The sequence below is a fragment of the Pseudomonas sp. HMSC057H01 genome, assembly GCF_001836405.1.
Lineage (GTDB): Bacteria > Pseudomonadota > Gammaproteobacteria > Pseudomonadales > Pseudomonadaceae > Pseudomonas > Pseudomonas aeruginosa.
This window is the reverse complement of sequence record NZ_KV828517.1, coordinates 698-51,513: the sequence shown is the minus strand read 5'-3', so window position 1 is coordinate 51,513 and position 50,816 is coordinate 698. Positions and strand designations below refer to the sequence as shown.

Sequence of the window (50,816 nt, the reverse complement as noted above, 5' to 3'; positions counted from 1 at the left end):
CGGAGCGCGGGCGAGCGGCGCCCGCCGGCGGCGGGGGCCGGGACCGACGCAAGGTGCGTCGCGGGTTGCTGCGGTGGCGGACGGGAGGGCGGTGCTAGGGGGCGCGTGTCGCCGGTAGACGGAGGCGCGCGGAGGGAGGGTTGCGGGACGACGCGGAGGCGTCTGGGAAAGTCAGGTCCTTTGCCATGGATGCACCGATCGTTGTTCTTGCTGTTTTGGGGCGTCGGTGGGTGCACGGCCGGACTTCGCACCCGTGCGGCATTCTTGGAGGCGCCGGCGCGGGGCGTCCAACGAATTTATGTGGCCGCCGGGGATAGGAAAAGTTGATGGCGAACCGGTGCCGAAGCCCCCTGCCCCGGTACTTTCGCTGGCGCTGCGGCAATCCACCGCACTGGCGCGTTCGCTCGGGCTGGTCTTTGCTCTCCGGGGTCCGGCGGCTCGCCGGCGAGTCTTGCGGTGCGCCGCGAGCGGACGGGCGTTCGGTCCTTCTGCAGGCAAATGCCCTTGTTTTCGGAGAAGGACACGGATCGTTGATCGCTGTTTCGACCAAGGAGGTCAGATGAAAAGGAAGATGCTGGCGGCTTCGCTGCTGCTGTGGATGTTCTCGCTCACGGCGCAGGCGGACTGCGCGGTGCTCGGGCCGGGGGAAGATCCCTGCGCGGGCCCGGTGCTGGGACCGACCGTCTGCGAGTGCCCGTGATGACCGACTGTACCCTCGACCAGGGACAGGGAGCGTTCGATTACCAACCAGGAGGTTGCAAATGAAGAAAGTACTGTTGGCTGTGTTCCTGCTCTGTAGCTTCTCTCTTACCGCCCAGGCCGCGTGCCCGGTTTTCGGCCCATCCGAGGACCCGTGCAGCGGGCCGGTGTTCGGTCCGTCGACCTGCGAATGCCCTTGAGGTAGGTCGTCTGGCGGGCCCGGTGCAGCGGGCCCGCTTCCGGATGGATCGCTCGAAGTTGCCTGCTTTAATTCTCCATTCCCCGCGCCGCCCTACTTTTCCCGCTCGTCCATCGTCGCGTGTCGAACGTTGCCACGAAATCAGCGTCGGTGGACAACTCTTATATTCAATAGTTGTACGCTTTGAGTTTGTTGTAGTCATTTGTTTAGTTGGCTATCAATATGATTGCCGTAAAGCAATTATAAGTTTAATTGAGTTCGCTTTCTAAGTCTTTGGAAAGATCCATGAACGACCCTGTAATATCTGGTTGTAGAACCGCCTAATGATGTTTCAGGATATTTCAGTAATTTTGTAAATTATTGTTTTCCCTTTGTTTTTTTAAAAACAGCTACCAGAGTTAGATGAATATTAATTAACTCGGCCACGTTTTTTCCTGTTCTATCATTGGCCTTCCTTAGGCGCAGGCCTGCCGAAACTGCTTATCTTCAGGTCCTCGAAAAGCTCATACATCGACCGCCTTGGGCGAAGCATTCGTACGCCGGCAATCTGGCCGGCCGCACGGATGTTTTCAGCATGTTCTCTGGATGAGTTTCCCGATAAAACATCAATTAGAGGAGTTTCCCTATGTGCGGTCTCGCGGGTTGGGTGGATTACACGCGCAAGCTCGACGACGAATTTCCGGCGATCTTCGCCATGACCGATACGCTCGCCTTGCGCGGGCCGGATGCCGAGGGCATCTGGAAGCACCGCAACGCCCTGCTGGGTCACCGGCGGCTGGCGGTCATCGACCTCAGCGGCGGCGTGCAGCCGATGTCCTATCGCTTTCCCACCGGCCAGGAGGTCACCCTCGTCTATACCGGCGAGGTGTACAACCACGATGCCCTGCGCGAGCGGTTGCGCCGGGCCGGACATGAGTTCCGCACCCGCAGCGATACCGAGGTGGTCCTGCACGCCTATCTGCAATGGGGCGAGCGTTGTTGCGAGTACCTGACCGGGATGTTCGCCTTCGCCGTCTTCGATGGCCGCGACGGCCACCTGCTGCTGGTGCGCGACCGCTTGGGCATCAAGCCGCTGTATTACGCGCGGCACCGCGAGGGACTGCTGTTCGGCTCGGAGATCAAGTCCATCCTGGCGCATCCGGAATTCGCCGCCAGGCTCGACGCGGTCGGCCTGGTCGACCTCCTGACGCTGTCCCGGGGCACTTCGCAGACGCCATTCCGCGAGGTCCAGGAATTGCTGCCCGGCCACCTGCTGTCCTGGCGTCCCAATTCCCAGGCGAAGTTGCGCCGCTATTGGGAGGTGCGCCGCCAGGAGCATGCCGACGACCTGCAGAGCACCGTGCAGCGCACCCGCGAACTGGTCACCCGCGCCCTGGGGTCGCAATTGCACGCCGACGTTCCGGTGTGTTCGCTGCTATCGGGCGGGCTCGATTCGACCGCCCTGACCGGCATCGCCCAGCGCATCGCGAAGGCGGAGCACGGCGGCGACATCAATTCGTTCTCGGTGGACTTCGTCGGCCAGGCCGAGCAGTTCCGCAGCGACGACCTGCGTCCCGACCAGGACCAGCCGTTCGCCCTGCTGGCCGCGCAGTACATCGGCAGCCGTCACCGCACCGTGCTCATCGACAATGCCGAACTGGTCTGCGAGCGAGCGCGCGAAGAGGTATTCCGGGCCAAGGACGTACCTTTCACCTTCGGCGACATGGATACCTCGCTGCACCTGATGTTCGGCGAGATCCGCCGGCATTCCACGGTGGCCATCTCCGGCGAAGGCGCCGACGAGCTGTTCGGTGGCTACGGCTGGTTCCGCGATCCGCAGGCGGTGGCTGCGGCGCGCTTCCCCTGGGCCTCCAGGGTGCGCCTGCCAGCCGGCTTCATCGACGCCGGTTTCAACCGCCGCTGCGATCTCCTCCAGTACCAGCAGGCCAGCTACGACGATGGGCTGCGCCAGGTCGAACACCTGGCCGGCGACAGCCCGGAGGAGCGGCGGATGCGCGAGTTCAGCCACCTGCATCTGAAGCGCTGGATGGTGCTGCTGCTCGAACGCAAGGATCGCCTGAGCATGTGCAACGGCCTGGAGGTGCGGGTGCCCTACACCGACCATGAGCTGGTGGAGTACGTCTACAACGTGCCCTGGTCGATCAAGAGCCGGGACGGCGAGGAGAAGTGGCTGCTCAAGCGGGCCTGCGCCGACTATGTCCCGGAAGCCGTGCTCAAGCGCCGCAAGAGCCCTTATCCGACTTCTGCCAACCTCGGCTACGAGCGTTTCCTGCGCGGGAGCGTGCGGCGTCTGCTGGAGGACGCGGCGAACCCGGTGTTCGGCATCGTTTCGCGAGAGTTCCTGGCCGCCGAACTGGAGCATCCGGAGGGGTACTTCAACACCCAGGTGAGCCGCCACAACCTGGAGACCGCGCTGGCGCTGGAAGGCTGGCTCAGGTTGTACGGGCTCTCCGCCTGAGCGTGACGCGGGGCGTGGCGGGTTCGGGCTGCTGTCCGGCCCGCCGGCGTCTTCAGGCGTCGGGCATTTCGCCGCGTTCGCCGAGCCCCACCGGCATGCCTTCCACGCCGGCATGGAACAGCAGGGCTTCCACCGGTTCGGCCCCGGCTATCAGGCGATGGATGATGTTCATCAGGCAACCCGCCGCCTCGCCTTCCAGCACCCGCGTGCTCTGGGCTCCGTCGCGGGTCTCCAGGCGCAGTTCGCCCTTGAGCACGTAAAGCGCGCTGGGCATCGGATGGACCTGCCAGTCCAGGCGTTCGTGGGCGGCCAGGCTCAGGCGCTGCACGGTGAGCTGCGGCTGGCCGAGGGGATAGCCGAGGTAGAGCGAGCCGTTCCAGGCGCAGCCGCTGCGCAGCAGGGTTTCGCGGTGCGGACTGGTTGCGGCCGGGAGGTCGCGGCTGGGTGGGAACACATGCACGTGGCTGGGGCGAAGGTCCATCGGGCGTCCTGCGCTTGTCGGTGTTTTTCCTCAGTCAAGCCGGCTTTCACCGCCTGCTCCACTGCCGCTTCTGCTAGGCGGCAGCGGGCCATCAAGGAGGCGGTTGGTTCATCGCAGGCGGCGGCTTTCTCCTTTTAGCCTCGGCGCATCGGCGGATAACGCTGCGCGTTATGCGCCCTACGACTTCCCGATGAGAGGCGATGCCTTCTCAAGCCTCGCGGATGAACCGCACGGGTACCCGCTCGGTCAGCCAGACGCCGTTCTCCGCCTGGTGGAATAGGTGCCCGGCCAGATGCATGTCGCGCGCGTCGATTTCCAGCAGAACCGGGCTGCCGTAGCGGCGGCCGACTTCCAAGGCGGTGGCGCGGCGGGCGGAGAGATGGACGTGGTGGCGGCTGCCGGGGACCAGGCCGCGCTCGCGGATGGAGTCGAGGAAGCGGCTGGCGGTGCCGTGGTAGAGCACTGCGGGCGGGACCGCGGGGGCGTAGGCGATGGCCACCGCGGCATGCGAGTGGCCTTGCACGGCGCGGATGCGCTGGCCATCGGCGGAGAGGGCGAAGCGCTTCTTGTCGTTGTTCTCGACCACCGCGCCGAGCAGCGCGCGGTCGAGGGCGCGGCCGTCCCGCGCCGCGCCGGCGATCAGGGCGTCGATGTCGGCCCAGCCTTCGCCGTCCAGCTTCAGGCCGATGGCCTCGGGCTGGTGGCGAAGGACATAGCTGAGGAACTTGCTGGTGTCGTCGAGGGTTTTCCGATCCATTCCATGGTCCTTGTGCGTGCCATCCCGGCGCGGGAACCTCAGGCGCCGCCGAGGAAGTCCATCTTGCCCAGTTCGACGCCGTTGTGGCGGAGGATGGCGTAGGCGGTGGTGACGTGGAAGAAGAAGTTGGGCAGGGCGAAGCCGAAGAGGAAGTCGCGGCCGTTGAAGCTGATCTCCTGGCCGCGCACCTTGAGGGTCACGTTGCGCTCTTCGGCGCCGTCCAGTTGTTCCTCGCGGATGCCCTCGAGGAACTCGACGGTGCGGGCGATGCGTGCCTGGAGTTCGTCGAAGGTGGTTTCCGTATCCGCGTAGCTCGGCACTTCCAGCCCGGCCAGCCGCGCGCCGGCGCCCTTGGCGGCGTCGCTGGCGATCTGCACCTGGCGCGCCAGGGGGAACATGTCCGGCGCCAGCCGGGCGTCGATGAAGATGCGCGGATCGATGTTCTTCGCTTCGGCGTGGGCGGCGGCTTTCTTCAGGATCGCCGAGAGGTTGCCGAGAGTGCGCAGGAAGGTCGGGATCGAAGCCTGGTAGATCGACAGGGACATGGACGTGCTCCAGACAGGGGATAAAGGTGCGTCGAAGGCGGCGCGTCCAGCAGTCTACCCGGCTTTCACGCCAGCGCCAGGGGGCCCGCCTCGTCCCAGTGCGGATCGGCCGCCATCCGTTCGACCAGGAAGTCCAGCAGCGCCCGCAGCGCCGGCGGCATCTGCCGGCGCGAGGCGTACACCGCGTGGATGCCGAGCACCTGCGGCGACCACTCCGGCAGCAGCGCCACCAGGCGTCCGCTACGGATCAGCGGGGCTGCCGAGTACAGCGGCTGCTGGCTGATCCCGGCACCGGCGGCGGCGGCCTCCAGCAGCACGGTGGATTCGTTGGCGCTGAGACTGCCACCCACCGGCACGCTGGTCGGCTCGCCGTCGCGCTCGAACTGCCAGAGACTGCGGCCGAAGTAGGAGTAGGTCAGGCAGTTGTGCAGCGCCAGGTCCTCCGGGCGCCGCGGGGTGCCGTGGCCGCGCAGGTAGTCCGGCGCGGCGCAGATCACCGAGCGGCATTCGCCGAGGCGGCGGGCGATCAGGTTGGGGTCGAGCTGGTTGGCGATGCGCAGGGCCAGGTCGATGCGCTCCTCCACCAGGTTGACCACCTGGCTGTTGACCTGCAGGTCGATGGCGGTGCCCGGGTAGCGCTCGACGAAGGCGGCGGCGGCACGGGTCAGCCAGGCCTGGGCGAAGGACAGGCTGCTGGTGATGCGCAGGGTGCCGCGCGGGCTGTCGCGGCGGGTCTGGCCGGTGGCCTGCATGGCGTCGGCCACGGCGAGCATCTCGCGGCACTGCGGCAACAGCTCCGCGCCGGCGTCGGTCAGGCTCAGGCGGCGGGTGCTGCGGTGCAGCAGGCGTGCGCCGACCCACTCCTCCAACTCGGCGAGGTAGCGCGAGACCATCGCCCGGGACATGTCCAGACGCTCGGCGGCGGCGGTCTGGCTGCCGCTGTCGATGACCTCGACGAAGACGCGGGTGGCGGTCAGGCGGTCCATGATTCGCTCGATCCATGCAACAAAGCTGTGATTATTGCGGGGCTTTTTGCGCGCTTTCAAGCAACTAACATGGCAAGCCTCTGATCCCACTGCCTGGAGAACCGCTCATGTCGCGCCATGGATTGCTTCGTTCCCTGTTCGCCGCCGCCGCCCTGCTGGGTGCCGCCGGCGTCTTCGCCGCCAGCGCCGAACCGCTGCGGCTGGAGGTCTACAACCCCGGCGAGAAGGCGATCTTCGCCGTGTCCTCGGAACTGCTGGTGGGCCAGCGCGAGGCGATGCTGATCGACGCGCAGTTCTCCCGCGCCGACGCCGAGCAACTGGTCAAGCGTATCCAGGCCAGCGGCAAGACCCTCAGCACTATCTACATCAGCCACGGCGACCCGGACTTCTACTTCGGCCTCGACGTGCTGAAGGCCGCCTTCCCCGAGGCGAAGATCCTCGCGACGGCGCAGACCGTCGCACACATCCAGGCGACCAAGGACGCCAAGCTGGCCTACTGGGGGCCGATCCTCAAGGACAACGCGCCGACGTCGCTGGTGGTGCCGGAGCCGCTGAAGGGCGACCAGTTGAAGCTGGAAGGCCATGCCCTGAAGGTGGTCGACCTGAAGGGGCCGAGCCCGGACCGCACGGTGCTGTGGATTCCGTCGCTGAAGACGGTGGTTGGTGGCGTGCTGGTGGAATCCGGTTCGCACGTCTGGACCGCCGATACCCAGACCCAGGCCTCGCGCCAGGCCTGGGTGGCGATGCTCGACCGGATCGAGGCGCTGCAACCGCGGCGCGTGGTGCCCGGCCATTTCACCGGCGAGGAGCCGAAGGGCCTGGACGGCGTGCGCTTCACCCGAGACTACCTGAAGGCCCTGGAAGCCGAACTGCCCAAGGCCAGGGATTCCGCCGCGCTGGTCGAGGCGATGAAGCGCCGCTACCCGAACCTGCCGGGCGAGGAAGGCCTGGAGCTGAGCGCCAAGGTGCTCAAGGGCGAGATGCAGTGGCCCTGAGCCGCGCCCGCCGATAGCCGCTGATCGAGGCGTCCCCTGCGGGGCGTCTCGTGGAGACCGAGATGAACGACCTCACCCTGCATTACCTCTACGATCCGCTCTGCGGCTGGTGCTACGGCGCCTCGCCGCTGCTCGCCGCCGCCCGCGAGGTGACGGGTCTGGACGTACGCCTGCATGGCGGCGGCATGATGACCGATGCCAACCGCCAGCCGGTCGGCGCCGGTCTGCGCCACTACGTGATGCCCCATGACCTGCGGATCGCCCAACTGACCGGCCAGCCGTTCGGCAAGGACTACTTCGACGGCCTGCTGCGCGACACCAGCGCGGTATTCGACTCGGCCCCGCCGACCGCCGCCGTGCTTGCCGCCGAAGCGCTCGACGGCCTCGGCGCGGCGATGCTGGCGCGGATCCAGCGTGCCCACTACGTCGAGGGCCGGCGTATCGCCGAGCGTCCGGTGCTGCTCGAGCTGGGTGCCGAACTGGGGCTTGGCGAGGGCTTCGCCGAGGCGTTCGACGCCTGCTCCGGCGAGCCGCTGCGCGCGCACTTCGCCGACAGTCGGCGGCTGATGAACCGTCTCGGCGCCGCTGGCTTCCCGACCTTCGCCCTGGAGCGCGACGGCCGCCTGCAGGTGCTCGACACCGGGCGCTACCTCGGCCAGCCGGACGACTGGCGGGCTTTCCTCGAAACGCAGCTGCGCCTTGCCGGCGGCAGCGGTGCCTTGGGCGGGGCCGCGGCGCCGCTCTGCCGCATCGACGGTTGCGCCTGAATCCCGCCGCCGCGCAAGCGGACTGAACTTGTCCGGCTGCGTCGTCCTCCCATGTAGACATGCCCGCTCGCCGACGCGAGCGGATGTCCATCCACAGCTCCGGAGGAGTCGACATGAAGAAGACGGCATCGGCGGTCTGGCAAGGCGGCCTGAAAGACGGCAAGGGCACCCTTTCCACCGAAAGCGGCGCGCTCAAGGACAACCCCTATGGCTTCAATACCCGCTTCGAGGGCGCACCGGGAACCAACCCGGAAGAGCTGATCGGCGCGGCCCACGCCGGCTGCTTCAGCATGGCCCTGTCGATGATGCTCGGCGAGGCCGGCCTGACCGCCGAACGTATCGAGACCCGCGCCGAGGTCACCCTCGACAAGCAGTCCGACGGTTTCGCCATCACTGCCGTGCACCTGGTGCTCAGGGCGCGCGTGCCGGGGGCGGACGCGCAGACCTTCGAGCAGATCGCCAACAAGGCCAAGGCCGGTTGCCCGGTATCCAAGGTGCTCAACGCGAAGATCAGCCTGGACGCCAGCCTCGACGGCTGAGCGGAACGCTTCCCCAGCCCGGCGAACTGGCCCTGGCCTGCCGCAGTCGAATGCGGCAGGATGCGCTGCGCAGCACTCGGCTGCCAGGCATCGACGAGGAGTGACGGGTCATGAAAACCATCGGGCTGGGGATTGCCACCTTGCTGTTCAGCGCCACGGCGCTGGCCGCGCCGAAGCCGTGCGAGGAACTCAAGGCGGAGATCGAGACCAAGATCCAGTCGGCCGGGGTGACCTCCTACACCCTGGAGATCGTGCGCAACGACGAAGTCAGCGACCCGAACATGGTGGTCGGCAGTTGCGAGAACGGCACCAAGAAGATCATCTACCAGAAGAACGACGACTGAGCCGCTGCGTTTCAGTACGGCGGGCAGCGGCTGGTCTGGAAGTTCGAACGGGCGACCACCTCGCCACGCTCGTCGCTCAGTAGCGCCAGCGCCCTGCGCAATTGCGGGCGCACCTCCAGGCGATAGCGCCGGCCCGCCTCGAAGCCGTCATAGACCACCTGCTGGTAGCAGTTGATCTGCACCGGCTCGCCGAAGCCGCCGCCCCCGCCGCCGGAACCGCCATAGAGTTCGTACTGGAAGCGCACCTCCAGCACATGGCGTCCCGGAGTGACCTGGAAGTAGCGCCCGTCGCTCAACCGCTCGCCGTCCAGGCGCTCGGCCAGCAGGGTGTTGGCCGGCGCGCTGCGCAGCTCGACCCAGGCCATCTGCGGGTCCGGCTGCGGCAGCGGTCCGGCGCAGCCGGCGAGGAGCAGCAGCGCGAGCGGGACGAGACGGGTGAGTGGACGCATGGGGCGGGCTCCGGAGGGCGTTCAGCTCCTAGCATAGCGCCCTCGCCTTGCGCCGTTCAGACCTTCGCGCAGCGCCCCTCGCGGCCGCGCGCCAATTCCCTGTTGTCCTGGTCGTAGAGCTTCGCCCAGGGACGGAAGCCGATGTGCCCGGCCTCCAGGCGGTAGCGCTGGCCGGCGCTGAAGTCCTTGAACTTGAGGTTGAGCTGGCAATCGCGCCAGAGCGGGCTGTCCACGGGGCCGATGTTGGTCGGGTCGACGGTGAACTGGTAGCGCACCGTGAGTTCGCGGGTGCCGGGATCGACCTCGAAGTAGCGCGTGCGGTCCCAGCTCTTGTCGTCGACTTCCACGGCGGCGAGATCGGCGTCGGGCTGGGTATCGAGGTCGACCCAGGCGCGGTTCGGGTCGGGGGTGGGCATCAGCAGTGAGCAGCCGCTCAGGACGAGCAGGCCACCGGCAAGCAGCAGCGTACGCATAGAAGACTCCGAAGCTCCTTTAACCCGGCCGCCATCCGTCGCGCCTTGGAAAAACGCCTTGCGTTCCTCCGCCTCGCCGGATCGCGGACCGGTGCTGGTAGGGCGGCGGGCGGTCCGCGTGCTGTGCTATGTTCCGCCCATGCCACGCCGCCTTCGCCATCCGCTTGCTGACCTTCGACTGCCCCGTTGGGTTCCCTGCCTGGCGCTGTTGGCGCTGAGCGGTTGCTCGACCGTCTCCTACTACGGGCAACTGGCCAGCGGCCAGTTCGCCCTGCTGCGCGCCCGCGAGCCGGCCGCCGCGGTGATCGCCGACCCGCAGCGCGACGCGCGCTTGCGCGAACGCCTGGCGAAGGCGGAAAAGGCCCGGCAATTCGCCAGCGAACGCCTCGGCCTGCCGGACAACCGCAGCTATCGCCTGTACGCCGATATCGGCCGGCCCTACGTGGTATGGAACGTGTTCGCCACCCCGGAGCTGTCGCTGCAGCCGGTCACCCATTGCTTCCCCATCGCCGGCTGCGTGGCCTACCGCGGCTACTACAGCGAGGCCGCCGCGCGCGCCGAGGCGGCGCGCCAGCGGGCGCTCGGCGACGACGTTTACGTCGGCGGGGTGCAGGCCTACTCGACCCTCGGCTGGTTCGACGATCCGATCCTCAGCAGCATGCTGCGCTGGGACGACGAACGGCTGGCGACCTTGATCTTTCACGAACTGGCGCACCAGAAGTTCTACCTGCGCGACGACACCGCCTTCAACGAATCCTTCGCCACCTTCGTCGAACAGGAAGGTACCCGCCAGTGGCGCGAGTATCGTGGACTGCCGCCGGCGGACGGCCGCGAGGAGAAGCGCCGCGAGCAGTTCACCGCGCTGGTCCTGGCCAGTCGTGCGCGCCTCGAAGCACTCTATGCCGGGCCGTTGGACGATGCCGCCAAGCGTGCCGGCAAGGCTGCCGAATTCCAGCGCCTGCGCCGCGAGTATACGGCGCTGAGCCAGCGCGAATGGGGCGGCGAGTCGCCGTTCAAGGCCTGGATCGACGCGCCGTTCAACAATGCCAAGCTGCTTCCCTTCGGCCTCTACGACCAATGGGTGGCGGCGTTCGCCGCGCTGTTCCGCCAGGTCGGCGGCAACTGGCCGGCGTTCTATGCGCGGGTCCGTGCCCTTGGCCAGCTCCCCCTGGCAGAGCGCCAGGCGGCGTTGCAGCGGCTGGCCGCCGCAGCGCCCTGACGCCTGCTCAGGCGGCGAGCTGGTCGGCGTAGCACCAGCGCGTGGCCAGCCGGCCGATCGGCCAGAGCAGCGCCAACAGGCCGACGCCGAGCAGCGCCACCAGCAGCGTATAGCCGATGCCAGCGGGCGCCAGGCCGAGGATCATCAGCAGCGCCAGCCCCCCGCCGACCGCCAGCAGCGCCACGCTCCAGAGCAGCATGGCGACCACCGCGAGCAGCAGCGCGCGGCCGGCGGCGAAGCGCTGCAGGCGCGCCGGCAGGCGCGTGCAGACGGCACCGAAGAGCAGCGCCGCGGGCAACGCCACGCCGCTCAGGTACAGGCCGTATAGCCAAGGCTCGTCGTAGCGCAGCAGGGCGTAGGGAAGGAACTGCATCAGCTTGAAGCACAGCGTGGCGAAACACAGCGCGGCGCCCAGGGCGACCTGCCAGGCAGCGACGCGGGCTTCTTCCCCTTCGGCCAGGCGCGGCGAGTTCACCCGGCTGCCGAGCAGCACCAGCCCCAACGGCAGCAGGCTGCCCAGGAGCAGGTAGACCCAGCTCATCGCTTCGTTGAACGCCATCAGCCAGACGCCGTAGCTGGATTGCGCCGTCACCCACTGGTAGAACGGCAGCGTCAGCGGTGCCAGGCCGATCCCGGCGAGCATGCCGCAGACCAGGTTGAGTAGGCCGTAGCCGATCAGCAGCAGCGCCAGCGGGCGGAACTCGACGAGCTGCCGCTTCTCGCGGTAGGCATGCAGCACCAGCAGGTTGGCCGCCGCGTAGAACACCAGGCCGGTGAACCAGTGCGGCGCCATCAGTTGCAGGTGCTCGGAGAAACGCTGGCGGATCTCGCCGATGTCGTTGTACCACTGGATGCCCAGGCTCACGGCGAAGGACAGGCAGGTGACCAGCGCCAGCACCGCGATGAACGCATAGGGCTGGGTGGTGGCGGGCACCTCTCTGGCCGGCGGCTGCACCGGGGCGGTGGGGGTGGCGAAGGGATTGTCGGTCATGTCAGGCGTCCTTGTCTGAAACGGAGCATGGGTCAGTGGGATTCCAATACCTGCCGCAGGGCGGCGAGGTCGGCGCAGTAATGGGTCGGCTGGTGCGCGCGCAGTTCGTCTTCGCTGCCGAAGCCGTAGCCGACGCCGATGCAGGCGACACCGTTGCGGCTGGCGCCGAGCAGGTCGTGCATGCGGTCGCCGATCATCAGGCAATGCTCCGCTGCCAGGCCTTCGCTGTCGAGCAGATGGCGGATCAGTTCGTCCTTGTGCGTGCGCGTGCCGTCCAGCTCGCTGCCGTAGATCGCCTTGAAGTGACGGTCGAAGGCGAAGTGGCGGGCGATCTCGCGGGCGAACACGCCGGGCTTGCTGGTCGCGACGTAGAGCGTGTGGCCGCGTCCGACCAGGGCTTCGAGCAGCTCGGGAATGCCGTCGAACACGCGGTTCTCGTAGAGACCGGTGACCCTGAAGCGCTCGCGGTAGTGGTTCACCGCCTCCCAGGCGCGCGCTTCGTCGAAGCCGTAGGTCTGCATGAAGCACTGCAACAGCGGGGGGCCGATGAAGTGTTCCAGGCGCGCCAGGTCCGGCTCGTCGATGCCCAGGCGGGCGAGGGCGAACTGCACCGAGCGGGTGATGCCCTCGCGCGGGTCGGTGAGGGTGCCGTCGAGATCGAAGAGGATGTTCGGGTAGCGCAGCGTGGCGTCACGCATGGTAGTCCTCGGCGATGTGCAGGTCCTTGAGCTTCACGTAGTTGCCGGCGGTGTAGGTGAAGAAGCCGCGCTCCTTGTCGCTCAGCGGACGGGCCTTCTTCGCCGGGCTGCCGACGTAGAGGAAGCCGCTCTCCAGCACCTTGCCCGGCGGCACCAGGCTGCCGGCGCCGAGGATCACTTGGTCCTCGATCACCGCGCCGTCCATGACGATCGAGCCCATCCCCACCAGCACCCGGTTGCCGATGCTGCAACCGTGCAGCAGGACCTTGTGCCCGACGGTCACTTCGTCGCCGATGCTCAGCGGAAAACCGTCCGGGTTGAAGGGGCCGGCGTGGGTGATGTGCAGCACGCTGCCGTCCTGGATGCTGCTGCGCTGGCCGATGCGGATGCGGTGCATGTCGCCGCGGATCACCACCAGCGGCCAGACCGAGCTGTCGGCGCCGATCTCGATGTCGCCGACGAGCACGGCCGAGGGATCGACGAAGACCCGCTCGCCGAGCAGTGGCGTTTTGCCCTGGTAGGAACGAATGGTCACGATAGTTTTCCTCAGGCTGCGGATGCCGCCGATTGTATTTAAGATGGTCGGGTATTTCCTTAGCCAAGGTTGCCAACGTGAGCGCGAATCCCCTTCTGCAGGCCTACGACCTGCCGCCTTTCTCCTCCATTCGCCCGGAACACGTGAAGCCGGCCATCGAGCGGATCCTCGCCGATAACCGCGCCGCCATCGCCCGCCTGCTGGAAACCCAGCGCGAGCAGCCGACCTGGAAGGGCCTGGTGCTGGCGATGGACGAACTCAACGACCGTCTGGGCGCCGCCTGGAGTCCGGTCAGCCACCTCAACGCGGTGTGCAACAGCGCCGAGCTGCGCGAGGCCTACGAGGCCTGTCTGCCGGAGCTGTCGGCCTACTCCACCGAGCTGGGGCAGAACCGCGCCCTGTTCGAGGCCTACGAGGCGCTGGCGAAGAGCCCCGAGGCGGCCGGCTTCGACGTGGCCCAGAAAACCATCCTCGAACACGCCCTGCGCGACTTCCGCCTGTCCGGCATCGACTTGCCGGCGGACAAGCAGAAGCGCTATGCCGAGGTGCAGTCGCGCCTGTCCGAGCTGGGTAGCCGTTTCTCCAACCAGCTGCTCGACGCCACCCAGGCCTGGACCAAGCATGTCACCGACGAAGCCGCGCTGGCCGGCCTGACCGATTCGGCCAAGGCCCAGATGAAGCAGGCCGCCGAGGCCAAGGGCCTGGACGGCTGGCTGATCAGCCTGGAGTTCCCCAGCTACTACGCGGTGATGACCTATGCCGATGACCGCGCCCTGCGCGAAGAGGTATACGCCGCCTACTGCACCCGCGCCTCCGACCAGGGCCCGAACGCCGGGCAGAACGACAACGGTCCGGTGATGGAAGAGATCCTCGACCTGCGCCAGGAGCTGGCCGGCCTGCTCGGCTTCGCCAACTACGCCGAGCTGTCGCTGGCGACCAAGATGGCCGAGTCCAGCGACCAGGTGCTCAGCTTCCTCCGCGACCTGGCGGTGCGCAGCAAGCCGTTCGCCGCCCGCGACCTGGAGCAGCTGCGCGCCTACGCCGCCGAGCAGGGCTGCACCGAATTGCAGAGCTGGGACGCCGGCTACTACGCCGAGAAACTCCGCGAGGCGCGCTACAGCGTGTCCCAGGAGGCGCTGCGTGCCTACTTCCCGGTGGACAAGGTGCTTTCCGGCCTGTTCGCCATTGTCGAGCGCCTCTACGGCATCCAGATCCGCGAACTGCACGATTTCGAGCGCTGGCACGCCGACGTACGCCTGTTCGAGATCCTCGAGAACGGCGAGCACGTCGGCCGCTTCTACTTCGACCTCTATGCCCGCGCCAACAAGCGCGGCGGTGCCTGGATGGACGGCGCCCGCGACCGCCGGCGCGACGCCCAGGGCCGGCTGATCGACCCGGTGGCCTACCTGGTGTGCAACTTCACCCCGGCGGTGAACGGCAAGCCGGCGCTGCTGACCCACGACGAGGTCACTACCCTGTTCCACGAGTTCGGCCATGGCCTGCACCACCTGCTGACCCGCGTCGAGCATGCCGCCGCCTCGGGGATCAACGGGGTGGCCTGGGACGCCGTCGAGCTGCCCAGCCAGTTCATGGAGAACTGGTGCTGGGAACCGGAAGGCCTGGCGCTGATCTCCGCCCAATACGAGACCGGCGAGGCGCTGCCGCAGGACCTGCTGGAGAAGATGCTGGCGGCGAAGAACTTCCAGTCCGGGATGATGATGGTCCGCCAGCTGGAGTTCTCCCTCTTCGACTTCGAGCTGCACGCTACCCACGGCGACGGCCGCAGCGTGCTGCAGGTACTCGAGGGCATCCGCGACGAAGTGGCGGTGATGCGTCCGCCGGCGTACAACCGCTTCGCCAACAGCTTCGCGCACATCTTCGCCGGCGGCTACGCGGCCGGTTACTACAGCTACAAGTGGGCCGAGGTGCTGTCCGCCGATGCCTTCTCGCGTTTCGAGGAAGAAGGCGTGTTCAACCCCGATACCGGGCGTGCCTTCCGCGAGGCGATCCTGGCCCGCGGCGGCTCCCGCGAGCCGATGCTGTTGTTCGTCGACTTCCGCGGTCGCGAGCCGTCCATCGACGCCCTGCTGCGTCACTCCGGGCTGGTCGGGGAGGCCGCATGAGCCCGGCGATCACCAGGAAGCGCTTCATCGCCGGGGCGGTCTGCCCGGCGTGCAGCGAACAGGACAAGATCCAGATGTGGGAAGAGGACGGCGTGCCGCACCGCGAATGCGTGGCCTGCGGCTACGCCGACACGCTCAACGCCCAGGGCCAGTCGATCCCGAAGGAGCTGGGTACGCGGGTCAACCAGAACGCGCCGAAGCCGGCCAACCCGAAGGTGCAGTCGGTGCAGTTCTTCCCCAATCCCAAGCTGAAGAAGAAGCCCGACGCCTGACCGCTCGCCGCCGACCGGCGGCGATGGCTGTGGGCCGGGGTCCGGTGCGATACTGTATTTATATACAGTATTTCGCCGGGTTCCCCTCATGAGCGCTCCCCTGCCCCCGCGCGGTCGCGGTACCGCCAGCAACCCCCTCAACCGCTTCGCCCCGACCCACAGCGAGGCCTTCGACGATGGCTGGGAGCAGGACGTGCCGCCGATCCAGCTCACCGAGGTGCGCGAGGAGATCGCCCGCACGGTGATCTCCCGCAACCAGTCGCCGGACCTCCCTTTCGATCGCTCGATCAATCCCTACCGTGGTTGCGAGCATGGTTGCATCTACTGCTATGCGCGGCCCAGCCATGCCTATTGGGACCTCTCGCCGGGGATCGATTTCGAGACCCGGTTGATCGCCAAGAGCAACGTCGCCAGCGCGCTGGAGCAGGAACTGAGCAAGCCCGGCTATCGCTGCGCGCCGATCAACCTGGGCGCCAATACCGACCCCTACCAGCCGCTGGAACGCGAACGCCGCCTGACCCGCCAGGTGCTGGAGGTGCTGCTGCGCTTCCGTCACCCGCTGACCATCGTCACCAAGGGCTCGCTGATCCTTCGCGACCTCGACCTGCTGCGCGAACTGGCGGAGCAGAACCTGGTGGCGGTGATGATCAGCCTGACCACCCTCGACGACGAGCTGAAGCGCATTCTCGAACCGCGCGCGGCGGCGCCCTCGGCGCGACTGCGGGCGATCCGCACGCTCAGCGGCAACGGCATCCCGGTGGGCGTGCTCTGCTCGCCGATGATCCCGATGGTCAACGACATGGAGCTGGAGCGCCTGCTCCAGGCGGCGCGGGACGCCGGCGCGCGCAGCGCCGCGTACATGCTCCTGCGCCTGCCGCGCGAAGTCGGCCCGCTGTTCGAGGAATGGCTGGCGGCGCACTACCCGCAACGCGCCGAGCATGTGATGAGCTTGGTCCGCCAATGCCGTGGCGGCGAGGTCTACGACAGCCGCTTCGGCCACCGCTTTCGCGGCCAGGGACCGTTCGCCGACCTGCTGGCGCAGCGTTTCGCGGTGGCGATGAAGCGCCTCGGGCTGGACCGCCGCGAGGGCTTCGGGCTGGATTGCAGCCGGTTCGCCGTGCCGGGGGCGCAGATGGCGTTGTTCTAGCGTTTTCCCCGCGGCGCAGCATTTCGTATAGGGCGGAGTTGCGGCGGAGCGTGCCGGTGGCGGTATCCGCCCTGCGGGAAGAACCGCTGCCGCCGGGGAAGCCGGAAACGTCGGAAGCAGCCGTCCCGGCGAACGCTCGCCCTTCAGGCCGGCCGGGTCAGCGCGCCAGGCCCCTCAACGAAACGGCGACCCGAAGGTCGCCGTCGCGTTCGTGCTGGTAACGAGGCCGATCAGGCCTTGGCGCAGCTCGGCGGTGCCCAGTCGCCCATGTCCGGGCTGTTGCAGACTTCCTGGATCATGCCCTGGCCCCGGGAGGCCACCTTGTTGCCTTCGCTTTGCGCGTCCTGGGCCTTGCGGATGGTCTGCTCGGTGGCGACCGCCTCCTTCGGCACCTTGGGATTGCTGCCGGTCTTGGGCTTGCTGCCGCCTTTCGTAGTGCTGGCGCGGTTCTCGGCCTCGGCGACCTTGGTCACTTCGGTGCGCGGTACGCCGACCTGCTGCAGGTCTTTCTCGTAGGCCTGGGTGTAGTTGTTGATGTTCTCGCCGGCACGGCCGTTGGCGGCGACCAGCAGGGCGTTGGTCTCCTGCAGGCCGCTGACGATCTCGGCCAGGCGCTTGCGCCCTTCGGCTTCGTTGATCGACTTGTTCTTGCGGCCGTCGAGCAGGGCCTTGAACTGGCTCTGGTAGCAGCTTTGCGCCGACTTGGCGTAGGCCACGCTACGGTTGATCTCGACGGTGCTGCGGTCGACGTCGGTAGCGTAGGAGCCGATGCGCGCGCGGTCGTCGCTGATCTGCTTCTGCTTCTCCATGTAGTAGCCCGCCGCGCCGCCGGCCAGGGCGCCGCCTGCGGCAGCGAGGGCGGCATTGCGGCCGCGGTTCTCGTCGCTGGCCAGGCCGCCGGCCAGGCCGCCCAGGAGGCCGCCGGTGATGGCGCCGGTGATGGCCGAGTTGCGCACCGCGTTATCGGTGCTGCGCAGGTGCGACACCGGCTCGTAGCAGGACGGGTAGTATTCCGCGCGGGTGGTCTGGGCGACCGAGCCGACGCCGCTGCTGGCGCAGCCGCTGAGCAGCACGCCGCTGGCGGTCAACAGGCAGAGCGCGTAGCGCGCCGAGGTGATCAAACGGTTTTCGCTGGGTTGGCTCATTGCATCTCACTCCTGGTTTGATGAACCGCCCGGCTGCCGAGAGGTGCCGGACGGAACTCCTTCAACGCCCGCTGGACGCGAGCAATTCCTTCAATACCGCCTCCGGCTCGGCCCGGTGCTGCTGGCGATAATCTCCGACGTGTTTGACGAACAGGGTCGCGCGCTTGACCAGGCTCTTGCCCAGAACCGGGTTGCGATTGAGTTCTTCCTGGATGCGCTGGAACTGCGCCTGGATCACCGCGTCGGTGTAACGGGTGCCGGTGGCGAGGTTGTCGATGTAGATGGCCAATGCGCCATCGAGGGCGCTGCGCCCGTTGGCGATGGCGCCGGCATAGAGCTGGGCGGTCGCCTGATCCCTGGCTGCCACGGCTTTCTCCCTGTCCTTCTTGAGGTTGGTCAGGCGTATGTTGTAGTTGTTGATCGTCTCGGCGACCAGTGCCGCCGACTGTATCAGGTTTCCGGCGGCCTCTTCGCGCTGCCGAGCGATCAACGAAACGTTACGCTTGAGTTCCTCGTTTATCTGGGCCAACTGCGCCTGCATCTGCGGGTCGCGGGTGGCGGCAATGATTCCGTCCAATTGCTTGGTGGGATCTTGAGCGTCATCGATGGCATCGGTCAATGCCGCTAGTCGGCCTTCCTTCTGCCATTGGGCGAACAGCTCGGGATAGCGCGAGCGCGGCGCGGACAGCGCGCCGATGGCGACGCGGAAACCGGTGGTCTCGTTGCGCTGTTCGCTGCCGTCGGCGGCGAACAGCGGGTATTCGCGGCGCATCCCGGTGAATAGAGTCATCTCGCCTTCGAGATAGTTCCCGCCCTTCACCACGAAACCGCCATATGTGCCCTGCCGGCGACCGGCGTGGACCAGTTGGAAGGACTCCTGGACCATCTCCGCGGCATTGCCGATCACGTCGAACAGGCCCAGCGGGTTCGGCCGCTTCATCCCTACCGGCAACAGTCGCGCGGCCTGGCCGGTACCGCCGGCGACCTGGTTGTACACCGCCCAGTCGCCCAGCGGGCCTTCCTGGTCGCTGCCCTCGACCTTGCGCGGGAACAGCCGGCCTTCCAGTTCCTGGCGGCTGACCGCCTGGCCGCCGCGCGCGGCGAACTCCCACTCGACCTCGGTGGGCAGGCGGACGAAGCCGATGCCGCCGTCCTCGGGATTCTTGCCGCGGCCGCTGACCGGCAGCAGATCCGGGTGGTTCTTCAGCAGCCAGGCGCTGTACACCGCGCCGAAGCGTTCGGCGTCGAAGCGCGAGAGGTCGACCTTGGGCAGCCGCGCGGCCATCCCGCCCGGCACGTCGCAGGCCGGCGCTTCGCCCTGGCCGGAGAGCGCGGCCGCCTGGCTCATCACTGCGGCGTACTGGCGGGCGGTCACCTCGTACTTGCCGATGAAGTACAGCATCGGCTTCAGCGGGGTGCCGGCGGCGGGCTTCGGCAGGCTGGCGGAGAGCTTCTGCTGCCAGGCCGGTGCCAGGTCGGCGAGGCTGAACTGGCCGTTCACGTAGTCGCGCCGGTAGCCGGAGATGAACGACTGCTGGTAGCCCGCCTCGCCTTCGTTGAAGGCGTAGCCGAGGTTGACCTCGCGATCGTCGAGGGCGCCTTCGGCGAGTACGTAGACATGCCGGAAGACCATCTCGCCGCCACACGGCAGCGGCAGGGCGACGTCGTCGGCCAGCGGCTTGGGATTGTCCGGCGAGTCGCCTTCGGCCCAGGCCGGCGCGGCAAATGCCAGGCAGGCGCCGAGGGCGAGCGGAAGAATGGCTTTCTCAAACATCGCGTAATCCCTCTGCGGCTTCGATCCGCGCCGCGCGCCAGCCGCCGCTGGCGGCGGCCAGGACGCTGCACAGCAGCGTGGCGAGCAGCGCCGTCAGGTAGTGGCTGGGCAGCAGGCGGCAGACGAACTCGCCGCTCTGGTTGTCGAACAGGTGGTTCAGCGCGCCGGCCGTGGCGGCGTACAGCAGCCCGGCGAGGAACAGGCCGAAGACGGCGCTGAACAGCGCCAGGAACATGACGAAGCCGACCAGCGCGGCGGTCGGGAAGCCCAGCAGACGCAGCACCGCCAGGGCGCGGCGCTTGCGTTCGACGGCGGCCAGGCTGCTGGCGGCGATGGCCGCGAAGGCACCGCCGATGGCCAGCGCGGCGACGATCCAGAACACCAGGCCGAGGTTGCGGCTGAGGCTGCGCACCTGGGCGATGGCCTCGGCCTGGGTGGCGACTTCCACGCCACTCGCGACGAAGTGCCGGCGCAGCCCTTCCACCGCATCGAGGTCTCGGGCGTACAGGCGGAAGCCCGGGTAGATGCGTGCGCGCGGGGTCTCGCCGGCCTTCCCCGGCCAGCCGTAGGCGGCCACCGCGCGACCGTCGCGATAGTCCTCGGCGGCTTCCAGCAGGGCTAGCGGGGCGAACAGCGCGTCGCGGGCGAAACGCTCCTGCGGCAGCACCGCGAGCACTTCCAGCTCCAGGCGCTGGCTCTGTGCCTGGCCATCCATGCGCCGGCCGATGCGCGCGACGATGCGCTCGCCAGGCTGGGCGCCGAGTTTTTCCGCGGCGCCGTGGCTGAGCACCACGCGGGTCGGCCGGTCGGGTTGCGGCAGGCCGGCCAGCAGCGGGTCGCCGGCGGCGCTGGGAATCATCTCGACGCTCAGGGCGGTCTCGCCGCCGCCGCTGAGGTCGGCGGTGGCGGCGATCTGCCGGGTGCGCGGCACGGCGAAGGCGACATCCGCGCGTGCGGCCAGGGCGGCGATGTCCTCGGCACGGTAGCGGGCGCCGCCGACCGGAATGATCTCGCGCACCGAAGGCGCGCGCTCCAGCCGCTCGGTGAGGGTGCTGACCAGGCCGTACTTGAGGCCGAACAGCACCAGCAGCGGGGTGATCACCGCCGCCAGGGCGAAGATCGCGCAGAGCGACAGGCGCGCCTCGCCGCGATAGTCGGCCCAGGCCAGCGAGAGCAGCAGGCCGGCGCGCATCAGCCAACGTCCTCGAGGCAGGCGCCGACGCTGTCGTCGGCCTCGCGTTGCCAGCGGATGGCCAGGACTTCGAGTCCGGCGGCGCGGGCCAGGCGCTCGTCGTGGGTGGCGACCACGGTGCAGGCGCCGCGCTCGCGGGCCTGTTCCACCAGCAGGCGCATCACCCGTTCGGCGTTCAGCGGGTCGAGCGCCGCGGTCGGCTCGTCGGCCAGCAACAGGCGCGGCGCATGCGCCAGGGCGCGGGCGATGGCGACCCGCTGGCGCTGGCCGACCGACAGCGCCGCCGGTTTCTTGTCCAGCTGGTCGCCGATTTCCAGCCGCTCGGCCAGCGCCTGCACGCGCTCGGCGGACGGGGCGCCGAGCAACGCGCAGGGCAGTCCGATGTTGCGCCGCACATCGAGGAACTCGAGCAACCCGCCGCTTTGCAGCACGTAGCCGCAGTGCTGCCGGCGCAGCGCCGCCAAGCGGTCCTGGCGGCCGTCGCGCCAGAGCGCGGCGATGTCCTGCGGGCGTTCCCCGGCGAGGAATTCGAAGCGCCCGCCCGGGTCCGGCGCCAGGGCCAGCGCCAGCAGGTCGAGCAGGGTGCTCTTGCCGCAGCCGCTGGGGCCGACGATGGCCAGCTGGCGACCCGCGCGCAATTCCAGCGCCGGCACCCGCAGGCGGTAGCGCTGGCGACCGGCGCCGTGGCTGCGGGCGACCTCGTGCAGGCGCAGGATCATGGCAGCGTCGACAGCGGCACGCGGTACAGCGCGTCGCCGGCGTCGGCGTCGCCGAACCGGACCCAGTTGGCGACGTCGTTGTGGAAGGTTTCGTAGAGGCGGATCTTCGACTCCAGTTCGTCGATGAAGTCCTGCTGTTCGGCGACGCTCAGCGACAGCCAGAGGTCCTGGGTCATGTTCAGCGACTTGCTGCGGTACGGCAGGCCTTCCAGGTATTCGCCGAGCACGCCGCTCTGCGCCAGGTTGCTGCCCTTCACCAGTTGCGCCGGGTCGCGGCTCATGTAGGCGCTGGCGCTGGCGATTTCCTGGAAGAAGTCCTTGGGCGAGGTCTGGGTGCGCTTGGCCGCGTCGACGATCAGTTTCAGCGACTGTTGCAGTTCGTTGAGTTGCAGCTTGCTCAGCAGCACGCAGACCTGGAACGCCGGCAGCGCCGGGTTGGTCAGGTCGCGGTCGGCGGTCCAGGCGGTGACGACCTGCGGCGCGCGCACCGGGTCGCGGCGACCGAGGAATTCCATCTGCATGGCGTAGCCGATGGCCGCCGACTTGCTCGCCACGCTTGGCGCGGCGTCGAAGCGCGGCGCCTGCGGCTTGCGGTTGCCGGCGTCGTGGACCAGGTCGGCGAACACCGTGCCGATCTCCTTCACCGTGTTGCCGAAGGCGTTCACCTCGCCGCCGGCCACCGGGATGTAGAGGTCGGCGATCTTCGGGTTGGCGTCGGCGGTGAGGCTGCGGTACTGCTGCTCGGCGTAGCCGTGGTTGTTCTTCCCGGCCGGGGTGCGCAGGTGCAGGGCATAGATCTTCACGCCCTTGCGCAGCGCCGCCTGGCGGACCTCGGCCTCGTTCATCTGGGTGCGCCCGAGCGGGTCGTTCTTGCGCAGCGCGCCGGCGTCGGTGACCAGCAGCACCACGCGCCCGGCGTAGGGCGACCAGTCCATTTCGTCGACCGCCTGCATGATCCCGGCGAAGGCGTCTTCGTTGAACGAGTGGCTGGAGACGTCGGTGGCGCGCACCTGGCTGCTCAACTCGGCGAAGCGCTGCGCGTCGTTGCCCGGTTGCAGCGGCACCAGGGTCTTGCTGACGTATTCCAGGCCGGGGGTCTTGTCGGTGTTGTTGCGGAAGCCGACCAGGCCGAAGCTGACCTTGTCCAGGTCGCCGCGCTCGCCGATCTGCCGCTGCAGGCCGTCGATCACCTCGCGCACGCGGTCGATGTAGGGCTGCATCGACACCGAGGTGTCCACCACCAGGACGATGCCGGTGCGGAAGGTGTCGCTCGCCGCGCCGCTGGCGCCGCCCCGCCCGGCCTGGCCCGGCGCCTGGGGTGCCGTGGCGCTGCCGCCGGGGTCGATCGAAGCGACCTCCAGCAACTGCGCCGGCTGGCCGTCGGCGTCGAAGCTCTCCTTCGAGTCGAAGATCGGCAGCAGGTAGAACTGGTCCTGGGGGATCGCCCGGTCGTTGGGCTCGACCGCGACCACCTGCGGATCGCCCTTGTGGTCCACCGCCTGGGTCAGGGTGTCGCGCGCCGCGCGGGTATCGCCGAGCAGGCGTTCGACCTGCTCGGCGCTGTTGAGGAACATCACCGGCGCGCGGCCGGAGCGTTCGGTGAACTTCAGCACCAGGCTCTGCTTCCAGTCGCTCACCGCGCTGGCCGGCAGCCAGCCGTCGCCCTCGCCGTTGCTGGAGGCGCCGACGCGCAGCCAGGGGCTGCCGCCGACCTGCTTGCGGGCGTACACGTAGAGCACCGAGAAGGCCGGCACCGCGCCGGCCCGGGGCGGGCCGCCAGCCTCGGCGGAGATGGCCGCGCCGGGTTTGGTCAGGACGCGCTGGAACAGCGTCTTCTTGCCCGGCATCAGCAGCGGACGCTCGCCGCCGTCCTGTTCGGCATCGGCCACTGGGGTCTGCTGCTGCGGCTTGTCCGTCGGCGTCTGTCCCAGCGGCGCTGGATCGACAGGGCTCGGTGCGTCGTCCGAGCCCAGCAGCCACCAGGCGCCGCCGCCGATCGCCAGGAGCACGGCGGCCGCGGCGGCGGCGATCAACGGCGTGCGGCTGCCGCCGGCACGTGGCTTCGCCGGCGGCAACGGAGGCGGCGGGGGCGATGGCGGTTTCGCCGCTTGCGACGGCGGAGGCGGAGGCGGCGTGGCGCCGCCGGCGCTGGGCGTGACCGGCGGCAACTGGATCGACACCGGTTGCAGGCCGCCGAGGTCGGCGGGCGGCAGGGGCGCGGGTTCGGCCGGCGGCGGGTTGCTCGCTCGCGGCGAGCCCTGCGGCGTCGCCAGCGGACGGATCTGGGTGGCTTCCAGGGCGCTCGGCGCCAGGCGGTCGAGGGCGGCGATCAACGCGCCGGCGGTGGGGAAGCGCTCGGCCGGGTCCTTGGCCAGCAACTGGCGCAGGATGTCCTGGTAGCGGCCCTGCTCGATCGGCAGTTCCGGCAGCGGCTCGGTGAGGTGGGCCAGGGCGGTGGAGAGCGAGTCCTTGCCGTTGTAGGGCAGCTTGCCGGTGAGGATCTCGTAGAGCACCACGCCCAGCGCGTAGAGGTCGGCGCGGCCGTCGATCTCCTGCCCGCGGGCCTGCTCCGGGCTCATGTAGCTGGGGGTGCCGACGGCGAAGCCGACCTGGGTGAACTGGGTATTGTCCTCGATCGACTTGGCGATGCCGAAGTCCGAGAGCACCGCGGTGCCGTCGGCGCGGAACAGGATGTTGGCCGGCTTCACGTCGCGATGCACCAGGCCCTGGGAGTGCGCGTAGCCGAGCGCGGCGGCCACCTGCCGTACGTAGGCCAGGCCCTGCTCGGGATCGAGGCCCTGCTGGATGCGCTCCTTGAGCGTGCCGTTGGGCAGGTATTCCATGGCCATGTAGTAGCAACTGCCGACGTTGCCGATGTCGTGGATGGTCACCGTGTTCGGGTGCGACAGCCGCGCCAGGGTCCGACCTTCGCGCAGGAAGCGTTCGGCGAAGCTCGGGTCGGCGGCCAGCGCCGCGGCCATCACCTTCAGCGCCACCTTGCGCTGCAGCGAGCGCTGGGTGGCCAGGTAGACCGTGGCCATGGCGCCTTCGCCCAGCTCGCGTTCGATGTCGAATCCCGGAAGTTCTATGTCCATGTCCGTCTCAGAAGGCCCTGACCACCAGGGCCGTGATGTTGTCCGGGGCGCCGCGGGTCAGGCCCAGGTGGACCAGGCTGCGGACCACCGCATAGGGATCGCTGTGGCTGAGCACGTCGCGCAGTTCGCTGTCGTCGGCGGTCTTGTTGAGGCCGTCGCTGCAGAGCAGGAAGCTGTCGCCGGGCAGCACGTGCAGCGCGGCTTCCGACAGTTCCAGTTGCTCGTGCACGCCGACCGCGCGGGTGACCACGTTGGCGCGCGGATGGTGGCGCGCCTCTTCCTCGCTGATCAATGCGTTGTCGAGCAGCTCCTGGACGTAGCTGTGGTCCCGCGAGATGGCTTCCAGCACGCCGCCGCGCAGGCGGTACAGGCGGCTGTCGCCGGCCCACAGGCAGCTCGCCTGGTTGCCGCGCGCGGCGAGCAGTACCAGGGTGCTGCCCATCACGCTGACGCCACGCAGGCCGGCCTCCTGGCGAACCCGCTCGTTGACCTGGGCGAGGCCGGTGCGCAACGCGCCGACGTAGGCCGGTAGCGAGGAGGCCGCCGGGATGCGCCGCAGGGTATCGACGATCAGGCTGCTGACGAAGTCGCCGGCGGCGTGGCCGCCCATGCCGTCGGCGACCACCCAGAGTCCCGACTCTGGGGCGTCGAGACTGGCGTCTTCGTTGACCTTGCGGACCATGCCGACGTGGCTGTAGCTGGCCGACCTGTAGTAGCTGACTGAGTTGGGCACCATCAGTTGTCCTTAACCGGGTATGCCGGGAAAGAGCGGGATCACCTCGCCCTCTCCGGTGAGGAATCGTCCGAACGCCGGCGCCGGCGGCAGGCCCTGGTAGCGCATCAGGCCGGCGGAGATCCGTGCCGAGCCGCGTCCCCACCAGTGGCTGGCGCCGTCGCAGGCATGCTGGGCCAGCGCGGCGAGGCGCTGCGCCGGGGTCACCGCTTCGCTGCGCAGCAGGTTGCCGCTGATCAGCGATTGTTCGATGCGCGGTCCGCAGGGAGGGGCCGGGAGCTGCGCCACCGCCTGCTCGAAGGCCTCGACCTCGGCCTCCGGTTCGAGGGTGGAGAGCAGCAGGCTCTCGACCTGCTCGAACCAGCCGTCGTCGCCGCCGACCAGCCCGCCGAGGTCGGCGTTCGCCGGCAGCAGGCAGGCGACGGTCAGCGGGAAATAGCGACCGACCCGGTCGATGCTCGGCATCACCACCCCGGCCACCGCTTCGCCGCCGAGCAGGCCGGGGGCGATGGCGAAGCGCCACAGCGGGCTGGTCAGGTAGGCGTCGAGCCAGGCCGCGCCGAGTTCGTCCTGGCTGGCGCGCATGCCGCTGGCCAGCCAGGCGTCCCAGGGTTCGACGAAGGTGTTCGGCAGGCCGCGGCTGACGAAATCGCCGCGGCCGGCCAGCTTGCCGTAGAAACCGACGCTGTTCAAAGGCGCTCCGGGAGGCTGAAGCCGGACACGACCCGGCTCTTGAAGGGGTTGAAGGCGCTGCTGGCGCGCAGCTCGCAGGCGATGCTGGAGCCGTCGATGCGCAGCCGCAGGGTGAAGCGGTCCGGCGAGTTGCCGCGTTCCAGGTCCGACTGGTCGAGCAGGCGGAACCAGGCCCAGGGGCCCTCCAGGGTCAGGCCGGAACGGCCGCTGCTGGGCGGCGGCGTCACCGTCAGGCGGACCACGCCGAGGCCGTTGGCGCTCGGCCACTGCATCGCCACCGGGCGGGCGGGGCCGTGGTCGTAGGTCAGCTGCTGGCCGTCGAGGTCGAGGATGAACTGGCTGATCGCCGCGTCCATGGTCACCGGCTTGAGTTCGAAGCGCACCGCCGGCTGCATGCCGCCGGAGCGGAAGAAGGCGTCGCGGATCGCCGCCGCGCGCTGGAAGGTGTGCAGCACGCCGGGGTTGATGCCGAGCTTCTGCGCCGCGCCGGGCTGCCAGCGCCAGGTGCTGGCGGAGGTGTCGACGTAGGGTTGCAGGTACTGGCGGAAGTAGCTGTCCATCACCCCACCGGCACCGAAGAAGTGGCCGAAGTCTTCCAGGGTGGCGTCGCGCGAGCTGCCGGCGGCGATCGGGTAGCGCCCGGCCAGGGACTGCCGGTAGACGCTGACCACGTCGCTGATCCAGGCCGCGTTGAGCTGGTTGCGCACGCTGCCCATCATGCTGCTGGTGGTGGAGTTGACCACGTTCTTCACCAGGCCCTGGACCACCGGCGGCTGGCGCTCGGCGCTGAGGGCCACGCGCGAGGCGGCGGCGGCCACCTGGTTCTTGGCGTCGCCGAGCAGCGAGTCGCCGCTGGCTCCGGCCATGGCGCTGACCTGTACGTAGAGCGCGTTCATGTCCTCCAGCAGGCTGTCGATCGGCGCCGGCTCGTTGCCGCCCTCGCCCTTGCTGACCAGGCTGTTGAGTTCGGCGAAGTGGGCGCTGATCGGGTCGCTGTCGGCCTGCTGCGGCTGTTCGCGGGCGCCTTCCTCCTCCTCCTGGCCGACCAGCGAGCCGAGGCGCTGCTTGAGCTTGTCCACGGTGCCGTCGGCGGCCTTCTTCACTTGCGCGGCGACCAGCCGGTCGCCCTTCTGCAGGTCGGTCTCGCGGGCCACCGCCTCGAGCAGCTTGCGGAACGGCGAGGTCGGCCCGGAGAGAATGCGCAGCACGTCGGCGGCCTGGGTGACGTTGGTGATCGGCACCACGGTGAGGTCGGCGAGCAGGTCGTCCCATTGCCGCAGGTAGTCCTGGAAGTACAGGCGACGCACGTCGAGGGCCAGGTTGGCGGCATCGCCGGCATCGTTCAGGTCGCGCCCGAGCACCCACTGTTCCTCGGCGATGGTGCCGGCCTGGCTGAGGCTGGCGGTGAGGAACACCTCGCGATAGCCGCGGTAGGTGAAGAAGCCGCTGAGCGGGTCGGTGAGCGGCTTGCCGCTCTTGCGCGCGAACACCAGCGGTGCGTCGCGGCCGGCGGCGTCGCTGATGCGGAAGTCGGGCACGTCCTTGGGCAGCCTCTGCCGCTTGACCCGGTCGTAGACCCGCTGCGCCACCGGTAGTTGCTGCAACTGGCGGCGCAGGTCCTCGACCAGGTCCTGGTCCAGGCGCGCCGACGGCGGCCGTCGTTCGAGCAACGCGTCGAGGTGCGCGTGCAGCGCCTGGCGCTGTTCCGGCGAGAGGTCGCGCGGCAGGTTGCGTTCCCAGTCGAGGCTGATCCAGGCCTTGATGAAGTCGGCGTCGTAATGGTCCGGGCTGCCGAGCATCAGGTAGGCCTTCAGGCCCTCGTAGAGGAAATCGCTGCTGCCGCCGGAGCGCAACTGTTCCTCGATGCGGGTCACCAGGCGCGGGGCGAACACCGCGATCAGCAGCTTGCGGTAGACGCTGGCGGACTCCTCGCCGAGCATGTCGCCCTGGTACAGCCCGTAGCCTTCGGCCCAGCTTGGCGCGTCGCCGGCGAGATTCTGCACCGCGTTGAGCTGTGGCAGTACGGCCAGGACGTCGCGCTGGGCCGGGCTCAGCGACTCGATGCCGCGCGCCAGCGGGTCGACGCGCTGGTCGACCGCGGCGATGTAGCTCTGGTTGGCGCGGTAGCTGGCGATCCATACCGCCGTCACCGCCAGCACCACCAGCGCGGTGGCGCTCAGCGCGCCGATGGTCAGCCATTTGCGGCGGCGCTCGACCTTCGGGTTGGTGCCGACCAGGCCGCGTTCGCCGAACGCCACTTCGCGGAACAGCCGCTCGATGAAGTAGCTGCGCCCGGTTCCGGTCTGCCGCGCCAGGTGCTGGCGGTCGAGGTTCATCGACTGCGCCATGCTGCCGATCAGGCGGTCGATCGGACTGCCTTCCTGGGTTCCGCTGGTGAAGTACAGGCCGCGCAACAGCGGGCGTTCCTCGTAGGGGTTGGGCTTGAACACGCCGTTGAGGAACTCGCCGAGGCATTCGCGCAGGGCGGCGAATTGCTGCGGGAAGCCGTAGACCAGGTCGCGCCGCGCCGGGTCGCGCTCCTGCTGCAGGCGTTCCACCAGGCGCGCGGTGAGACGCTGTTCGAGCAGGGCGAATTCGCTGTCGAACACCGCCAGCGGGCCTTCCGCGCTCTTGCCGTCGTCGAGGGCGAAGGTCATCCCCCAGACCTGCGCGCGTTCCTCGCGGTTCAGGCTGTCGAAGAACTCCATGAAGCCCGGCACCAGGTCGAACTTGGTCAGCATCACGTAGATCGGGAAGCGCACCCCGAGCTGCTGGTACAGCTCCTGGATGCGCGCGCGGATCGCCTGGGCATGGGCGGCGCGCTCGGCGTCGCTGCCCAGCAGCAGGTCGGAAAGGCTGATGGCGATGAACGCGCCATCGATGGGGCGGCGCTTGCGCTGGGTCTTGAGCAGGTCGAGGAAGCCCAGCCAGGCGGCCTTGTCCACCTGGGCGTGGCTGTCCTGGGTGGTATAGCGGCCGGCGGTGTCCAGCAGCACCGCTTCGTCGGTGAACCACCAGTCGCAGTTGCGCGTGCCGCCGACCCCGCGGATCGCCCCGGCGCCCATCTGTGCGGCGAGCGGGAAGTCCAGGCCGGAGTTCATCAGCGCGGTGGTCTTGCCCGAACCGGGCGGGCCGATGATCACGTACCAGGGCAACTCGTACAGGTTGCGCCGCTCGCTGCCGCCCAGCTTGGCCCGCTTGAGCAGGGCCAGGGCCTCGTCCATGCGTTGCTTGAGGGTCGCCAGCTCTTCGGCGGTGGCGACGCTGGCGGCGTCCGGCGCGCTGACCTCGGCGAGACTCTGCATGACCTTCGCCGCGTTGCGCCGGGCCTGCACGATGCGCAGCACGCGGAAGCCGATCCAGACCAGGAACAGCAGGACGATCAGCACCCAGCGGCTGGTCGCCGAGGCCAGCGGTTCGTAGTTGCCCAGGCGCAGCAGCGGGCCGAGGAACCAGATGATCAGGCTCAGGGCGAGCAGGCCGAGCACCGGCACCACCCAGCGCGCGAAGAAGTTGAGGAAGCCTTTCATTGCGCGCCCTCCGCGAATACGGTGATTTCCACCCGGCGGTTGCGTGCGCGGCCTTCGGCGCTGGCGTTGGTCGCCACCGGCTCGGTGTCGCTGCGCCCTTCGGCGGTGAAGCGGCCGGCGTCGCCGGTGGTCGCGCCGAGCAGGTCGGCGACCTCCTGGGCGCGGGCCTGGGACAGTTTCCAGTTGGACGGGTAGCGCAGCGTGGCGATCGGCCGGTTGTCGCTATGGCCGGTGACCAGCACCTGGCCCTTGACCTTGCGCAGGGCGTCGGCGATGCGCAGCAGCAGCGGCTGGAACTCGTCGCGCACGCTGGCGCTGGCGCTGGCGAACAGCTCGTCGCCGCGGATGGTCACCACCGAGCGGTCGACGGCGTCCTCCACCGCCACCCGCTGGGCCTTGATGTCGTCTGCGAGGAAGCGCGCCAGGCGTGGCCGTTCGATCACCCGCGGCTGCACCGCTGGGCGGTCGATGGCCTGCACCGGGATCTCGCCGATGGCGTGGATGCGCTTGAACACCGGCTCGGCGTCGGCGGCCAGCTTCATCCGCAGGCCGAACAGCAAGGCCAGCAGCAAGGCCAGGCCGATGGCGATACCGACCCACGGCGGCAGGTATTGCGAAAGGCGGTCGCGCATCACGCTGAGGCCGCGCCAGTGCGGCGACAGTTCGTGCTCGTACTCGCCGCGGGTGCTGCGGATCACCGCCGCGGTGCGCTCGCGCAGCGCCTCCAGTTGGCTGCGGCCGTCGTGCATGACCCGGTAGCGGCCTTCGAAGCCGAGGCTGGTGCACAGGTACAGCAGCTCCAGCAGGTGCAGGCGCTGGTGCGGGTTCTGCAGGCAGTGTTCGAGCAACTGGAAGACCTTCTCGCCGCCCCAGGCCTCGTTGTGCAGGGTGATCAGCAGGCTCTGCTTGCCCCAGTCGCTGGTGCTGCCCCACGGCGTGCTGAGCACCGCTTCGTCGAGGGCGGTGCAGAGCACGTAGCGCGCCAGCATCACTTCGTCCGGCGCCACGCCGGCCTGGCGTGCCTTCTCCTCGAACTGGCGCAGGTAGCCGAGCAGTTGCGCGCGCAGGCTGGCCGGCGCCGGATGGGCGATGGTGTTGCGCAGGCGGGTGAGCATCGCCAGCAGTGGGCCGGCGGCCTGCTCCAGCGGGTTGAGGCCGTCGCCGCGGCCGCTCAGCGGCGCCAGGCTGGCCATCGGCGGCGGCGTGTAGGGATCGCCGCCGCGGGGGCCGCCGGCCGGTTCCGGGGCGCGGCCGCCGGGACGCGGCATGATCATGGTGCGGTCGTCGGGCGGGCTTCCGTTGCCGCCGCCGGCCGGGGTGCCGAAGGGATCGTCGATGGGAGGCATCGTTGCTTATCCTCGAATGGCCCAGAAGGCCAGGTTCAGCCCGGGGAACTGGCCGGCGATGTGGAAGGCGAAGCCGCCGGAGTGCGTCAGCTGCTTCCAATGCGCGCTGCCGCGGTCCAGTTCGAAATAGGTGGAGCCGGCGTGGTAGGGGATCTGCCGCGGCGCCACCGGCATCGGCAGCAGGCCGATACCCGGCAGTTGCAGGTTGACCAGGTCGCGGATGTGCTCCACCGAGCCGACCTTGGCCTGCTGCGGGAAGTGCCCGCGCAGGCTCTCGCCGGGGACGTCGGCGCGCACCACCAGGACGAAGCTGGCGTTGTCGATCAGGCTGCGGTCGCTGAGCATCGCGACGTGCACGCCGTAGGCCTTCTCGACGATCGGGATGGCGATCGCCTTGGCGTCGATCACCGTCGCCAGCGCCTGGCGCAGGGCGAGCATCACCGGGGCGAAGCTGGCGGCCAGGTCGTCGTGGTTGTACACCGGGTACTCCTCGGGACGCCGCTGGCTGGCGGTGAAGGTGCAGAACTCGCCGGCCAGGGCCACCAGTTCGCGGTACAGCTCCTGCGGGTGCAGCGGGCGCACGCGGGACAGGTGACCGGTGAGGGCCTCGGCGCGGTTGACCAGTTGCAGCAGCAGGAAGTCGGCGATTTCCGAGGCGCCCCCGGCGCTGGAGGCCACCACCCGCCCGGCGAGGGCTTCGCCGCGCTGGTGGAGCAGGCCCAGCAGCTCCTTGGCGAAGGACGCCAGGGGCGGCGCGGCGGCAATGTCGAGTACCGGCGGCAGGTAGTCCTCGTCCAGGCTCAGGGCCTGGTCCGCGCGCTTCTCGCGGACCCGCGCGACGCCCACCGCGGCGTATTCGCCGAGGCCGTCGCGCTCGGTCAGCAGGCGGAACGCCTGGCTGCCCAGGGCCACCGGCGCGCGGCTCTCGAAGGCGGCATTGTCGTCGCGCACTTCCTGCACCTGGCTGACGTAGCGGGCGCCGCCGAGGGCCTCGCCCTCCTCTACCGTGTCGCGGGTGCCGACGCGCTTCAGCGGCAGGCCGAGGTAGACGATGCCATCGCGCAGGCTTTCCTCGACATTCAGCGGCGCCGGCGCCGGATCGTCGGCGGGGATGTTGAACGGCGTGCCATCCGGCAGCACGCCGCGGGCGCTGACGATGGCCAGCTTGCCCTGGGTCAGCAGGGCATCGTCCAGCTTCAGCTCGGAAAAGCCCCAGCCGCCCGCCAGGAGCGAGCGGCAGCGGCCATCCACCAGGGTTTCCAGGTAGCGGTCGTGCTGCTGGAAATGCTGTGGCCGCAGGAACATGCCTTCGGACCACACCACGCGGTTATTCCAGGACATAGGGACTCCGAAGGTTCAGGGCGCGGGACGCGCGACGATGCCGATGGCCTGCGCGCCGAGCGTGATGTCGAGATGGCTGGTGCGTTGCCCCGGCACGTCGAGGACCTGGCGCCAGGTGGCGCGGTCGAGGTCGCGGTAGGCGGCGACGAAGCCGAGCTGGCGGGTCTGCTCGTCGAGCGTGCGTTCGATGCGCCGTTCCTCGCCCGGACGCAGGAGGAACTCGTCCTGCTCCACCAGGTCGCCGCCGAGGGTCGACTGGGCGTTGTCGGTGAGGGCGAAGTAGTCGGCGCGGCCGAACGCGGTGTCTTTCTTCAGCTCGTACAGCCGCAGGCGCAGCGGCGCCGCCTGGCCGGCGGCGGACGGGTTGAGGTTCGGTGCGGCGTGGAGCCAGATCACCACCCGGGTCGGCGGGGTTTCCGGCGGGCTGGACGAACAGGCGGCGAGCAGCAGCCCGAACAGCGCGACGATCAGTTTCTGCATGGTGTCGTCCTCATTGACGTTGTTTCTCCTGGTGTTCGTTGGCGTCAGGAACGCCGTAGTCGAGCGCTGTGTTCCTCGTAGGCGCGGCTGAATTCGCGGCCGAAAAGCTCCTGGAAGTCGTCCTCCGCCTCGCGCAGGATCTTCGCGTACAGCTCGGTGAAACTGTCCCAGTTCTGTGCCTGGCGGGCCCCCGGCAGCAGGCCGGAAAGCCCGGCCGGCTTGCCGAAGCGGGCTTCCAGCGCGGCCGGTTCGAAGCGCGCCAGCAGGTGGCGGATGGCGGCCTGCACGCCGGCCATCACCGCCAACTGGTGCGCCTTGAGGTCTTCGAAGCTGTCGGCCACCGCGCGATCCGGCGCCATGAACGCCTGGTTGTCGCGGCGCAGCAGGAGCAGCATGGCTTCGTCGACGTTCGGCGCGAACTTCAGCGGGTTGTTCTGCACCGGCTGGATCATGGTCTGCGCCATGCGGAACTCGCCCTTCAGGCTGGCCCGCGCGCGCAGCACGTCCACCAGTCCTTCCACCAGGCCGCGATAGCTGCGGCCGATGGCTTCCATCTGCGCTTCGGCGCCGGCCGGGTCGACCTTCAACTGGGTCATGCCGGCGCCGCGCAGGAACGCCTGCAGCAGGTCGCCGCCGGCCGTCGCGGCGGCGCTTGCCGGGGGCGTCGGCGCCGCCACGCTGGCTGGCTGTGGCTGTGGCTGTGGCTGTGGCTGTGGCTGTTGGGTGATCCCCGGGTCGGCGAAGGGCATCGCCAGCGGCGTCGGTTCGGCCGCTGGCTGCGGCTGGACGACGGGCGTGGCGCTTGGCGCGGGCGTGTTGCCGAGCAGTTCGGCGAACGGGTCCCAGTCGGCCGGAATCAGCGGTGCGCCGCCAGCGGGCGGTGGCGCCGGGGTGGTCGCGGGGGGCAGCGGGATCACCGGTTCCGGCGGGCGGAAGTCGTGCTGTTCGGCCGGTACATGGTCCGGACGCGGCGCCGCGCCGGGCGGCGGCGGGGTGAGGAAGTCGAACAGGTCGGGCTTGGTGTCCAGCGGCGAGCCGCCCTGGAAATGCGCCGTCACCGCGGGGTGCGGGGTGGGCGCCGGTTCGGCGAAGGCAGGCGCCGATCCGGCGGCCTGCCGGCTCATCAGTGCGTCGAAGCTGGTGAACGGATCGGTCTGCGGATTGCCGCTGCCGGGCAGGGCGATGTCGTGGCCGAACTGGACGAGGATGTCGTATTCGCCGAGGCGGACGGTCTCGCCGTCCTGCAGCGGCTCGCTGTTGCCGCGGCGCAGGCGGTGCCCGGCATTGACCAGCAGCACGCCGTTGGTGCTGGTGTCGGTGAGGTAGTACACCCCGTCGCGGTTGAGGATGGTGCAGTGGCGGCTGGAGACCAGGCGCTCCGGGTCCGGCAGGACCCAGTCGTTGTCCGGGCCCCGACCGATGGTCAGCTGTCCCTGGTCCAGTACCTTTTCCGAACACTGACCGGGGGTCAGCTTGTGGTAGCTGGTGATGGTCAATCGCAGCGGCATTGCTACTCCTTGCATTGCCAGCGCCCGGCTCTTCCAGGCGCTCACCCCCGTGCCCGAGGGATTTCGGTTCGCATCCAGGCTGGCCCGACGGCTTTCCGGCGTTTCGTCGCCTCGGGAAGACACATCGGGTGGTACCGGATTATAAAAGACTAATCCTACGTCTTTTAAAGATTTGTCCGATCTGCGGTGTCATGCAACTAGTGGCGTTGTGCCTTCCTTGACAAGCCTTGCGGCATGCCACAAGAATTTTGCCAACCTTTCGAGTCATCCGATATTCATCAATGGCTCCTACAAGATCCGACGGAGTGGATCTTACAAGCGAAGGTGAGGGCCGCGCAGCGGCTCCGATGATAGGGAGATCGTCACCGTGCTGGATGTACCCGTTTTGCTGGCCGCCGTATCCCCGGACTCGCCCTGTGGCGACGATCTGGAGTACGACGCCGCGTTCCTCGAACTCGAACGCATCGCCCAGGGCCAACCCGAGCGCCAGATGGGCGATGCCGTGCTGCCCGCCGAACCGCCGGAGTGGCCGCGCGTACGCGCGCTGGCCAGCGAGCTGTTCGGCCGTAGCAAGGACCTGCGGGTAGCCAACCTGCTGCTGCAGAGCAACGTCGCCCTCGACGGCCTGGACGGGCTCGCCGAAGGCCTGCTGCTGGTCCGCGAGCTGCTCGGCCAGTACTGGGACGGCGTCTATCCGTTGCTCGACGCCGATGACGACAACGACCCCACCTTCCGTATCAACGCCCTCACCGGCCTGGTCGCCGAACCGCTGCTGCAACTGGTCTGGGCGATCCCGCTGGTGCGCTCGCGGGCGTTCGGCCCGGTCAACCTGCGCGCCGCGCTGAACGCCGCCGGGCTGCAACGCTTCGCCAGCGAGACCCTGAGTCCCGAGCAGATCGCCGGCGCCTTCGCCGATGCCGACGCCGATGCGCTGGCCGCCACCCGGCGCGCCCTGGATGGCGCCCAGGAACATGCCCTGGCCATCGAGAGCGGCGTCGCCGAACGGGTCGGCTCGGCCCAGGGCCTCGACCTCGGTCCCCTTCGTCAACTGCTGCGCCAGGCCCTCCAGGTGTTCGACCTGTACGGCCCGCAGGGCGCCGGTGAGCCCTTGGCGCCGGGCGCCGAAGCGGCCACCGGCGAGCAGGGGGGCGCCGCGCCTGTCGCAGCCGTCGCCGCGCCGGCACCGCGTGCCAGCGGCGAGATCGCCAACCGCGAAGACGTCCTGCGCCAGCTCGACCGCCTGCTCGAGTATTACGTTCGCCACGAGCCGTCGAGCCCGGTGCCGGTGCTGCTCAAGCGCGCCAAGACACTGGTGACGGCCGACTTCGCCGAAATCGTGAGGAATCTCATCCCCGATGGGATTTCCCAGTTCGAAACCCTGCGAGGCCCGGAAAGCGAGTAACGCCTAGCGGCCGTCCGGGCCAACGCTGCAAGCCGCCGGGGCGATTCCGACGGCGCTAACAACCGCCGTCGCGCGAGGGAGAAACAAGATGGGAAGCACTACCAGCAGTCAGAAGTTCATCGCCAGGAACCGGGCGCCACGCGTGCAGATCGAGTACGACGTGGAGCTGTACGGTGCCGAGAAGAAGGTCCAGTTGCCCTTCGTCATGGGCGTCATGGCCGACCTCGCCGGCAAGCCCGCCGAACCCCAGGCGGCGGTCGCCGACCGCAAGTTCCTGGAGATCGACGTGGACAACTTCGATGCCCGGCTGAAGGCGATGAAGCCGCGGGTGGCCTTCAACGTACCGAACGTGCTGACCGGCGAAGGCAACCTGAGCCTGGACATCACCTTCGAGAGCATGGACGACTTCAGCCCCGCCGCGGTGGCGCGCAAGGTCGATTCGCTGAACAAGCTGCTTGAGGCGCGTACCCAGCTGGCCAACCTGCTGACCTACATGGATGGCAAGACCGGCGCCGAGGAAATGATCATGAAGGCGATCAAGGACCCGGCCCTGCTTCAGGCCCTGGCCAGCGCGCCGAAGCCCAAAGACGACGAGCCGCAGGCGTAAGAGGATTCCAGCATGGCCGAATTGAGCACCGAGAACCTGGCCCAGGGCCAGACCACCACCGAGCAGACCAGCGAGTTCGCCAGCCTGCTGCTGCAGGAGTTCAAGCCCAAGACCGAGCGCGCCCGCGAAGCGGTGGAGACCGCCGTGCGGACCCTCGCCGAGCATGCCCTGGAGCAGACCAGCCTGATCTCCAACGACGCGATCAAGTCGATCGAGTCGATCATCGCGGCGCTTGACGCCAAGCTCACCGCGCAGGTCAACCTGATCATGCACCACGCCGACTTCCAGCAACTGGAAAGCGCCTGGCGCGGCCTGCACTACCTGGTCAACAACACCGAGACCGACGAGCAACTGAAGATCCGTGTGCTGAACATCTCCAAGCCGGAGCTGCACAAGACCCTGAAGAAATTCAAGGGCACCACCTGGGACCAGAGCCCGATCTTCAAGAAGCTCTACGAAGAGGAATACGGCCAGTTCGGCGGCGAGCCCTATGGCTGCCTGGTCGGCGACTACTACTTCGACCAGTCGCCGCCGGACGTCGAGCTGCTCGGCGAGATGGCGAAGATCTCCGCCGCCATGCATGCGCCGTTCATCTCCGCCGCCTCGCCGACGGTGATGGGCATGGGTTCCTGGCAGGAACTGTCCAACCCGCGCGACCTGACCAAGATCTTCACCACCCCGGAATACGCCGGTTGGCGTTCGCTGCGCGAGTCCGAGGACTCCCGCTACATCGGCCTGACCATGCCGCGCTTCCTGGCGCGCCTGCCCTACGGGGCGAAGACCGATCCGGTGGAAGAGTTCGCCTTCGAGGAAGAAACCGACGGCGCCGACAGCAGCAAGTACGCCTGGGCCAACTCGGCCTACGCGATGGCGGTCAACATCAACCGCTCCTTCAAGCTCTACGGCTGGTGCTCGCGGATCCGTGGCGTCGAGTCCGGCGGCGAGGTGCAGGGCCTGCCGGCGCACACCTTCCCCACCGACGACGGCGGCGTGGACATGAAGTGCCCGACCGAGATCGCCATTTCCGACCGCCGCGAGGCGGAGCTGGCGAAGAACGGCTTCATGCCGCTGCTGCACAAGAAGAACACCGACTTCGCCGCCTTCATCGGCGCGCAGTCGCTGCAGAAACCCGCCGAGTACGACGATCCGGACGCCACCGCCAACGCCAACTTGGCGGCGCGCCTGCCCTACCTGTTCGCCACCTGCCGCTTCGCCCATTACCTGAAGTGCATCGTTCGCGACAAGATCGGTTCCTTCAAGGAGAAGGACGAGATGCAGCGCTGGCTGCAGGACTGGATCCTCAACTACGTCGACGGCGACCCGGCCCACTCCACCGAGACCACCAAGGCCCAGCACCCGCTGGCGGCGGCCGAAGTGGTGGTGGAGGAAGTCGAAGGCAATCCGGGTTACTACAACTCGAAGTTCTTCCTTCGCCCGCACTACCAGCTCGAGGGACTGACGGTATCGCTACGCCTGGTATCCAAGCTGCCTTCGGCCAAAGAGGCCTGAGGCATTCAACGACAGCGCCTGCCATGGTGGCGGGCGCTTGCATAGCGTAGTGGCGCGAGCCACACGGGAGGAAAGATGGCTGTTGATATGTTCATCAAGATCGGCGACGTCAAGGGTGAGTCCAAGGACAAGACTCACGCCGAGGAAATCGACGTGCTGGCATGGAGCTGGGGCATGTCCCAGTCCGGGTCGATGCACATGGGCGGTGGCGGCGGCGCCGGCAAGGTCAACGTGCAGGACCTGTCGTTCACCAAGTACATCGACAAGTCCACGCCCAACCTGATGATGGCCTGCTCCAGCGGCAAGCACTATCCGCAGGCGAAGCTGACCATCCGCAAGGCCGGCGGCGAGAACCAGGTCGAGTACCTGATCATCACCCTGAAGGAAGTCCTGGTGTCCTCGGTGAGCACCGGCGGCAGCGGTGGCGAGGATCGCCTGACCGAGAACGTGACCCTGAACTTCGCCCAGGTCCAGGTCGACTACCAGCCGCAGAAGGCGGATGGCGCGAAGGACGGCGGTCCGGTCAAGTACGGCTGGAACATCCGCCAGAACGTGCAGGCCTGATGAGCCGGCTGCCGGTCATGGCGTGGCCAGGCCATGCCGTGGCCGGTGCGAGCGCCCGCCATGCCGGGTGCCGAAGGCGCGCGCGGCGCGCCGCGGACCTCGTCCGCCCGACCTCCTGCCGGAGGTACTGAATTCCACCGGGTCGTCCGTCGCGTCCGCCGGGCGCCATGGCCGACCCTTCATTCGCATCCGGGCGCCTGGGCTCCCGGCTACAGGGAAGTATCGCGATGATCGCCGAAGAACTGTTGCGCGCCGGGCGCCTGGACGATGCCTTGAAAGCCTTGCAGGAACAGGTGCGCAGCCAGCCGTCGAACGCCACCCTGCGGATCTTCCTGTTCCAGCTGCTGGCCGTGATGGGCCAGTGGGCGCGGGCGCAGAACCAGCTCAAGGTGGTCGGCGAACTGGATGCCTCGGCGCTGCCGATGGTACAGACCTACTCCACCGCCATCGACTGCGAGGCGCTGCGCCGCGAGGTGTTCGCCGGGCGCCTGACGCCGGTGATCCTCGGCCAGCCGGCGGAATGGATCGCGCCGCTGTTGCAGGCCCTGAGCCTGGACGCCGAGGGCCATGGCGAGGCCGCCCAGGCCCTGCGCGAGCAGGCCTTCGACGCCGCGCCGGCGGTGCCCGGGCGGATCGGCGAAGCGCCGTTCGCCTGGCTGGCAGATGCCGACACGCGCCTCGGCCCGGTGCTCGAGGTAATCGTCAACGGTCGCTATGCCTGGTTGCCGATGAGCAACCTGCGCAGCCTCAAGGTCGAGGCGCCGAGCGACCTGCGCGACCTGGTCTGGCTGCCGGCCGAACTGACCCTGGCCAACGGTGGCGCCACCGTCGCGCTGCTGCCGGCGCGCTACGCGGAAACCGTCGAGCACGGCGACGACGCCGCGCGCCTGGGGCGCAAGACCGAATGGCTGGATAGCGGCCTGCCGGTCGGCCAGCGGCTGTTCGTCACCGATGCCGGCGAGACCGCGCTGTTCGACCTGCGTGAGCTGGACTTCGAGCCGACGGACGCCTGACATGGCTGAACTGACCCTCCAGGAGCGCCTGCAGCCGTCGCTGCTCGACCGCCTCACCGACGACGAGCCGGGCAACCTCAAGGAAGCCGCGGAGCGCCGGGTGCTGACCCTGAGCCAGCTGAAGGCCTCGGTGCTGCGCGACCTGGCGTGGCTGTTCAACACCACTTCGCTGTTCGACCACGGCCCCGCCGCACGGATGCCGGCCGGCAACTCGGTGCTCAACTACGGGCTGCCGGCGCTGGCCGGGCACACCGCGTCGAGCGTCGACGTGCATGCCATCGAGGCGCTGCTCACCGAGACCATCGCCACCTTCGAGCCGCGCATCATCCGTTCTTCGTTGCGGGTGCGCGCGCAACTGCTGCCCGGCGAGATGGACCACAACGCCCTGAGCTTCGAGATCGAGGGCGATCTCTGGGCCGAACCGGCGCCGCTGCGCCTGCTGCTGACCACCAACCTGGACCTGGAGACCGGTCACGTGCGCGTCGCCCAGGGCGAGCGGAGGCGTACATGAACCCGCGCCTGCTCGAGTACTACAACCAGGAATTGCAACACATCCGCGAAAGCGCCGCGGAGTTCGCCGAGGAGTTCCCGAAGATCGCCGGGCGCCTGTCGCTGTCCGGCTTCGAGTGCGCCGACCCCTACGTCGAGCGCCTGCTGGAAGGCTTCGCCTATCTCACCGCGCGGGTCCAGCTGAAGCTCGACGCGGAGTACCCGACCTTCACCCACAACCTGCTGGAAATCGCCTACCCGCACTACCTGGCGCCGACTCCGTCGATGACCGTGGTGCAGCTGCGCCCGGACCCCAACGAAGGCGCCCTGAGCAGCGGCTTCAGCGTCGAGCGCGGGGCCTCCCTGCGCGGCCAGCTCGGCCCCGATGACCAGACCGCCTGCGAATACCGCACCGCCCACCCGGTGACCCTGTGGCCGCTGGAAGTGGCCCAGGCCGACTACTTCGGCAATCCCGCCGCGGTGCTCGGCCGCCTCGCCGCCAGCGAGCCGCGGGCCAAGGCCGGCCTGCGCATCCGCCTGCGCAGCGGCGCCGGTATCCCGTTCGACAGCCTGTCGCTGGACGCCCTGCCGCTCTACCTGCACGGCGCCGACGAACAACCCTACCGCCTCTACGAACAATTGCTCGGCAACGCCTGCGCGGTGTTCGTCCGCGCCCCGGACAATGCCTGGGTCGAACGCCTGCCGACGAGCAGCCTGCGTGCGCGTGGCTTCGACGACGAGGACGCGCTGCTGCCGGTGGTGCCGCGGGCGTTCCAGGGCTACCGCCTGCTGCAGGAATACTTCGCCCTGCCGGCGCGCTTCCTGTTCGTCGAGTTCTCCGGCCTGAACCGCGCCCTGCGTCGATGCCACGGCGAGGAGCTGGAACTGGTCGTGCTGTTCGGCAAGCACGACCAGCGCCTGGAGGGCACGGTGGACGCGGAGCAACTGGTGCCGTTCTGCACCCCGGCGATCAACCTGTTCCCGCGCCGCTGCGACCGCATCCACCTGTCCGACCGGGTCAACGAGCATCATGTGATCGTCGACCGCACCCGTCCGCTGGATTTCGAGGTGCATTCGCTGCAACAGGTGAGCGGCCACGGCAGCGGTCCGGAGCAACCCTTCCAACCGTTCTACGCGGTGCGCGACCCGGCGCGCTACGGCCGCGAGCAGGCCTACTTCAGCGTGCGCCGCGAACCGCGCGTGCTGTCCAGCAAGCAGCGGCGCAAGGGCCCGCGCTCGACCTACGTCGGCAGCGAGACCTTCGTCGCCCTGGTCGACGCCAACCAGGCGCCCTATCGCCACGACCTGCGCCAGCTCGGCATCGCCGCGCTGTGCACCAACCGCGACCTGCCGCTGTTCATGCCGATCGGCGCGCACAAGAGCGACTTCACCCTGGAGGACAGCGCCCCGGTCATGCAGGTGCGCTGCCTCGCCGGACCGAGCCGGCCGCGCGCCAGCCGTGCCCACGATGCCAGCGCCTGGCGGCTGATCAGCCAGCTGTCGCTGAACTACCTGTCGTTGGCCGAGCGCGGCCAGGGCGCCGCCGCCCTGCGCGAGCTGCTGCGGCTCTACGGCGACAGCGGCGATCCGGCGCTGCAACTGCAGATCGAGGGCCTGCGCGAGGTCAGCAGCAAGCCTTGCACGCGGCGCCTGCCGATGCCCGGGCCGATCGTCTTCGGCCGTGGCCTGGAGATCACCCTGGACTTCGACGAGAACGCGTTCCGTGGCACCGGGGTGTTCCTCCTCGGCGCCGTGTTCGAGCGCTTCCTGGCACGCTACGTGTCGATCAACAGCTTTACCGAGACGGTGCTGCGCACCGGCGAACGGGGCGAGGTGATGAGATGGCAGGCGAAGCCGGGCAGCCGTCCGAACCTCTGAACCTGCTCGCCGGGATGGCGGCGGCGCCCTGGGATTACGACTTCTTCCAGGCGCTGCGGCGCATCGAGTGCGAGTCGCCGCAACTGCCGCGCCTTGGTCATTCGGTGCGGCTGGCGGACGACCCGCTGCGTCTCGGGCAGAAGCCCGACTGCACCTTCGCGCCCTCGACCCTGGCCTCGGTGAGCCAGGCCGGCACCGCTGCGGTGCCGCGCCTGGACCAGTTCTTCTTCGGCCTCACCGGCCCCAACGGGCCGCTGCCGCTGCACCTCACCGAATACGCCCGAGAACGCCAGCGCAACGTCAACGACGCGACCTTCAAGCGCTTCATGGACGTCTTCCACCACCGCCTGCTGACCCTGTTCTACCGGGCCTGGGCCGAGGCGCGGCCGGAGATCAGCCACGACCGGATCGACGACGACTACTGGTCGGCGCGTCTCGCCGCGCTCTCCGGGCGCGGCATGCCGAGCCTGCGGGGGCGCGAGCCGCTGGCGGACACCGCACGCTACTACTACACCGGCCACCTCGCCGCGCAGACCCGCTACCCGGACGGCCTGCGGGTGATCCTCGCGGAGTATTTCGAGGTCCCGGTGGCGGTCGAGGAATACGTCGGCCAATGGCTGGAGCTGCCCGAGCGCAGCCGCCTCGGCGTCGACTCGACGAGCCTGGGCATGGACGTCTGCCTGGGCACCCACGTCTGGGACCGCCAGCACAAGTTCCGCCTGCGCCTGGGGCCGCTGGACCTCGATCAATACCAGCGCTTCCTGCCCGACGGCGACCACTTCGTCGAGCTGGCCGCCTGGGTCGCCGAATACCTGGGCGAGGAGCTGGACTGGGACGTCAACCTGGTCTTGCAACGCCACGAAGTACCCCCGCTGGGCCTGCAGGGCGGCGGGCGGCTCGGTTTCAACACCTGGCTGGGCGATCCCGGCCAGGACGCCAGGGATCTACTGCTGGCCCGCCAGTACGCCACTGCGCGGCCGCACGAGCACAAGGAGAAGGAACATGAGTGAGATCAGTCGCGTTGCGCTGTTCGGCAAGCTGAACAGCCTGGCCTACAAGGCCATCGAGGCCGCCACGGTATTCTGCAAGCTGCGCGGCAATCCCTATGTCGAGCTGGTGCACTGGTTCCACCAGATCCTCCAGTTGCCGGACTCGGACCTGCACCAGATCGTCCGCCAGTCCGGGATCGACCCGGCGCGCCTGGCCAAGGACCTGACCGAGGCCCTCGACCGTCTGCCGCGCGGCTCGACCTCGATCACCGACCTGTCCTCCCATGTCGAGGAAGCGGTGGAGCGCGGCTGGGTCTACGGCAGCCTGATGTTCGGCGAGAGCCAGGTGCGCACCGGCTACCTGGTGATCGGCATCCTCAAGACGCCGAGCCTGCGCCATGCCCTCACCGGGCTGTCGGCGGAATTCGCCAAGCTCAAGGTCGAGGCGCTCACCGAGCGCTTCGACGAGTACGTCGGCGCCTCGCCGGAGAACGGCCTGTCGGCCAGCGACGGCTTCAACGCCGGCGCCGCCCCGGGCGAGGCCAGCGGCGCCCTGGCGCCGAGCGCGATGGGCAAGCAGGAGGCGCTCAAGCGCTTTACCGTGGACCTCACCGAGCAGGCCCGTAGCGGCAAGCTCGACCCCATCGTCGGGCGTGACGAGGAGATCCGCCAGTTGGTGGACATCCTCATGCGCCGCCGGCAGAACAACCCGATCCTCACCGGCGAGGCCGGCGTCGGCAAGACCGCGGTGGTGGAAGGCTTCGCCCTGCGCATCGTCGCCGGCGACGTCCCGCCGGCGCTGAAGGACGTCGAACTGCGCGCCCTCGACGTCGGCCTGCTGCAGGCCGGGGCGAGCATGAAGGGCGAGTTCGAGCAGCGCCTGCGCCAGGTGATCGAAGACGTGCAGAGTTCCGAGAAGCCGATCATCCTGTTCATCGACGAAGCCCACACCCTGGTCGGCGCCGGTGGCGCGGCCGGCACCGGCGACGCCGCCAACCTGCTCAAGCCGGCCCTGGCGCGCGGCACCCTGCGCACCGTGGCGGCGACCACCTGGGCCGAGTACAAGAAGCACATCGAGAAGGACCCGGCGCTGACCCGGCGTTTCCAGGTGGTGCAGGTGGACGAGCCGTCCGAGCACAAGGCCATCCTGATGATGCGCGGCGTCGCGTCGACCATGGAGAAGCACCACCAGGTGCAGATCCTCGACGAGGCGCTGGAGGCGGCGGTCCGGCTGTCGCACCGCTACATCCCGGCGCGCCAGCTGCCGGACAAGTCGGTGAGCCTGCTGGATACCGCCTGCGCGCGCACCGCCATCAGCCTGCACGCGGTGCCGGCCGAGGTCGACGATAGCCGCCGGCGCATCGAGGCGCTGGAAACCGAGCTGGCGATCATCCGCCGCGAGAGCGCCATCGGCGTCGCCACCGCCGAACGCCAGCGCAACGCCGAGACCCTGCTGGCCGAGGAGCGCGAGCGCCTGGCCGCCCTGGAGCAGCGCTGGGCCGAGGAAAAACGCCTGGTCGACGAACTGCTGGAGACCCGCGCCCGTCTGCGCGCCGCCGCCGAAGCGGTGGACGCCGGCGGCGCGCCGCTGGGCGAAGGCGAGGCGCGTCTCGACGAGGAACAGCGCCAGGCGCTGCATGCGCGGCTGGCCGAACTGCAGGCGCAACTGAGCGCGTTGCAGGGCGAAGAGCCGCTGATCCTGCCGACCGTGGACTACCAGGCGGTGGCCTCGGTGGTCGCCGACTGGACCGGCATCCCGGTCGGCCGCATGGCGCGCAACGAGATCGACACCGTGCTCAACCTCGACCGGCACCTGAAGAAGCGCATCATCGGCCAGGACCACGCGCTGGAGATGATCGCCAAGCGCATCCAGACTTCCCGCGCCGGCCTCGACAACCCGAGCAAGCCGATCGGCGTGTTCATGCTCGCCGGCACCTCCGGGGTGGGCAAGACCGAGACCGCGCTGGCGCTGGCCGAGGCCATGTACGGCGGCGAGCAGAATGTCATCACCATCAACATGAGCGAGTTCCAGGAAGCCCACACCGTCTCCACCCTCAAGGGCGCCCCGCCCGGCTACATCGGCTACGGCGAGGGTGGCGTGCTGACCGAGGCGGTGCGTCGCAAGCCCTACAGCGTGGTGCTGCTGGATGAAGTGGAGAAGGCCCACCCGGATGTCCACGAGATCTTCTTCCAGGTCTTCGACAAGGGCGTGATGGAGGACGGCGAAGGCCGGGTGATCGACTTCAAGAACACCCTGATCCTGCTCACCACCAACGCCGGCACCGAGATGATCGCCAGCCTCTGCGCCGATCCGGAACTGATGCCCGAGCCGGAAGCCATCGCCAAGTCGCTGCGCGAACCGCTGCTGAAGATCTTCCCGCCGGCGCTGCTCGGCCGCCTGGTGACCATCCCCTACTACCCGCTCAGCGACGACATGCTCAAGGCCATCTCGCGCCTGCAACTGGGGCGGATCAAGAAGCGCGTGGAGGCGACCCACAAGGTGCCGTTCGAGTTCGACGAGGGCGTCGTCGACCTGATCGTCTCGCGCTGCACCGAGACCGAGAGCGGCGGCCGGATGATCGACGCGATCCTCACCAACACGCTGTTGCCGGACATGAGCCGCGAGTTCCTCACCCGCATGCTCGAAGGCAAGCCGTTGGCCGGGGTACGTATCAGTAGCCGCGACAACCAGTTCCACTACGACTTCGCCGAGGCCGAGTGACAACCGGCGACACGCAGAGCAGTAGAAGGAACCGTCGATGGGATTGATGCAACTGACCCGCCTGGTCCAGGTGGATTGCCCGCTGGGGCCGGACGTGCTGCTGTTGCAGCGCATGGAGGGACGCGAGGAACTGGGACGGCTGTTCGCCTACGAGCTGCACCTGGTATCGGAAAATCCCAACCTGCCGCTGGAGCAGTTGCTCGGCAAGCCGATGAGCCTGTCGCTGGAGCTGCCCGGCGGCAGCCGGCGCTTCTTTCACGGTATCGTCGCGCGCTGTAGCCAGGTGGCCGGGCACGGCCAGTTCGCCGGCTACCAGGCCACCCTGCGGCCCTGGCCGTGGCTGCTGACGCGCACCTCGGACTGCCGCATCTTCCAGAACCAGAGCGTGCCGGAGATCATCAAGCAGGTGTTCCGCGACCTCGGCTTTTCCGATTTCGAGGATGCCCTCACGCGCCCCTACCGCGAGTGGGAATACTGCGTGCAGTACCGCGAGACCAGCTTCGACTTCATCAGCCGGCTGATGGAACAGGAGGGCATCTACTACTGGTTCCGCCATGAGCAGAAGCGCCACATCCTGGTGCTCTCCGACGCCTACGGCGCGCATCGCAGCCCGGGTGGCTACGCCAGCGTGCCGTACTACCCGCCGACCCTCGGCCATCGCGAGCGCGACCACTTCTTCGACTGGCAGATGGCACGCGAGGTCCAGCCCGGTTCGCTGACCCTCAACGACTACGACTTCCAGCGCCCCGGCGCGCGCCTGGAGGTGCGTTCGAACATCGCCCGGCCGCACGCGGCGGCCGACTACCCGCTGTACGACTATCCCGGCGAATACGTGCAGAGCCAGGACGGCGAGCAGTACGCGCGCAACCGCATCGAGGCGATCCAGGCGCAGCACGAGCGCGTGCGCCTGCGCGGCGTGGTGCGTGGGATCGGTGCCGGGCACCTGTTCCGCCTGAGCGGCTATCCGCGCGATGACCAGAACCGCGAGTACCTGGTGGTCGGCGCCGAATACCGGGTGGTCCAGGAACTCTACGAAACCGGCAGCGGCGGCGCCGGCTCGCAGTTCGAGAGCGAGCTGGACTGCATCGACGCCAGCCAGTCGTTCCGCCTCCTGCCGCAGACCCCGGTGCCGGTGGTGCGCGGTCCGCAGACCGCGGTGGTGGTGGGGCCCAAGGGCGAGGAGATCTGGACCGACCAGTACGGCCGGGTCAAGGTGCACTTCCACTGGGATCGCCACGACCAGTCGAACGAGAACAGCTCCTGCTGGATTCGCGTGTCCCAGGCCTGGGCCGGGAAGAACTGGGGTTCGATGCAGATCCCGCGGATCGGCCAGGAAGTGATCGTCAGCTTCCTCGAAGGCGACCCGGACCGGCCGATCATCACCGGGCGGGTCTACAACGCCGAGCAGACGGTGCCCTACGAGCTGCCGGCGAACGCCACCCAGAGCGGGATGAAGAGCCGTTCGAGCAAGGGCGGCACGCCGGCCAACTTCAACGAGATCCGCATGGAGGACAAGAAGGGCGCCGAGCAGTTGTACATCCACGCCGAGCGCAACCAGGACAACCTGGTCGAGAACGATGCCTCGCTGTCGGTCGGCCACGACCGCAACAAGAGCATCGGCCACGACGAGCTGGTACGCATCGGCAACAACCGCACCCGCGCGGTGAAGCTCAACGACACCCTGCTGGTGGGCGGGGCGAAGAGCGACAGCGTCACCGGCACCTACCTGATCGAGGCCGGTGCGCAGATCCGCCTGGTCTGCGGCAAGAGCGTGGTGGAGTTCAACGCCGACGGCACCATCAATATCTCCGGCAGCGCCTTCAACCTCTACGCCAGCGGCAACGGCAACATCGACACCGGCGGCCGCCTCGACCTCAATTCCGGCGGTGCCAGCGAGGTCGACGCCAAGGGCAAGGGCGTGCAGGGCACCATCGACGGCCAGGTACAGGCGATGTTTCCGCCGCCGGCGAAGGGCTGAGGCGGCGGCATCCTGGCCGCCCGCCCTCGGGCAGGACGCCGCGGGAGCCTTGACGATTCGCGCATGTCCTCGCCAGGCAGAAGCGGCGGTCGCTCAAGACCGATGGTGTTGCGCTCAGGGTAGGTCGACCTTCAGGCCGCGGCCAGTGCGTATGCCGACGTAGAATGCGTCCTTGAGGGCCCTGGCGAGTTCCGGGTCGGTCTCCTCGAACTCTTTCCCGGCGATGCCGCCGAAGCTCAGCCGGTGCAACGCGGAACGGTCCAGGCTGCGGTCGAGCAGCACGGCTTTCAGGTACAGCAACTGCTTTTCCACGGAGAGCAGCATCCCGCATTGCGGATGCCGGGCCAGCCGCTCGGCGACCAGCGCCAGGGCGCGTTCGACATAGTTCACGGGGGACATGGCTGCGCCGCTTCAGCCCTTGGGAAAGCCCGTCTCGTACTCCTCGCGGGTGATTTCCCGGCCGAAACGCAGCGCATCGTTGAACAGGCGGTTGTCGTGCTCAACCGGCTCGGGGGATTCGGCTTCGCCGTAGAAGCGCACGTGGATCGTGCCCTGCCGATGGTCCCAGCGGTAGGTGACGTCTTCGAAGTCGTAGTCGATGTAGATATCGCGCCTGGCGAACGCTTCGCCCTTTTCAATTGCCATTGCCTTTCCTCACTGCGTCGTAGTACGCCCGGCTCTTCTCGGCGATGGCCTGGGCCTCCGGGGACTTCGGATCCAGTACCCGCCAGTCCTCATAGTACTTGTGGCCCTGCCCTCCGGGTACGCCGGCCTTGGCCGCCACCGCGTCGTAGGTGTCGTTGCCGAGGAGGATGCGAGCCATGTCCTCCGACTCCTTGGCGTAGATCATCTCCGGCGAGTTGACCTGGATCTCGCCGGGTATCCCGGCCTTGGTGTTCATCGTCGAGTTCACCCCGCTGTAGCCGAGCGGGTCGGCGTTGCCGTCGATCACCTTGACCTTGGCGCCGCGGTTGGCCAGCTCGGCGGCAACGGTGTTCACCTTGTCGCCTTCGACGATGATGGTGTTGCGGGCCAGGTCCTTGATCTTGGTCGGATCGCCCTTGTAGTCGTTGTTGATCTTCTGCATGGCGCGTTCGCGCGACTTGATCGGTGCCTTGGCGACCCTGCCGCCGTGCTTAGCCGCCAGTCCGTCGGCCACCGCGTCGATCTCGGCCTTGGCTGCCGGCGCCTTGCCATAGACCTTCTCGAAGCCTTTCGGCACCTGGGTCTTCGGCGCGCCCTTGGGTGCGTTGCCGAGCCGTGCCATCTTCGGTCCGAAGCCCAGCAGCGCCATGCCGGCCACGCCCTGGAACAGGTCGCGGTAGCCGGGACCGAGGCGGTCGCCGAGGTCGCCGAGCAGGGCCATGCCGCCCATCATCAGCCCGCCGATGGCGACCACTCCAACCAGCGCCGCGACCCCGGCCATCGCCGCCAGCAGCAGGCCGCCGGCAAGGGCCGCCAGGCCCAGCGCCTCGAGGCCGGTGTGCAGCCATTCCTCCAGATCGAGAACGAAGGCCACCCGCTCGGTGGGGCCGCCGATGAAGGTGTTCTGGCTGCCGGTCTTGATGTGCGCGCCGCAGACCATCTTGCTCTGCAGGCGCGCCGCCGGCTTGCCGTTGATGTACACGGTGGCGCTGCCTTCGGCGATCAGCACCGGGAACGGCCACAGCGGATGGTTCAGCGGCAGGCCGCTGCAGGTGGCGGAGACGTCGTCGCCGGCGCGCATCGCGTTGCGACTGTTCACGTAGACGTTGAAGCTGCCGCGTATGAGCACCCCGGTGGTCGGCTCGGGTAGCTCGAAGATGGTGGTCAGGCCCTTGACGATCTGGAACATCGACAGCCCGCCGGCGGCGATCGAACCGGCCAGGATCACCGCGGCCAGGCCGCCGGTGGCGGCGGTGGCGGCGACCACGGCGGCGCCGATCAGGGCTCCGGCCACGGCTCCGGCGACCATCGCGGCGACACCGAAACCGTGGGCTATCTCATCGCCCAGTCGGGCGGCGGCTTGCGCATCCATGCGTCGGTACTCGGATCAGCTAGGGGTCGGGCGCGGGACCAGGGTCTGCATCGCCTGCTTCCAGGCCGGCTCGTGGTGCGGCAGGTCAGCCGGGGTGGTGGTCAGGGTGGTGATCAGCACCGCCGGGCGGCGCTCGATGAATACCTGGCGCAGCATCAGGTCGCGGCCCTCGCGCTGCCACTGGTAGTCGAGGAGCACGGCGGCGTGGCCGTGGATGTTGATGTCCCAGCGCTTGTGCAGCTTGAAGCCGGGCAATTGCTTCTCGGCGTTTTCCAGTTGGCGGGCGACATAGTCGGCGAACGGCGCGTCGCCCTGGCTGGCGTCGCGGCTGATGACGAAACTGGCTTCGCGGGCGGGGCCGCTGGCGGGGAGCTTGAAGATGTTGATGCTCTGGTCCTGCCAGGCATCGGGAATCTCGAGATCGGCTTCGTGGAGGCGATAGAGCGTCACTGTGTTAACCCCTTCCCTAGGATTCTGAGTGAGTCATTGCTGGACAAAAGCTTTACGGAATGTTGCTCGCGAATCAAGGCTTTCCTGGCCCGAAGCGGCCTTTCGTGATGGCATTCTGCCTGTTCGCCGTCGGTCGGGGCGCTCGTCGGAATCTGTGTCACGCATCTCCCCTTTCCACCGCATCCGCGCCTATGCTGCTTGGGTGGCGCCGCTCCAACGGCGCCAGTGATGGACGTGGATCAAGGATGATTTCATGGCACTTGCGCAACAGACCCGCCTGGTCCGGGTCGACAGTCCGCTCGGCGCGGAGGTCCTGCAATTGCAGCGAATGGAGGGTCGCGAAGAGCTCGGCCGGCCGTTCGCCTACGAGCTGGAACTGATCTCGGAAAACCCCGACCTGCCACTCGACGGGCTGCTGGGCAAGCCGGCCAGCCTGGCGCTGGAACTGCACGACGGCAGCCGGCGGCATTTCCACGGCATCGTCGCCGCTTGCAGCCAGGGATCCGGCAACGGCCAGTTCGCCAGCTACCAGGTCACCCTGCGCCCCTGGCTGTGGCTGCTGACGCGCACCTCCGACTGCCGCATCTTCCAGAACCAGAAGGTCCCGGACATCATCAAGCAGGTGTTCCGCGACCTCGGCTTCTCCGACTTCGAGGACGCCCTGAGCCGCTCCTACCGCGAGTGGGAATACTGCGTGCAGTACCGCGAGACCAGTTTCGACTTCGTCAGCCGGCTGATGGAGCAGGAAGGCATCTACTACTGGTTCCGCCACGAGCGGAATCGGCACATCCTGGTTCTATCCGACGCCTATGGCGCGCACCAGAGCCCGCCGAACTACGCCAGCGTGCCCTACTACCCGCCGACCCTGGAACAGCGCGAGCGCGACCATTTCTACGACTGGCACATGGCGCGCGAGGTGCAGTCCGGCTCACTGAGCCTCAACGACTACGACTTCCAGCGTCCCG

At 68.5% G+C, this 50,816-nt stretch carries 45 protein-coding genes and 1 pseudogene; 21 read left to right on the top strand and 25 right to left on the bottom strand.

The window, feature by feature from the left end:
• Positions 1–559: 559 nt before the first annotated feature.
• Together HMPREF2581_RS28900 and asnB are read left to right on the top strand one after the other, a co-directional pair.
• Positions 560–700: a PA0050 family protein gene (locus tag HMPREF2581_RS28900; protein ID WP_003083582.1), complete on the top strand. Its 141-nt coding sequence runs from the start codon at positions 560–562 to the stop codon at positions 698–700.
• Positions 701–1,523: 823 nt separating this feature from the next.
• Positions 1,524–3,356, top strand: coding sequence for an asparagine synthase (glutamine-hydrolyzing) (gene asnB / locus HMPREF2581_RS28895; protein ID WP_003111526.1), 1,833 nt, complete (start codon positions 1,524–1,526; stop codon positions 3,354–3,356).
• A 52-nt stretch (positions 3,357–3,408) separates the two neighbouring features.
• On the opposite strand, the gene HMPREF2581_RS28890 is transcribed toward asnB, so the two are convergent.
• From HMPREF2581_RS28890 to osaR, 4 genes are all read right to left on the bottom strand, one after another.
• Positions 3,409–3,837, bottom strand: a complete 429-nt coding sequence (locus HMPREF2581_RS28890; protein ID WP_003083588.1) for a cupin domain-containing protein — start codon at positions 3,835–3,837, stop codon at positions 3,409–3,411.
• 208 nt (positions 3,838–4,045) lie between these two features.
• Positions 4,046–4,594 (bottom strand): RNA 2'-phosphotransferase, encoded by a 549-nt coding sequence (locus HMPREF2581_RS28885; protein ID WP_003136950.1) that lies wholly within the window; start codon positions 4,592–4,594, stop codon positions 4,046–4,048.
• A gap of 38 nt (positions 4,595–4,632) precedes the next feature.
• Complete coding sequence (locus HMPREF2581_RS28880; RefSeq protein WP_003083593.1) at positions 4,633–5,139, bottom strand: DUF1993 domain-containing protein; 507 nt, start codon at positions 5,137–5,139, stop codon at positions 4,633–4,635.
• Positions 5,140–5,204: 65 nt separating this feature from the next.
• Positions 5,205–6,125 (bottom strand): oxidative stress response transcriptional regulator OsaR, encoded by a 921-nt coding sequence (gene osaR, locus HMPREF2581_RS28875; RefSeq protein ID WP_003128174.1) that lies wholly within the window; start codon positions 6,123–6,125, stop codon positions 5,205–5,207.
• Positions 6,126–6,232: 107 nt separating this feature from the next.
• On the opposite strand from osaR, the gene HMPREF2581_RS28870 reads away from it, so the two are divergent.
• The 4 genes from HMPREF2581_RS28870 to HMPREF2581_RS28855 all read left to right on the top strand — a co-directional run bounded on the left by HMPREF2581_RS28870 (position 6,233) and on the right by HMPREF2581_RS28855 (position 8,770).
• The gene (locus HMPREF2581_RS28870; RefSeq protein ID WP_003083599.1) at positions 6,233–7,120 is read left to right on the top strand and encodes an MBL fold metallo-hydrolase; all 888 of its coding nucleotides are present in this window, start codon (positions 6,233–6,235) and stop codon (positions 7,118–7,120) included.
• Between the two features lie 62 nt (positions 7,121–7,182).
• Positions 7,183–7,887 carry a disulfide reductase DsbM gene (gene dsbM, locus HMPREF2581_RS28865; protein WP_003136951.1) on the top strand — a complete coding sequence of 235 codons (705 nt, stop codon included), beginning with the start codon at positions 7,183–7,185 and terminating at the stop codon, positions 7,885–7,887.
• A gap of 83 nt (positions 7,888–7,970) precedes the next feature.
• Positions 7,971–8,426: an OsmC family protein gene (locus HMPREF2581_RS28860; RefSeq protein WP_003118563.1), complete on the top strand. Its 456-nt coding sequence runs from the start codon at positions 7,971–7,973 to the stop codon at positions 8,424–8,426.
• Between the two features lie 110 nt (positions 8,427–8,536).
• Positions 8,537–8,770, top strand: a complete 234-nt coding sequence (locus HMPREF2581_RS28855; RefSeq protein ID WP_003114662.1) for a DUF1161 domain-containing protein — start codon at positions 8,537–8,539, stop codon at positions 8,768–8,770.
• 11 nt (positions 8,771–8,781) lie between these two features.
• Here HMPREF2581_RS28855 and HMPREF2581_RS28850 read toward each other — a convergent pair whose 3' ends face one another.
• Both HMPREF2581_RS28850 and HMPREF2581_RS28845 read right to left on the bottom strand, forming a co-directional pair.
• Positions 8,782–9,219 (bottom strand): PA0061/PA0062 family lipoprotein, encoded by a 438-nt coding sequence (locus tag HMPREF2581_RS28850; protein ID WP_003083612.1) that lies wholly within the window; start codon positions 9,217–9,219, stop codon positions 8,782–8,784.
• Positions 9,220–9,275: 56 nt separating this feature from the next.
• Positions 9,276–9,692 carry a PA0061/PA0062 family lipoprotein gene (locus HMPREF2581_RS28845; RefSeq protein WP_003083614.1) on the bottom strand — a complete coding sequence of 139 codons (417 nt, stop codon included), beginning with the start codon at positions 9,690–9,692 and terminating at the stop codon, positions 9,276–9,278.
• Positions 9,693–9,783: 91 nt separating this feature from the next.
• Here HMPREF2581_RS28845 and HMPREF2581_RS28840 point away from each other — a divergent pair, with 91 nt between their 5' ends.
• A complete protein-coding gene (locus tag HMPREF2581_RS28840; protein WP_003136953.1) occupies positions 9,784–10,911 on the top strand; it encodes an aminopeptidase in 1,128 nt (375 codons plus the stop codon).
• A 7-nt stretch (positions 10,912–10,918) separates the two neighbouring features.
• Here the strand turns inward: HMPREF2581_RS28840 and HMPREF2581_RS28835 are convergent, their stop codons facing one another.
• The 3 genes from HMPREF2581_RS28835 to HMPREF2581_RS28825 are packed head-to-tail and all read right to left on the bottom strand — an operon-like array spanning position 10,919 to position 13,135.
• The gene (locus HMPREF2581_RS28835) at positions 10,919–11,902 is read right to left on the bottom strand and encodes a hypothetical protein (protein ID WP_003114660.1); all 984 of its coding nucleotides are present in this window, start codon (positions 11,900–11,902) and stop codon (positions 10,919–10,921) included.
• A gap of 32 nt (positions 11,903–11,934) precedes the next feature.
• On the bottom strand, positions 11,935–12,600 hold the full coding sequence (locus HMPREF2581_RS28830; RefSeq protein WP_003106611.1) for an HAD family hydrolase: 666 nt from the start codon (positions 12,598–12,600) through the stop codon (positions 11,935–11,937).
• On the bottom strand, positions 12,593–13,135 hold the full coding sequence (locus tag HMPREF2581_RS28825) for a gamma carbonic anhydrase family protein (protein WP_003106612.1): 543 nt from the start codon (positions 13,133–13,135) through the stop codon (positions 12,593–12,595). The genes HMPREF2581_RS28830 and HMPREF2581_RS28825 overlap by 8 nt, the downstream gene beginning before the upstream one ends.
• Before the next feature lie 77 nt (positions 13,136–13,212).
• On the opposite strand from HMPREF2581_RS28825, the gene prlC reads away from it, so the two are divergent.
• The 3 genes from prlC to HMPREF2581_RS28810 all read left to right on the top strand — a co-directional run bounded on the left by prlC (position 13,213) and on the right by HMPREF2581_RS28810 (position 16,677).
• Positions 13,213–15,258 (top strand): oligopeptidase A, encoded by a 2,046-nt coding sequence (gene prlC / locus HMPREF2581_RS28820; protein ID WP_003136955.1) that lies wholly within the window; start codon positions 13,213–13,215, stop codon positions 15,256–15,258.
• Complete coding sequence (locus HMPREF2581_RS28815) at positions 15,255–15,530, top strand: YheV family putative zinc ribbon protein (protein WP_003083624.1); 276 nt, start codon at positions 15,255–15,257, stop codon at positions 15,528–15,530. Before prlC ends, HMPREF2581_RS28815 begins: the two co-directional genes overlap by 4 nt.
• Positions 15,531–15,618: 88 nt before the next feature.
• Entirely contained in the window at positions 15,619–16,677 is a 1,059-nt protein-coding gene (locus tag HMPREF2581_RS28810) for a PA0069 family radical SAM protein (protein ID WP_003083628.1), read from the top strand.
• 230 nt (positions 16,678–16,907) lie between these two features.
• Here the strand turns inward: HMPREF2581_RS28810 and tagQ are convergent, their stop codons facing one another.
• The 12 genes from tagQ to tagH form a co-directional block, all read right to left on the bottom strand.
• The gene (tagQ, locus tag HMPREF2581_RS28805) at positions 16,908–17,822 is read right to left on the bottom strand and encodes a type VI secretion system-associated lipoprotein TagQ (protein ID WP_003083630.1); all 915 of its coding nucleotides are present in this window, start codon (positions 17,820–17,822) and stop codon (positions 16,908–16,910) included.
• Positions 17,823–17,883: 61 nt separating this feature from the next.
• Positions 17,884–19,596: a type VI secretion system-associated regulator TagR gene (gene tagR / locus HMPREF2581_RS28800; RefSeq protein ID WP_003083632.1), complete on the bottom strand. Its 1,713-nt coding sequence runs from the start codon at positions 19,594–19,596 to the stop codon at positions 17,884–17,886.
• On the bottom strand, positions 19,589–20,788 hold the full coding sequence (gene tagS / locus HMPREF2581_RS28795) for a type IV secretion associated ABC transporter permease TagS (protein ID WP_003136958.1): 1,200 nt from the start codon (positions 20,786–20,788) through the stop codon (positions 19,589–19,591). Before tagS ends, tagR begins: the two co-directional genes overlap by 8 nt.
• Positions 20,788–21,507 carry a type IV secretion associated ABC transporter ATP-binding protein TagT gene (gene tagT / locus HMPREF2581_RS28790; RefSeq protein WP_003136959.1) on the bottom strand — a complete coding sequence of 240 codons (720 nt, stop codon included), beginning with the start codon at positions 21,505–21,507 and terminating at the stop codon, positions 20,788–20,790. The genes tagS and tagT overlap by 1 nt, the downstream gene beginning before the upstream one ends.
• The gene (ppkA, locus tag HMPREF2581_RS28785) at positions 21,504–24,602 is read right to left on the bottom strand and encodes a serine/threonine protein kinase PpkA (RefSeq protein WP_003136961.1); all 3,099 of its coding nucleotides are present in this window, start codon (positions 24,600–24,602) and stop codon (positions 21,504–21,506) included. The genes tagT and ppkA overlap by 4 nt, the downstream gene beginning before the upstream one ends.
• Positions 24,603–24,609: 7 nt before the next feature.
• On the bottom strand, positions 24,610–25,338 hold the full coding sequence (pppA, locus tag HMPREF2581_RS28780) for a serine/threonine phosphatase PppA (RefSeq protein WP_003083639.1): 729 nt from the start codon (positions 25,336–25,338) through the stop codon (positions 24,610–24,612).
• Between the two features lie 9 nt (positions 25,339–25,347).
• Complete coding sequence (gene tagF, locus HMPREF2581_RS28775; protein WP_003083642.1) at positions 25,348–26,028, bottom strand: type VI secretion system-associated protein TagF; 681 nt, start codon at positions 26,026–26,028, stop codon at positions 25,348–25,350.
• Entirely contained in the window at positions 26,025–29,558 is a 3,534-nt protein-coding gene (gene tssM / locus HMPREF2581_RS28770; protein WP_003111851.1) for a type VI secretion system membrane subunit TssM, read from the bottom strand. Before tssM ends, tagF begins: the two co-directional genes overlap by 4 nt.
• The gene (locus tag HMPREF2581_RS28765) at positions 29,555–30,904 is read right to left on the bottom strand and encodes a DotU family type VI secretion system protein (protein WP_003115051.1); all 1,350 of its coding nucleotides are present in this window, start codon (positions 30,902–30,904) and stop codon (positions 29,555–29,557) included. Before HMPREF2581_RS28765 ends, tssM begins: the two co-directional genes overlap by 4 nt.
• Positions 30,905–30,910: 6 nt before the next feature.
• Complete coding sequence (gene tssK, locus HMPREF2581_RS28760; protein WP_003115052.1) at positions 30,911–32,245, bottom strand: type VI secretion system baseplate subunit TssK; 1,335 nt, start codon at positions 32,243–32,245, stop codon at positions 30,911–30,913.
• A gap of 15 nt (positions 32,246–32,260) precedes the next feature.
• On the bottom strand, positions 32,261–32,725 hold the full coding sequence (gene tssJ / locus HMPREF2581_RS28755) for a type VI secretion system lipoprotein TssJ (RefSeq protein ID WP_003083660.1): 465 nt from the start codon (positions 32,723–32,725) through the stop codon (positions 32,261–32,263).
• 44 nt (positions 32,726–32,769) lie between these two features.
• Positions 32,770–34,233 (bottom strand): type VI secretion system-associated FHA domain protein TagH, encoded by a 1,464-nt coding sequence (gene tagH, locus HMPREF2581_RS28750; RefSeq protein ID WP_070867401.1) that lies wholly within the window; start codon positions 34,231–34,233, stop codon positions 32,770–32,772.
• A 367-nt stretch (positions 34,234–34,600) separates the two neighbouring features.
• On the opposite strand from tagH, the gene tssA reads away from it, so the two are divergent.
• The 10 genes from tssA (at position 34,601) to vgrG1a (ending at position 47,384) form a co-directional block, all read left to right on the top strand.
• Complete coding sequence (gene tssA, locus HMPREF2581_RS28745; RefSeq protein ID WP_003111627.1) at positions 34,601–35,635, top strand: type VI secretion system protein TssA; 1,035 nt, start codon at positions 34,601–34,603, stop codon at positions 35,633–35,635.
• A gap of 88 nt (positions 35,636–35,723) precedes the next feature.
• Positions 35,724–36,242: a type VI secretion system contractile sheath small subunit gene (gene tssB / locus HMPREF2581_RS28740; RefSeq protein ID WP_003083666.1), complete on the top strand. Its 519-nt coding sequence runs from the start codon at positions 35,724–35,726 to the stop codon at positions 36,240–36,242.
• Between the two features lie 12 nt (positions 36,243–36,254).
• Positions 36,255–37,751 (top strand): type VI secretion system contractile sheath large subunit, encoded by a 1,497-nt coding sequence (gene tssC, locus HMPREF2581_RS28735; protein ID WP_003111626.1) that lies wholly within the window; start codon positions 36,255–36,257, stop codon positions 37,749–37,751.
• 75 nt (positions 37,752–37,826) lie between these two features.
• Positions 37,827–38,315: a type VI secretion system receptor/chaperone Hcp gene (gene hcp / locus HMPREF2581_RS28730; RefSeq protein ID WP_003083670.1), complete on the top strand. Its 489-nt coding sequence runs from the start codon at positions 37,827–37,829 to the stop codon at positions 38,313–38,315.
• Positions 38,316–38,482: 167 nt separating this feature from the next.
• Complete coding sequence (gene tagJ / locus HMPREF2581_RS28725; RefSeq protein WP_003119488.1) at positions 38,483–39,328, top strand: type VI secretion system accessory protein TagJ; 846 nt, start codon at positions 38,483–38,485, stop codon at positions 39,326–39,328.
• Position 39,329: 1 nt separating this feature from the next.
• A complete protein-coding gene (gene tssE, locus HMPREF2581_RS28720; protein WP_003111625.1) occupies positions 39,330–39,839 on the top strand; it encodes a type VI secretion system baseplate subunit TssE in 510 nt (169 codons plus the stop codon).
• Positions 39,836–41,695: a type VI secretion system baseplate subunit TssF gene (gene tssF / locus HMPREF2581_RS28715; protein WP_003083676.1), complete on the top strand. Its 1,860-nt coding sequence runs from the start codon at positions 39,836–39,838 to the stop codon at positions 41,693–41,695. Before tssE ends, tssF begins: the two co-directional genes overlap by 4 nt.
• Entirely contained in the window at positions 41,659–42,705 is a 1,047-nt protein-coding gene (gene tssG / locus HMPREF2581_RS28710) for a type VI secretion system baseplate subunit TssG (RefSeq protein WP_003104969.1), read from the top strand. Before tssF ends, tssG begins: the two co-directional genes overlap by 37 nt.
• Positions 42,698–45,406 (top strand): type VI secretion system ATPase TssH, encoded by a 2,709-nt coding sequence (tssH, locus tag HMPREF2581_RS28705; RefSeq protein ID WP_003136970.1) that lies wholly within the window; start codon positions 42,698–42,700, stop codon positions 45,404–45,406. The genes tssG and tssH overlap by 8 nt, the downstream gene beginning before the upstream one ends.
• 46 nt (positions 45,407–45,452) lie before the next feature.
• Positions 45,453–47,384 (top strand): type VI secretion system spike protein VgrG1a, encoded by a 1,932-nt coding sequence (vgrG1a, locus tag HMPREF2581_RS28700; RefSeq protein WP_011666527.1) that lies wholly within the window; start codon positions 45,453–45,455, stop codon positions 47,382–47,384.
• Positions 47,385–47,498: 114 nt separating this feature from the next.
• Here vgrG1a and HMPREF2581_RS28695 read toward each other — a convergent pair whose 3' ends face one another.
• The 4 genes from HMPREF2581_RS28695 to eagT6 are packed head-to-tail and all read right to left on the bottom strand — an operon-like array spanning position 47,499 to position 49,851.
• Positions 47,499–47,783 carry an immunity protein Tsi6 family protein gene (locus tag HMPREF2581_RS28695; protein ID WP_003111794.1) on the bottom strand — a complete coding sequence of 95 codons (285 nt, stop codon included), beginning with the start codon at positions 47,781–47,783 and terminating at the stop codon, positions 47,499–47,501.
• Positions 47,784–47,795: 12 nt separating this feature from the next.
• On the bottom strand, positions 47,796–48,029 hold the full coding sequence (tis1, locus tag HMPREF2581_RS28690; RefSeq protein WP_003083689.1) for a T6SS immunity factor Tis1: 234 nt from the start codon (positions 48,027–48,029) through the stop codon (positions 47,796–47,798).
• Entirely contained in the window at positions 48,019–49,401 is a 1,383-nt protein-coding gene (gene tas1, locus HMPREF2581_RS28685; RefSeq protein ID WP_003083691.1) for a T6SS effector (p)ppApp synthetase Tas1, read from the bottom strand. The genes tis1 and tas1 overlap by 11 nt, the downstream gene beginning before the upstream one ends.
• A 15-nt stretch (positions 49,402–49,416) precedes the next feature.
• Positions 49,417–49,851, bottom strand: coding sequence for a type VI secretion system effector EagT6 (gene eagT6, locus HMPREF2581_RS28680; protein ID WP_003083692.1), 435 nt, complete (start codon positions 49,849–49,851; stop codon positions 49,417–49,419).
• A gap of 253 nt (positions 49,852–50,104) precedes the next feature.
• On the opposite strand from eagT6, the pseudogene vgrG1b reads away from it, so the two are divergent.
• Positions 50,105–50,816, top strand: a pseudogene (gene vgrG1b / locus HMPREF2581_RS28675) (type VI secretion system spike protein VgrG1b); the annotation flags it as partial.

Coding starts and splice junctions, on each gene's coding strand:
- tagS (WP_003136958.1), bottom strand. CDS start 20,788: ATGCGCGCCGGCCTGCTGCTCTCGCTGGCCTGGGCCGACTATCGCGGC.
- HMPREF2581_RS28850 (WP_003083612.1), bottom strand. CDS start 9,219: ATGCGTCCACTCACCCGTCTCGTCCCGCTCGCGCTGCTGCTCCTCGCC.
- tssE (WP_003111625.1), top strand. CDS start 39,330: ATGGCTGAACTGACCCTCCAGGAGCGCCTGCAGCCGTCGCTGCTCGAC.
- HMPREF2581_RS28695 (WP_003111794.1), bottom strand. CDS start 47,783: ATGTCCCCCGTGAACTATGTCGAACGCGCCCTGGCGCTGGTCGCCGAG.
- tssC (WP_003111626.1), top strand. CDS start 36,255: ATGGCCGAATTGAGCACCGAGAACCTGGCCCAGGGCCAGACCACCACC.
- HMPREF2581_RS28855 (WP_003114662.1), top strand. CDS start 8,537: ATGAAAACCATCGGGCTGGGGATTGCCACCTTGCTGTTCAGCGCCACG.
- HMPREF2581_RS28870 (WP_003083599.1), top strand. CDS start 6,233: ATGTCGCGCCATGGATTGCTTCGTTCCCTGTTCGCCGCCGCCGCCCTG.
- tssJ (WP_003083660.1), bottom strand. CDS start 32,725: ATGCAGAAACTGATCGTCGCGCTGTTCGGGCTGCTGCTCGCCGCCTGT.
- asnB (WP_003111526.1), top strand. CDS start 1,524: ATGTGCGGTCTCGCGGGTTGGGTGGATTACACGCGCAAGCTCGACGAC.
- tagQ (WP_003083630.1), bottom strand. CDS start 17,822: ATGAGCCAACCCAGCGAAAACCGTTTGATCACCTCGGCGCGCTACGCG.
- HMPREF2581_RS28835 (WP_003114660.1), bottom strand. CDS start 11,902: ATGACCGACAATCCCTTCGCCACCCCCACCGCCCCGGTGCAGCCGCCG.
- tssH (WP_003136970.1), top strand. CDS start 42,698: ATGAGTGAGATCAGTCGCGTTGCGCTGTTCGGCAAGCTGAACAGCCTG.
- HMPREF2581_RS28810 (WP_003083628.1), top strand. CDS start 15,619: ATGAGCGCTCCCCTGCCCCCGCGCGGTCGCGGTACCGCCAGCAACCCC.
- tas1 (WP_003083691.1), bottom strand. CDS start 49,401: ATGGATGCGCAAGCCGCCGCCCGACTGGGCGATGAGATAGCCCACGGT.
- HMPREF2581_RS28880 (WP_003083593.1), bottom strand. CDS start 5,139: ATGTCCCTGTCGATCTACCAGGCTTCGATCCCGACCTTCCTGCGCACT.
- tagT (WP_003136959.1), bottom strand. CDS start 21,507: ATGATCCTGCGCCTGCACGAGGTCGCCCGCAGCCACGGCGCCGGTCGC.
- hcp (WP_003083670.1), top strand. CDS start 37,827: ATGGCTGTTGATATGTTCATCAAGATCGGCGACGTCAAGGGTGAGTCC.
- tssB (WP_003083666.1), top strand. CDS start 35,724: ATGGGAAGCACTACCAGCAGTCAGAAGTTCATCGCCAGGAACCGGGCG.
- HMPREF2581_RS28885 (WP_003136950.1), bottom strand. CDS start 4,594: ATGGATCGGAAAACCCTCGACGACACCAGCAAGTTCCTCAGCTATGTC.
- tssG (WP_003104969.1), top strand. CDS start 41,659: ATGGCAGGCGAAGCCGGGCAGCCGTCCGAACCTCTGAACCTGCTCGCC.
- ppkA (WP_003136961.1), bottom strand. CDS start 24,602: ATGGACATAGAACTTCCGGGATTCGACATCGAACGCGAGCTGGGCGAA.
- HMPREF2581_RS28900 (WP_003083582.1), top strand. CDS start 560: ATGAAAAGGAAGATGCTGGCGGCTTCGCTGCTGCTGTGGATGTTCTCG.
- HMPREF2581_RS28830 (WP_003106611.1), bottom strand. CDS start 12,600: ATGCGTGACGCCACGCTGCGCTACCCGAACATCCTCTTCGATCTCGAC.
- dsbM (WP_003136951.1), top strand. CDS start 7,183: ATGAACGACCTCACCCTGCATTACCTCTACGATCCGCTCTGCGGCTGG.
- tssK (WP_003115052.1), bottom strand. CDS start 32,245: ATGTCCTGGAATAACCGCGTGGTGTGGTCCGAAGGCATGTTCCTGCGG.
- osaR (WP_003128174.1), bottom strand. CDS start 6,125: ATGGACCGCCTGACCGCCACCCGCGTCTTCGTCGAGGTCATCGACAGC.
- tagJ (WP_003119488.1), top strand. CDS start 38,483: ATGGCCGACCCTTCATTCGCATCCGGGCGCCTGGGCTCCCGGCTACAG.
- vgrG1a (WP_011666527.1), top strand. CDS start 45,453: ATGCAACTGACCCGCCTGGTCCAGGTGGATTGCCCGCTGGGGCCGGAC.
- HMPREF2581_RS28845 (WP_003083614.1), bottom strand. CDS start 9,692: ATGCGTACGCTGCTGCTTGCCGGTGGCCTGCTCGTCCTGAGCGGCTGC.
- HMPREF2581_RS28815 (WP_003083624.1), top strand. CDS start 15,255: ATGAGCCCGGCGATCACCAGGAAGCGCTTCATCGCCGGGGCGGTCTGC.
- tagH (WP_070867401.1), bottom strand. CDS start 34,233: ATGCCGCTGCGATTGACCATCACCAGCTACCACAAGCTGACCCCCGGT.
- HMPREF2581_RS28890 (WP_003083588.1), bottom strand. CDS start 3,837: ATGGACCTTCGCCCCAGCCACGTGCATGTGTTCCCACCCAGCCGCGAC.
- tssF (WP_003083676.1), top strand. CDS start 39,836: ATGAACCCGCGCCTGCTCGAGTACTACAACCAGGAATTGCAACACATC.
- pppA (WP_003083639.1), bottom strand. CDS start 25,338: ATGGTGCCCAACTCAGTCAGCTACTACAGGTCGGCCAGCTACAGCCAC.
- tagR (WP_003083632.1), bottom strand. CDS start 19,596: ATGTTTGAGAAAGCCATTCTTCCGCTCGCCCTCGGCGCCTGCCTGGCA.
- HMPREF2581_RS28860 (WP_003118563.1), top strand. CDS start 7,971: ATGTCCATCCACAGCTCCGGAGGAGTCGACATGAAGAAGACGGCATCG.
- HMPREF2581_RS28765 (WP_003115051.1), bottom strand. CDS start 30,904: ATGCCTCCCATCGACGATCCCTTCGGCACCCCGGCCGGCGGCGGCAAC.
- tssM (WP_003111851.1), bottom strand. CDS start 29,558: ATGAAAGGCTTCCTCAACTTCTTCGCGCGCTGGGTGGTGCCGGTGCTC.
- tis1 (WP_003083689.1), bottom strand. CDS start 48,029: ATGGCAATTGAAAAGGGCGAAGCGTTCGCCAGGCGCGATATCTACATC.